We start from the raw sequence: 54,638 nt of genomic DNA on the forward strand, positions 1-54,638 counted from the left end.
GGTCTGATGTCAGGGGGTGGGGTCGGGGAAGTGATCACATCTGAATGCCCTGATTTCAAGGCCGGTGACATCGTCGTGAGCGACTATTTTGGATGGCAGCCTTTCACCACAATTCCTGCGTCTTCAGCCAAACTTGTAGCCGCTACCGACGCCCCAGTGGAAGCCTCGCTCAGCTTTCTGGGAATGCCGGGTTTGACAGCGTATTTTGCGCTACTCAAGACCGGCGATCCGAAAGAACGGGAGACAGTCTTGATCTCGGCGGCCTCTGGTGGGGTAGGGCAGATCGCTGGGCAAATCGCGCGGATCAAAGGACTCGACCCAGTCGCAGTTGCCGGCACGGATGCAAAACTGGAATGGTGCAAACAGCTTGGATACCGCGAATGTGTCAACCACCGAACGTCGGCTGACTTGGTGGCCGACGTCGCGGCTGCATGCCCAAACGGAGTAGACTTGTTCATCGACAATACTGCGGGACCTATCCATGATGCGGCGATGCTAAATCTCAACACCTTCGGTCGAGTTGTCGTTGTCGGAACGGTCGCTTTAGCTGATCGATTTGATCAACCGGATATCGGTTTGCGGCATCTCAGGAAAACCCTGATCGCCCGCGCTCGGATCGAGGGGTTCTTGCTTGATGATCATGAAAGCGAATTTGAGACAGCAAAGGCCGACCTATTATCTTGGTATAAGCAGGGCCTTTTCGAAACCAGGGAAGACGTCATTGAAGGGATTGAAGCAGTTCCGTATGCCTTTGTCCGCATGATGAATGGAGAGAATTTCGGCAAACAGTTAGTGAAATTGTAAAAAATCAATCGGTTCTAACCATGAAGGGCCAGCATTTGCCGCCGATGCTTTTCACGCCCATGCAGACGAGCTACGACGCCGGTCGACGACCTGCGCGTCCATCGGGCAAAATGCGCTTGAAGATCGCCCAGATCTCAAGCCGGCGCTGCGACGCTCCAGAGGGCTTAGCAGTGTCTCGTAAGTAGCACTTCGGAGCCCAAGCTGGGAGCAAACCCCATGCCCACTGCTGAATTCAGGCATGTCTCTGTCTCGCAACGGGCTGCGGTTGCGGCCCACATGCTTTAGCGCTCGTATTCGTCGTCCTGGCTGCGCTGTGTCTTGCGGTCCTGCTCCTCGGCCTGCCGGCCCTTTTGCTTGGCTGAGTGTTTTTGCTGCTGAACGCGTTGGCGCGCCTTCTCGGCATGTCGCGCCGAGGTCTCGGGCTGACGCGTGTCTTCTCGGGCCGGCAAATCGCGGCCGCGCGCCTCTCTTTCAGGCGCGGTCTCGCCGCCTCCTCCTGCACCCTTTTGCTGCTCGAACTGGAGCCGGGCGAGACGATCGTGCATCTTGTCGTTCACGCCATCGCGGTATTGCTCGAAACGGGGTTGCTCAGCATTGGGAAGCGTGTCCCGCATCTCATCCAATGCTTGATTCACACGCGCCATCTTCTGCCGCATTTCCAAAGGTGTCTGCGCCATTTCGGTAGCTCCTATCAGCCTGGTCAATTCTTTCATGCCGCGATGGGACAAGAAGGACGAGGTCCGCCCCGGTCCCCCGCCGCCCCTGGAGACAGCGGCTGCCGGCTTCTCGCCTCCCCTCCGCCCATGAATCTGGAGGACAGCGTTGCCGATCGCCTCGGCTGCAGTCAGCGCTTTGCCGGTGATGCCAGCCGACCGCACCACGGCGGCCGTCTGCTGCCACACGCCGGCGATCGCTCCGCCTTTGGCGACGAGCAATCCGCTATCCATTCGACGCTGTCGTTTGTCCTCCACGCGCGCGACAGTCTTGTCACTGACCTGATAGCGCGCATCGTGCTGCGCGCGTTTGTAGGCGCCCGCATGTTCTTTCGTATAAGGTCGGCTCATTGCGTGATCGTACCGGCGGGTCGCGACCATCGCGATGCCGTGTTCGCGCGCCTTCTCCGCGTACGCTTCGCGCCAGGCATGGAGATCCGCCTTGTAGAATGTCAGCCGCTCGCCGTCGGCCGACCACGCCTGCACCATGGCGTGGATATGGACGTGCTTCGTCTCGGCATGGTGTGCGAGCACGAATTTGTGCCCGGGCGCCCGCTCCTCGAGCACGGCCCGCGCGGCCGCCAAGACCGCTTGCGCGTCCGTACCAGCCCGGGCGGAGAAAAGCAGGTGATAGGCATTGCGCCGCTCCCGGCCGGAAAGTTGTGGCCGCCATTCCTCAAAAATCGCCGCGGCCGCCTTCGTCGGCTGTTTGCCGGAAACCGTCTGACCATTCGCCCGGCGAACCTGCTCGTGCGCCCGGATAAACTTTTGCAGAAAATATTGCGCCTTACGCTCGTTGCCGACGGCCGCCGTCACTTCCGCTGCCGCGCGGATGCCGGCCTTCCCCATGGCTTCGCCCAAGCCGGCTTCGATCTTGTCGAGCGCTTTGCTGCGTGAATTTGCCCGCCCGGCCGCTAGAATCTTGGCAAGTGGTCCGGCGCGTTCTCCCGTGTGGCCATAAACGGCGACGCTGTCGCCCGTGCGAGCATAGACGAACGGCTTTGATCCGAAGGCCGCGTTCAAAGCCTCGCCAAGCGCTTCGTCCGTGACGTCGCCGGCGAGCTCGAACCGCACCTCGATGAAATTCGAATTCTTAAGCTGCGCCTGGAATGTCTCCGTGAATTGGCGCAGAAAGCCGCGACGGTCCTGGGCATTGGCAAGCCCCTGTCCGCTATCGGTGAAGATCTCGATGTCGCGCTTCTCGCCCTGTTCATTGACGCGTGTGCCGATATAGGCGAGCAGGGCGCCGGCCTGCTTGCCATTGGCCGCGCTGGACAAGACCTTGAACACCGCCGGCTGCGCGCCGGCGGCATAGGCCGCTCGCGCCGCAACCGCCCTCGCCTCTCGCGTCGCCCGCGCGAAGTGTCGAGTGGACGGGAGCGCGCCCGACCTTCCGCCACCCCCGCCACGGCGCCGCCATTCTTCTTCCTCTTCCTTGACGAAAGCGCCGAGTGTGAGGCCGAAAATCGCTATCGCCCCATTTGCGTCGCTGGATGAACGCAAGCTCCCGCTGGTGCCCACAGACAGTGGTAGCGCGCTGAGCGGTCCGCCTCGGCCTGCGGACGAAACCGGGGCCGTTGCGGCGCGAGGGCTCGCTCCTGAGTGCTTTGCGCTCGCTGTCGGCCATTGCCCACCAGCTTGGGGTGAAGGCCAGCGGCCCGGGGCGACGCCACTCGCACGGATGTTCATCGCTCGACGATCGGCCGTCTCCCGGCCAGCCGCTTGCAAAGGTTTATCCTCCTCAAGCTCCTCGAGATCGCCAGCGCCCGGCATCCGCAGATAGCGTTCGATCTCGGCAGCATATCCGGCGAGACGACCGCTCATGCCTAGACCTCGCGCCGCTTGCGCGGCCTGGCAATCATTGCCTTCAATTCTTCGCGGAACCGGCGCACGAGCTCACCAACGGCGATCAAGGCGCGCTCAAGGTCCTCGTCATATGGCACCCGGCCCTCGTTCATCGCGCGAACCGCCTGGTTGAAATTCACACCGACGCGGCGAAGCTGGTCGGTGGCCTCCTCAATGGCGGGTCGCAGTTCCCCGGTCGCTGCTGGCAGAAAGCCCGCCTCGGACCTCACAAGGCGCCGAACGACTTCGCTGACCGTCACCAACTCTCCATCTGCCATGGCGCGCAGCCGCTCCAGTTCGACGCTTGAGAAGCGCACATGCAGGACTTCGCCATAGCGACGGAATGCGTTCTGCGTTTCTGTTTGGCCACTGTTGGGTCTCATCTTCAAGCCCGCTTGCGGGCGCTAAGGCCCTTGGGCCGCGCCGCCTCTTTTCGTGTGTAACACAAAAAAGGCTATCCTGCCAAAGACAAAAAACAACATCACCAAAATATCTTTGGGGTGGTACCCACCTCACCCAGCATTCATTTCCAAATCATCTGCACATGTTAGCACGGAAACATGCTCACTCGGAAACATATTGCATCGTCACCTTATCGATAAGCCACTTTAGCGACACGTTTCTGTCTTAACATGTGGCCTTGCTGCGGAATCATCATGCTAACATGGAGACAGCTCGCAACGAGCAGGGAACATGAGCTCGTGCGATCGGGATCGCCGCGACCCCCGTGGGCTACGTAAGGCGGATAAGCTGAGCCAAGCGACCGAGGCCGACGGGCACGGCCGATTTGCGCCGGGCCGAGCATTGATGGCCCGTCCCCGGTTGCGTGGCCTCGAGCGTTCTCTGCAACCCTCACCGCGGCGGATGCCGCGGAGCGGGCTGACCTAATCGTTCGGGAACTTGTGCTTATGGATCCTGATGTAGTCCTGCACCGCCTGGCGCAGCAGCTCGGTCATGCTGTGGCCGTTGCTGATCGCGAGCAGCTTGAATTGGCGCTGCTCCCCAGCGGTAAGGTAATAGCCGCAGCGCACCATTTCCTCGTCGCGAATCTTCTTGCCGGCAACCGGATCCTTCTTTTGGCCCTGCCGCAGCATTTTGCGGAAGTCCGGCCGCGGTGACGCCGGCGCAGCTTCGGCCTCCGATGTCTCCGCGGATGCGGCTGCAAGCGGCTGAGAGGCGGGATCGGACTTGGGAGCGATGAACATGCTCGGAAGCGCCGGCGGCTCAGTGGAGATCGCTCGCATCATCCGAGCCTTCTTGTCGTCTTTCGTGTCCGGGGTGCTGTTCTCGTTCATGCGGCCTGCCTCATTGCTTCGGTGAAGGTCTTCAGGACATCGTCGAAGACCCCTTCACTTTCGGCAATCGCCTTCGCGTCGGGCTGATCTGGGCTGTAGAGTGTCTGGCCGCTTTGCAGGTCCCGATAGGCGACACGGTTTTGCAGCGCATGGTCGGCGACCGGCGTGCCGTTCGCCTGAATGATTGCGCGCAGTTCGCTCAAGGCTCTCGCCTTCGCATCGATGATAGTCTGTTTTGTCAGGACAAACACCGCTGGCAGCGGCCGGCCGCGTGTTTCGACCGCAAGCGGAATGTAGTGGTCGGTGATCTGGATTGCGGCGGTCACGTCATCGAGCGCGAAGAAGATCGGCACCACGACGATATCGGAAGCAAATAGCCCGGCCATGAGATTGTCGTTCGTGGTGCCTTCGGTGTCGATCAGCACCACGCTGCGCTCGCCATTGTGCAGTTCTGCCGCCTTCAGGATCTCGCGCGGCGTCGTGGCGCTGACGAACTGGAGTGTCTCGGGACGATTGCCGGCCTCCTTGAGCATCTGAGCCCACCGGCTCATGTTCTGGCGAACGTCGCCATCGATGAGTGTCACCGCGTAGCCGCGCTTAAGGGCGACGGATGCCAGCGCGCGCAGCAGGGTCGATTTGCCAGTGCCACCTTTGGCGATGGCGGCAGATATGATCATAGCTCGTGGACCTTCGATGAACCGCTTTTATGCCAACCGCCTGCCCGGCAATTGTCATAACTGAACCCAAAGTGTAGTGTCAATTTATGAACGATCAACCGAACAGGACAGTGATGTTCAGGGCAGCTTTGGCCGAGATCTCGACGCGCGACGGCTGCGAGGCCGCGCTTGATGCGGCAGCCGCCACGCTGGCGCATTACAGCGCGCTAGCCTCGGTCGGCATGATGCGCCAGCGCGAGCTGATCTTGATGGTGCCGAACAGTAAGGTGTGCGGAACGGATGATTAGGGCAGTATTGGTGGCCGTAGCGGCGGCGGCGAGCCTCGGCGCCGCCGCTCCAGGTGATCAGTCCAAGGGGACCGGCAGCAATCCGATGTGGCGCGCGGGGCTGCGATGGGATTGCGCCACGGCAGCAAAAATCGTGTGTGAACGCGACGGCCCCTGCAAGGTCGCAAAAGGGGATGCTTCATTCCTGCTCAACTACGACAACAACAATATCGAGTTTGCCAGCGGCGATGTGCGCATCAAGCGGCATTATCAGCAAACGGTGCAGGCAAGCCCTCTCCAAAGCGAGGTCAAGGTGGAGCTTGCCGACAACCGCGTCATCTGGCTGACGGCGGTGGACGCCAGTCGCACCTATTCCGACGCCTGGGTGGGTGCCCTCACTGAATTGAAGGGTGGCGCCGTCCTTTTGGAATCCCAAGGCGTCTATTGCACCCCACGCAAGTGAGCGCCGGCGAACCGGGCCCGCGCCAGGGGCACGGCTTCTGTAGCGCCGGAACCGCCGGCGGCCCGTTATCTCCGGCCTCCGCCGTCCCTACGGCGCTATTGGAGGCGCGCTCCGGCTCCGGCTCTTTGGGCATGGGAATTGCGGCGACACAAAAGAAGATGCTTCGACGGTCCCGATTGCGGGTCAGATAGGCCCGGTGCCACCAGCGGCGATCACTGCAGGAAGGGTTTCGAGGGTTTGCTGATCGACGCCGGAACTGAACAAAACCAGATGTTCGCTAGCAGAAAATTATTGCAGCTGTACCGCTTGCCAGCCATCAGGTCCCCTGGAGAACGCGACCACGCCATCACCTTCGTCTTTCCAGGCAGTGCGAAGCTTGTACTTCACGGTGCATTGCACGCCGCGTCCCACGGCGTTCTTCGAGCACTTTCCGATGCGCAACGTCGCTTGGTCAGTATTTTTCGCTCGCCTGAAAGCTTCCAACGCCTCGGCCGGCGATGGAATCTCAAGGCCGACCGCGGCCAGATTCGCACACAGCGCCGGCTCGGACGCAATCGCCGCGGAGAGCTGGTCTTGTGTGAGATAAAGAGCCAGCGTGCCGCCTATGCCGACCAATGTTCCGGATGCCGCCGCCATGATAAGGGCCCCCGCATTGAACATGATCACGGCTTCGGAAAAACGTTGAAGGTCGAGGCGATAAGGTCCGTCGCATAGACGGTCTCGCCGTTGCGTTTGAAAGAGTTGTTGCTGATGCGGCCTTCAACGAAGACGACATCGCCGGGCTTGGCGTTCTCCGCCACCCAGGCGGCTTGCTTCTCCTCCAGGACCGTTACCTGGACCCAATCAGTGGCTTCCCTGGCAACGCCTTGTTCGTCGCGCCAATTGCGGTTTGTGGCAATGTTGACCCTCGTGCTTTTGTCGAAGGGCGCGACCGACCCGACATTGCCATGAATGGTGAACCTGTTGACGCTTTTCATCGGGGTAACTCCCTCATTTCCTACCACTAATTTAACCAGCCGGAGTGACTCAAGATTATGGTCTGCTAAGGTTGAACCAGGTGAGCTGCCGCAGCCCGTTCGCGTCGTCGTAGTCGATGTAGTAAGGCTTCGCGCGGCGCGGGCGTTGAATGTCGTAATAGGTGGCCGTTCGATCGTTATGTGCTCCGCTGGAAACATGAGTAAGCTGGACCGGCACGGCGCGGTCGCCGAGCTGGATGGTTCCCGTCGGACTTCCGTCGGCCTGACCATGCCGCGCTCCAAAGTAGGCAGGCTGATTGCCAGCCGCGATTCGGCACATGCTGGCCTGGCCTTGTCCTGGGCGGTCGGTGGCCGGCGCGTAAGGCATCCACCCCTGCGGGCAGGCCTCGTACGGATCGTAGTCGGCGCCGGACGAATTGGCCTGCGGACAAGTCGGCCACGAAAAGCCCGGCAATCCCATGGCGTCGATCAGCCGGTCAATGGGTGGATGACAAGAGGGCGTGCCCTGCCAGTCACCAGACAGACAAAGCAGGACTTGGCAGCCCCACTCGGATGCGAATGTTTGGGACGGAACAGACGCGGCGCCCGCAATCGCGGCAGCGCCCATAATGAGACATTTCAGCATGGTGATGGCTCTTTTCTTCTGAGACTTTTTGACACTTTACTATGGTTTTTGCTCAGGGAAAAGGGCAGACCGAACAGGCGGGTTCGTGCGCATACATAGATTCATGCTGCCAAACGAAGCGGGCGAGGTGAACAACCCGCTTCGGGACAATATCGCATGGTTCCTCGAAACCGAGCGCCGCAGGCGAAAGCTTAGCCATCAACACATGGCGGAACTGTTCAAGACGTCGTCGGGTCAAGGGCTGGCATACCGCACCTACATTCGCACCATGAGAAAACGAAACAACGTGACCCTGCGCACAGTCGAACAGATAGCCCAGGCACTGCAGGTGTCGATCGCGACACTTCTGGTCGGCGGCGCGGCGGTGGAACCATGGGCGCATAAGCTTAGCGAAGAATCGATCCGCGAGCGCCTTGCCGACATCATCAACAGCGAGCGTGACCGCCGCAATCTGCTCCGCTATCAAATGGCGGAGCTGCTGGGTGTGTCGGAGATCACCTTCACCAAGCTCGAGCGCGCGAGCGGCAATATCAGTGTCGATACGATCGCCGCCGTCGGCGAGGCGCTGGGTCGCGATCCGGCAATCTTCCTGTTTCAGGAATCCGACAGCCAACACCAACCGGACTGATTTGGCGCGACCGATCGCCAAGGCTGCTTCAAAAACAGCCTCGTGCAGCCTTTAGGGGTTCCGCGGCAAGCGTGGTTTTGGCGGCTAACGCGTCAGCCGATCGGCGATGTTTGGCTGGGGAATGGCTTCGACCCGTCCTGGGGCCAGTCGGGTCGGCTGTTAAACGGTCTTTTGCTATATTTATTGCGGGAGCTTCCTGTGGACGCCGCTTTTTTGAAGGCAGTCGGATAAAATTTAAGGCCGAGATTGGGCCGAAATTTCGCGATCCAGGCGATCTGACGCCGATGCACAACAACAATGTGATTGGTGAGATTCCTGGCTCGCCATTGTCTGCGCTCGGTGACGCGCAGCAAGCCGAGCCTGCCGGCTTTGCGCAGCGCGTTGCGAACGGTGGTCGGCCCGACGCCGGCCCGATCGCCGATTTCCTTCACCGATCGGTCGCATTTGCCGTGCTGCCGGCAGTCGGACATAACAATGTAAAGCGCCGCGCTTTCGCCTTCGGTGAACTCGCCGGCGAATTCGGGCCGGATAGCCTGCATGCGGGCGAGCCGCCGCTTTCGCTGCCACCGTACGGGATCTCGGGGGCTGTGGGCAGCCTCGCGCCGGCCTCGCTCACTGCGAGGGCGTTGCGGATACCAGAAGCGAGGCAGCGGACGACCATCCGCGCGGTCCTTCTTGAGGTTGGCGCGCTGTCGGTCAGCCTTCTCGCAGAGCCGCTCCGCTTCATCCTCGCCCAACGATTCGTCGCCGTAGAGCTTCCATATCTGGCGGCAAAAATCGTCCAGCTCGGGCAATGACCGAATGTTCGTGAGCCATAGGCTCAGCGTTGAATAGAGATCCATTTCTTTCCTCTCGCCAGGCCGTGCAAAGCCGTGGCGCGGAAGCGCAATTCTCTTGCAATGTCGGGAAAGACGGGCTACGGTCTCACAAAATCTTCGGGCGAGATCAGGAGCGCCAACTCCTGTAGCCTATTCCCTGGAAAAGCCGGCCTCCGCGCCGGTTTTTTTGTGCTCGATTTTTTCCTCCGTTCAGACTCACTCATCATGATTGCAAGGCGGAGCATACAAAGTAAAGTATCAAAAAAAATCAGCGAGCGGGTCGTTGAGATCGCCGCCCGGCAGGCAAGAATCGCGCGGGATGCCTGACGTTCGTATTTCTTACGGTTTGCCCGAAGGCGCCTCAAGCTATCGATCTGAGGCGCTGAGTAGCTGGGCGATCTGGAATGACGCCCCGCTGTTTGCGGAGCGCCATTCGGTGTTCGTCAGTCGCCGTTGCGACGGTTCGGCCGAGACCAGATGAGGCTGTAGCTCTGACCGCCTTCGTCGGCGACAAGGTTCGCGTAGATTGGGGCGGTGAAGCTCGGATCGTCGAGCTTGAGACCCAGATAGGCGCGGCCTTCGTTGGACCGTTTGGACCAGCCGGCACCGAACTCGACTCGATCAACGAGTACGCGGTGGCTCGGTGCGTTTTCGCCGCTGGCGCGCGCATCGGGGACGATCCGGACCTTCTTGGCCTGGAGGGAAAGCGTGACGATCTCGCCGTTGAATTCTTCGCCGGCCAGCTGGAAGTTGCCGATAGTAGCCATGCTCGTGTGCTCCTGACTGGTTTGTCCGAAGCCGCCCTGTGCGGCCTCGATAGCGGTCGTGAGACGACGGTCCGGCCGACTGCATCCACTGGGCCGCAGCGGAGCGGAGGACGGCGGAAGCCGAGCTTGTTGTCTCGCGAGGAATGCGGCGAAGCCGCAGGGGAAGAAGGTCGGCGAAGCCGTTGCAGGCAAAGGCCGGGCCGGCGTCAGACCAATCTTAAGAAGGCCGTTCAGTGAGGGTCCGGGCATCCGTTCCAGAAGAACGATACTGGAGATATCGGAATGTCGCCATGCATCCGGCACAAGCGGCACGATGATGCCGCCACGCCGCCAAAGGTTCAGGCGATGAGAGCAGTCTTGATGACGACGATTAACTCCGCAAAGGGGCCGCCCACCTGGTTCCGCCGGTCTGATAGGCTCGGGGGCCGAATTGCTGCGCGCTAACGTCGTGACGGTCCGACGCGTGCGCCTTCGATCATGCACAATGGGCGACGAGCTTGCTGGCCACCGAGGTGATCATGACTTCCTGAAGCACCGCGCCGCACCCATAACCGCAATGAATCGGTCGAGCCGGTTGGATTCAAAGAACTCGTTGGACGCCGCTTCCAAGCCAAGTGAGACCGCGGCCATGGGAAACGAAGAGGCAGGGCCCGTTCATCTTCGACGCATCGACCCATCGCAGAACATGCGGCGATTTTACATGGTTGCGATCCAACCGACTTTGTTCGGCGGAGCATCCGTCATTCGCAACTGGGGCCGCATCGGGACCAGCGGCCAGTCGATGATGGAAACCTTCGATAGCGAAGACGGTGCGGCCACCGCATCAATGAAGCTTCAGCGCGCCAAGCGCCGGCGCGGATATCGCGACTGTGATCCGGACTAGCGCTGGCGACATCGCGCAAGATCGCAGGCCCTAAGGCCAACTCGATGCCTCGGCGGCCAGCCGATCGCCATAAGCACTGTCATCCCTGTTTTCCGGAATTATCGGCGATGATGGAGATTCTTCCGCTCTTGTCCGCGATCGGTGAAAATCTGAACGGAATGCCCCCAAGCTTAGCTACAACCCAACCTGTCCCTACGCGCGCCGCTTTTTGCAGGCGGCGATCCACTGCATGGCGGAGATTGGATCTTCTAGGATGGCGACCTGCCTGGCGAAATCGATAAAAGCGTGGTGTGCGGCGCTTAACGGTTTGTGCCCATCCTCTGCGTCATAGCAGGCCTGAAGGGCGGTCTGGTGGATCAGATCTCTTTGATCCTCGGGCCAGTCGCTGAGGAAATCGATGGCGTCCGCGAGGCTCGCAATCTCTTGCACGATATAGGTCGCACGCTTCACGAAAATGGGGCTGCCGAACTCCTCCGCATCCATGCGCTCCTCCCAGTTCACGAACCACCGCTTTGGACGAGCATTCCGCCCCGCAACCATCGCAAATGTGCTGTCGGGACCGAGACGGTTCAAGGGGCGCGATGGGAGATCTCTCGTTGGCGCAGGTGCCTGGGGGACGGTGGCAGGATCAGGGCATCAAACGTGCGTAGCAGAATGTTGCGGCGGGCAGGCAACAGCGAGGAACATCGACAATCCGATAGCCCGCGTCCGCTTGCCGTCTCGGCGAGACGGCGAGGAGCAGCACCCCCCGAAAGGCGGCGCTTGGTGCTCCTTCCGCCTGCCGACGTTCGCTTGGGAACGGCCGAAGGCCCCGCCGTGCGGCGGAGCCCTCGTCGAGGCGATCAGTCCCGGTTGGGGCGAGACCAGATCAGCTGCAGGCCTTCCTCGCCTTCCACCTCGATCAAGGTGGCGTAGATCGGCGCGGGGAAGCTCGGGTCGTCCAGCTTGACCGAGAGGTAGTCGCGGCCCTCGTTGGAGACCTTCTGCCAGGCGGCTCCCAGTTCGACGCTACCCGAGTAGACGCGGAAGTGAGGGCCCTTGTCGGAAGGGTTCTCGACGCGGATCAGCTTGGCCTTGACGTTCAGGTTGAGGGTCTTGATGGCGCCGGAAAAGCCGGCGTTGCCGTTTGAGGTGAAAGTGCCGATGGTAGCCATGATGTCGTCTCCGTGAGTTTCTCGGGCCGCGACCACCGCGACCTCGATAGCGGTCGACAGACCGGAGGCGATCGGCCCGCACCCACCGGGGTCCCGTTGCGCGTGCGCAATGGGGTGGTCCTTAGGGCCGGAACGACAGTGAAGGGCAGCCAGGACGAGGCTTTCTTGTTCCGCGCGGAATGATGGCGAAGCCAGCAGGGGAAGAAAGTCGCGACCGGCTGTTGCGGGCTTAAGAACGAGGCGCAGCGTAGCGAAGACGGCCTTCGGTCAGACCAGCCCCATCGAGGACGCAGGTGGTGCGCCCTTCCATGAAACCGCCGGCCAGACGACAGGCGAACCCTAGCGGCATGATCCTCGCAGCCGCAGCCACGGTGAGGCGCCATCAAGCCCGGCCGTCCCCGTGACGCATCATCATGGCAGAACGACCGACAACCACAACCGGAAAGGGACGCACCCGCCCCATCACTTCGGTCGGTTGACGACCGGCCGACTGGCGAAACTCCGAGGGTCCGGCATCTGCCGCTTAAGGATGGATGGCCGCGAACACGGTCATGGAAATACCTATCCAGGGCGGGACGTCGGCAGGGGCCGGCTGATCTGGCTCGGCCCGCTGGGGTACTACCCGAACTGACCGGGTGCCAATGGCGGATCCTCACCCGGCTGCCCCACCCCGACATGGATCGGAGAATGCAGCCTCATGCAGCTTCCGCGCTGTGCGTCGCATTCGGCTGGAGATCATGCAGATAGTTGACCGCGCGCTGGGCATGAGCCGCCGCGGCAAAGATGAATCGCTTCTCGTTCCTGAGAATCTCAAGCCAGCTTGCCAGGTAGCTGGCATGATCCGGCCGCGGTTCGAGCTCTGGCACGATGCCGAGGTCAGCTGCTAGAAAACAGCCGCCGAGGTCGGCTACGAGCTCTTCGTGGGCCCGGAACTCGCGATCCTTGTGATAACGTGAGAGGTTGCGATCAAGCCGGTTTTCCGAGCCGACCCAATGGGTCATTTCGTGTCCGAGGGTCGCATAGTAGCTGGGCCCGTCGCGGAAACTTTCGAACGGCGGCATTTGCACAATATCGAGAGCCGGATTGAAATACGCCTTGTCGCCACCGTGGCGGATGACGGCTCCGGTATTTGCGAAGAAGGCATCCGCATGTTCGATCCGTTCCACCGGATCTGACACCGGCGCGGGATTGCCGTAATACTGCGCGGGCAGGCCTTCGATCTGGTCGGCGCAAAACACCGTATAGGCCTTGAGGAACGGAATCCCGCGCTCGACCTCTTCGCCATGGGCATCGGTTTCGGTGCGTGTGATGCGGCTGGCATAGACAACCATTGAGCCGGTCTCGCCTTTGCGGACATGACCGCCCAACTCGACGCTCTGCTTGAATGTCATCCAGGTCGGGGAAACAAAACCCCTCGAAACCGCCTCCGACCAGAGAAGCAGGGTATTGATCCCCTGATATGGCAATCCATTGTGGCGCAACGGGCGCGTGATACGCCCCGTAGTGTTCGCTGCGCTCCACGGCTTCACCCACGGCCGCACGCCCTTCTCCAGCTCCGCGACGATGCGGTCGGTGATCTTCGCGTAGATATCGACGCGGGTTTTGTTGCTCTTCCTGTCCATTTCCGGACCTCCGTTCGAGGCCGCGCCAATCGCGGCCGTCACGAGGTCCGACAGCGCAGGACCGCAGGCCCGCGAACCCGCAGAAGAGCAATCGGAAGGAAGGGAGACGTCGCTTGAGGGCCGCAACGTTAGTGGAGGACGGCGAAGCCGTTTAGCGGAACGAGGACCGGAGCAAGACCAACATTCGTGACGACCGCGGTTGGCGCGGCCGCACGAGGTGGTCTTCCTGCTTTTCTCATCTATTGCTTAGGAGAACCACCGTTGAGCACCGGCTTCGATGGATCAGTTGTCGACCAGCCCGTAAGGCAACGGTCACCAGACCCGTCTGCCGGATCTCCTTCATCAGCACTCTGCGGTCAGCACGAATTTCAAGCGCAAATTTTGGAGGTGAGAGGGATGCTCGGCGTTCCTGCATAGCTGCATTGCACAAAATGTGTTTGCGCATCGCACAGCCTATAGCCATTAAGGCTAAAGCTGATAGACGCGATGGTTTCCTCCCAGTTGCATCGCGATCGGCTGTTCCCCTCTGGAGGTTTTGACCTTCACACCTAAAGGGCCCTCGGTTTTCCGATGGCCCTATTTTTTTGGTGGTGCAACGTCATCCTTGGTCCCTGTGCGGAACGCGGCGTGATCGCCGCTTCCAGCCCTCAAGGCTTTGGGTGTCATTTCTGCCTGGCCGTATCGAGCCTCCTGACAAAAGTCTGACCTTTGCCAGCCGTCTGCGGGCAAGCGTTCGCGCCAGAAGTTCAAAGCCGCGTCCGTAACATTCAACAATGAAAGACAGCGTCATCAGATCGAGCAGAAAGTCGTCATCGCATGTGTGAGCGCATCAGACCCTTGTTCGAATTGAAGCAGCAAGGCGCGCGCCTCTTCGATCGCGGCCGCGCAATCGTCTGCGTCTATCAGTGCGTCAAGCCTGTCAAGGATCTGCAAGCGCCCTCACTCTCCCCAAGCCACACTCAGCCGCATCGGACGCCTCTGGTGAGTTGAGTTTCAACGAAAGAACATGGTCGCGTCTCGCCAAAAGGCATCGCTCGGCGAAGTGCCCGTTGATGAAGCATGCCGCGTCAAACGACAACAAGAATCCGGGCCCCACCCAGGCGATGTCTTCGAAGGCGAGGTGGAGTCGGCTCGGGTTTGCGTCTCGGTCGCAAGACACTGGTCAGAACCTGTGGCCGCATTCGGCGAAGGCAAAAGAGTTTCTCTCAATTCTACCAGCCGCCACGGTTCAGTCGAGATTGCATGCGAGACGGCCGATACCGGAAAGCAAAGGCTCGCAAAAATGAGTAGAGTGGCTGGATCAGTTGAAGATTTGGCTGCACCAAAGACGTTTGCGCCACTCACGCAGCCGACATTTCGTTCGATCTGGCTTGCCACCCAGGTCTCTTCTCTCGGCTGGTTAATGCAGACTGTCGCCATCAGCTGGCTGATGGCAACGATCTCGACTTCCGATCTGATGGTGGCGCTGGTCCAGGCCTCATCAAACCTGCCCGCTTTCATTTTGTCCGTGTTCGCGGGGGCTCTCGCCGACAACTTCAGCCGTCGCCGGGTCATGTTCGCCGGCAGGTGCCTTATGGTGATAGGCTCTGCAATGCTAACCGCTGTTGTGGCGCTGGGCTTTGTCAGTCCGTGGATGATCCTCGGCTTCAGCTTCCTGATCGCATGCGGGGGTGCTCTTCACGATCCCGCCTGGCAGGCCTCGGTTGGCGATATCGTCGACCGCCGCGATGTCCCGGCTGCCGTGACCCTGCTCTCCGTCGGCTTCAACACGGTCCGGACCGTGGGCCCGGCGCTCGGCGGCATCGTGGTTGCCTCGTTTGGGCTTTTGGCAGCTTTTACCGTGACCACCCTCACCTATCTGGTCCCTCTGGGCACAATATGGCGCTGCAAGTGGAAGGTTCGTTCTTCGCCTCTCCCGCGCGAGTCGATGACGACGGCGATCTATGACGGGCTGCGCTTCACGGCGATGTCTTCGGAAATCAAGGCCGCGATCGCGCGCGGAACCCTTTTTGGCCTGGCAAGCATCGCCATTCTCGCGCTGCTGCCGCTGGTTGTCCGCGATCAGCTGGGAGGCGGACCGCTCGCCTATGGCACGCTCATGGCAGGCTTCGGGACGGGCGCCGTCTTCGCCGGCATCTCCAACGGCACATTCAGACGGAGCTTGTCGCAAGAACGTCTGATGAAGCTCGCGTGCGTCGCCTGCGCGGCCTGCTCGCTTTCCCTTGCACTGACCTCTTCGATCGCGGTGGCTGCGATCGCGCTCGCCTTGGGCGGCGCGGGCTGGGTCACCGCCTGGTCCGGGGTTGGCGTGAGCGTGCAGCTGGCGAGCCCGCGCTGGGTCGTGGGGCGCACCATCTCGATCTATTATGCCTTGATAGATGGCGGCATCGCGGCCGGCAGTTGGGTCTGGGGCACGATTTCCCAGAACCATTCCCTGACGTGGGCGCTGGAGGGTTCCGCGGGTGCGCTATTGCTCGTCGCCGTGGCCGGCGTTCTGTTTCCCCTGCGCGAACGCCACGATTCCGAACCCGATCCTTTGGAGGCATTCGACGCCCCCGCTGTCGCGCTCAATTTGAAGCCGAGAAGCGGCCCGATCGTGGTCAAGGTCGAATATCTGATAGCCGAGAGAAATGTCGAGGCCTTCCTCGAGCTCATGCGGCAGCGCAGGCATATCCACAGCCGCGTCGGTGCTCGGAACTGGACGCTTCAGCGCAACCTGCAGAAGCCCATGCAATGGACGGAGACATTCCGCACGCCGACCTGGACGGACTACCTTCGCCTGAACCACCGCCTAACGGAAGTGGACAAGGAACTGGACGAGCGTGTCTCCCAGTTGCAGGCGGGCGAGGCAGCGCCTCAAATGACGCTTTCGATTGAACGGCCGACCAGCTCGCCTCGTAAACGCGCAATCCTCCCACTTCCCCGTCATTGAAGCCTGGCCGGCAGGGCACCAGCGGTTGCTAAAGTTGGTACTGCTAATGGTTGTGGCGAACGCGGAAGAACCACCGGGATTCGATGGTCAGCGGCGCGCGAGTGGGTACGCAATATCCTGTGTCCGCGACAGAAGCCAAAGACCATTTCATCCGGTCAGGACCTGGCTTCTACAGCGTGCCGGAAGCGGACACAATGAGGGTGCTGACTTGATGTGGAAAATGCGAGGGGGCGGGTGGACGACGGCGCGCGATGGGCTTAGACGACGTTCGCAATCCCCCAAGTCCGCCGAGAGCACTATGAAGCAGCAGCGACCCTTTGTCGTCGAGATCAAACAGAAGCGTGGCCTCGTAAACCGGCCAGAGTCGATCTGGGCCGGCATCGACCTGGCCGCCATCGCGTACGATGTCGCGAAAGCGAACACGAAAGGTGCGGTCGCTGAGGCGACGCGGCAGCCGATTGGTCCTGGCGAAAATCTTTCCCAGCCCGTGTTCACCACCTCTGAAGAAGTATCCCAGGCCAAGGAGATGACCGTGCCCGACGCATCGCCTCCTGAGCCACCAACGATCGAGAAAGCGCCGGTTCCGGATGCATCGCACGCACCGACTGGAGACCGACGAACTCGCCGCAAGAAGCGGTGGCAGAAAGATGTTCCTCTGCCGCGAGGTGAACGATGGAAGCGGCGCCTGCCGTGGGCGCTGCGCCAGAGCCGGGCTGAGCGGTAGGTCGACTGTTCACCGGGCCAGAAGGAGAATAAAAGCGCGTGGCTGCGGCCCACTCACTGGCGTACCGCTCGCTCAAGACGATCCGTAAGCGCCATGATGATAGATCAGAGCCGGACGCGGCTCTCCGCTGACCACATGCCGGACGCTGCCGAGGACGAGCGCGTGGCTGTGGCGGACAATCGTGTCCTCGACCGAGCAATCGACCGCGGCGAGCGCGTCTTCAAGTGCCAGTGCGCCGGTCGCCAGAGCAGACCAACTGGCTCCTTCGTAACGAGCCGAACCTTTCAGGCCACCGCGTCCGGCGAACCGCTCGGCGATCGCCATCTGGTCGGCTCGAAGCACGTTGACGCAGAAATGCCGATGCTGGTTGATGGCTGCCCACGTTGACGAGTTCAGGTTGATGCTGACCACCATCACCTCGGGTTCGACGGACAAGGAATGGGCGGTGGTAACCGTTGCGCCAGTCCGTCCGTCGCCAACACCTGCGGTAACCACGGACACGGCTCCGGCCAGGTGCCGCATGGCAGCTTTCAGAGAGACACCGGTTTCAATGAGGGGAACGCGTTCGATCAGTGTCATCTAGATAGCTCCTGCTAATTACACCTTTACGATACTTTGCGACGCAACGCCGTCCGGTATTCCAGCCATTGGTGAATTTCAGCGGCGATGCGCTCGGCATGCGCGGTGACTTCCGGAATTCCCATCAATTCGCCGACGCTGCCACGCGCCAGCGGCCCGCTGACGAAAATGCTGTCGATCGGACGCCCGGATGTGCCGACTGCACGGCCATGCGCATCGGTCTCCAAGCCCAGACCAATCGAGTCAAGCCGGACCAATCCCATTAGCCCGAGAGCGGCGATTGCCGTGTTGGTTCGGAAAATATCCGCATGCGCCGGCCCGGTCGTGACGATGACCGTATCGAACGTCTCGACAGCCTGGGTGTGTCGGCGCCTTGGCCTCAGCGTGACGCGTATGCCTCCGTCGCTCGGCTCGGCCCCAGTAATCGATGCGGCGAGATAGGCGAGCGTGCTTTCGGCAATCCGGCGATCAAGCACGGCCGCGACCTGTGGCGCTATGCGGAAGCGATGCGCATCCCACAGCGCGCGCAAATGGCGCGCTACCCGACGCTGCTCAGCGAGCGGCAACGCCTGCCAGATGATTTGCCCTTGTCTCCGGGCGGCGTCGAGCACCGGCTGCCAGCCTTCGCCCTGCCGCGCCGCGGCTGCGATGGTCGACCGGATACGCCTGAGCAGCACCGTGGCGCTACGAGAAGGCGAGCCGGTGAAGTCGCCGATCGGATCGGAATGCGTAGCCGCATGACCTCGCGACCGATAGCCATGGCGCGAAAGTGCTGTGATGCGGCCGCGATGGCCATTGCGGTCGAGCGTTGCAATGGCATCCGCCGACGTCAGTCCCGTGCCGACCACGAGCACACGGTTGTCACGTCCGATCGCCTCCAGCCGTTCGAGATCATAGGGATTGATCACCAGCCCGGCTGTGCCAGTCACGGACTGCAGGGGCAACGGCAAGGCCGCTGGCGGATGCGTGGTCGCAATCACCAGAGCGTCGGCTGCGAGCATCCCACCATCAGGGAGGATCAGGTGGTAGCGCTCGCCGCTGCGCTCGGCTGAAGCAACGGCGGACCTGACATGGCGGATTGTTTTGCTGTTCAGCCAAGGCTGGAGATGGGATTCCACGTAGCGCCCGAAAACGCGACGCTGTGGGTAGAGCGCTCCATTTGCGACAATAGCCTCCGCATCGTCGAGAATCGCGCCGGTCTGCTCCAGCCACTCGGCAAAGTGGCTGTCCTGGCCGGAAACCAGCGTCATCCTCGACGCCGGCACATTGATGCGGTGTGAGGGATCGGCCGTCGAGTAGGCCAGACCATAGCCGAGCCCCTCCCGCGGCTCGACGACCACGATATCGGCAGCACCGGCCGGCAGCAGCCGCGCAAGATGGAACGCCGTCGCCGCACCGGAAAACCCGCCGCCAATGATGGCTACCACCGGTCCCCTGCCCGCTTCTCTGGCGCTCAAGACTGACTCGCGCGCAGCGCCGACGGCCGATGGTCGCCGGCCACCGTTTCACCGAAAGGCCCCATGTTTACGGACGTCGGTCGTGTCGAAATTTCATGATCGAGCGGCAACAGCGGCAGCACCAGTTCGCCGTAGCGATAGGCCTCCTCCAGATGCGGATAACCGGAGAGGATAAACGTATCGATTCCGATACGCCGGTATTCGTCAATCCGTTCCGCAACTGTCGCCGCATCGCCGACCAAAGCGGTGCCGGCGCCGCCGCGGACCAGGCCGACGCCGGCCCACAGGTTGGGGCTGATTTCGAGCTTATCGCGATGCCCGCCATGCAGCCGGCTCATGCGCGATTGGCCAACCGAATCCATGCGCGCGAACACCTTCTGCGCCTCGGCGATCGTCTTGTCGTCCAGGCGGCTGATCAGCCGGTCGGCGTCGGCCCACGCCTCATCATTGGTTTCGCGGACGATGACATGCAACCTGATGCCGAAGGTCACCTGGCGCCCGGCTTTCTCGGCAAGGCTGCGCACATGGTCGAGCTTGGCGGCGACATCTGCCGGTGGTTCGCCCCAGGTCAGATATTTGTCGATCTGCTCAGCGGCGACCGCGTTGGCGGCATCGGACGAGCCTCCGAAATAGAGCGGCGGATGAGGCGTCTGCACAGGCGGGAAAAGCAGGCGGCCATCCTCGATACGGAAGTGCTTGCCTGCGAACGCTACGGTCTCACCTCGCAGCACCGCCTTGTAGATGTCGAGGAATTCCCGCGTCACCTCATAGCGCTCGTCATGGCTGAGGAAGATGCCGTCGCCCTTGTTCTCTACCGGATCGCCGCCGGTGACCACATTGATAAGCAGCCGTCCGCCGGAAATACGGTCGAGCGTCGAGGTCATGCGCGCGGCAAGCGTCGGCGATTGCAGGCCCGGCCTGACAGCGACAAGGAAGCGAAGCCGCTGCATCAGCGGCGCCAGCGCCGAAGCCACGACCCAGCTGTCCTCGCAGCTGCGTCCGGTCGGCAGGAGCGCGCCATAGTAACCGATGGCATCGGCGGCCTTGGCGACCTGGGTGAGATAGGGCAAGTCGACTGCCCTGCCACCCTCGGAGGTGCCGAGATAGCGGCTGTCGCCATGGGTCGGAAGAAACCACAGGACCTTGATCCTGTCGGGAGTGGCAATGCTCATGAATGGTCCTCTATGACTTGACGGCGCCTCGCTCAGCTCCAGGCATGGAACGGCGGGTTGACGTCGTTCAGGTAGTAGTTGCCGAGGATCGCGTATTTCCAGCGCACCGGATCGTGCAGCGTGTGGGTGCGGGCGTTGCGCCAGTGCCGGTCGAGATTGTGCTCGGCAAGCGTCGAGCGGGTCCCTGCGAGTTCGAACAGTTTGTTGGTGGCGCTGATGGCGATTTCTGTGGTGAGTATCTTGGATTCCGCCACAGCGATCTGCGCTTCCGCGACGGTCTTCTCGTTCGGGTCGGCCACGGCGCGATCAACCGCAAGCCCGGCCCTTTCCAGAACGGCCTCTGCCGCATTGGCCCGCAGGCGAAGGTCGCCAATCGCCTGGATCGTATAAGGATCCTGCCAGGCATGATCGACGCCGCTGTCGATCCAGGCGCGCGACTTGGTGCGCACGAAGCCGACAGTCTCGTCGATCGCCGCCTTGGCGATGCCGAGATCGACCGCGGCCTGGATGATCTGGAAGATGGCGCCGTCGGCCGTCGGCCTGTCGTAGCCCTTGTAGCCGGGAACGAGATGCGTTTTCGGCACCTTCACATTGTCGAGCAGAACCGTGCCGGACAGCGTCGTCTTCTGGCCGAAGCTCGACCAGTCGTCGATGACCGTCAGCCCGGGCGCGCCGCGATCGGCGATGGCATACCAGGCACGCCCCTCGTCATCGAGCGCCACGATCGGCACCAGATGGGCAAGCAGCGCGCCGCTCGAATAGAATTTCTGACCGTTGACGACGACATGGTCGCCGGCATCGACGAACTTGGTTTCGAAGTCGGCCGCCCGCTTGGAACCGAACTCGGAGAACGCGTTGCCGAAGCGCGTGCCGGACAGAACCTCGGCGAAAAGCAGCTTCTTCTGGGCCTCATCCGAGACGGTGCGGATTGCGGCGACGACACCAAGATGGTTCTGCGGAATCTGGCCGAGCGACGGGTCTGCCGCCGAGATGACGGTGATCACCTTTGACAGCGTCACATAGGAGAGTTCCGGCCCACCATAGACCTTCGGCACGTTGATCGACCACAGGCCACTCTGCGAGAATGCATCGAGCTCCTCTTTCGGCCAGATGCGTTCTCGGTCGCGCTTCGAAGCCTCCTTGGCAAACACTGCGGCCAGTTTTTCAGCGACAGCGATCGCCTCGGCATCGGTCTTGATGACATGCGCCTTGGCTAACGGACGCTCGACCGGCGGGACGGCACTGCGGCTATCCGACGGCTGCTTGGATTGGATGGTCATGCTGCTGTCTCCATGGGAAAATGTTGCGGTGGAAGCGGCGCGCCGCCGAGGTAGTAGGATTTGATGTCGGCGCGCTGGCGCAGGTCGGCAGCCGATCCTTCCAGCACGCTGACGCCGTTCTCGAGCACCGTGGCGCGGTCGGCGTATTTCAGCGCGACCGCCGAATTCTGTTCGGCAACGAGGATCGAAAGGCCTTCGTCGCGGTTTAGCCGTTTCAGGGCGCTGAAGATCTCGTCGACTATCAGCGGCGCGAGCCCCATCGACGGCTCGTCCAGAACAAAGAGCTTCGGCCGCGACATCAGGCCCCGGCCGATCGCCGTCATCTGCTGCTCACCCCCGGAAGTGAGGCCGGACCGGCTTCGCCGCTTCTCGGCGAGCCTTGGGAAAAGTGAATAGACGCGATCGAGGTCGGCCTTGACGCTGGTGCGAGAGGACGAGCGACCGAGCGCGCCGGTGAAGAGGTTCTCTTCGACCGTCAGCGAACGGAAGCAATGCCGGCCCTCGAGGACCTGGACGAGGCCGCTGCGGACGAGATGCGAGGGGCTTACCCTTGAAACATCCTCGCCATCGAAGGTGATCCGACCGGCGGTAACAGTGCCGCGCTCGGCCGGAAGGAGATTGGATACGGCGCGCAGCAGTGTCGTCTTGCCGGCACCGTTGGAGCCGAGCAGCGCGACGATCTCGCCGTTGCCAACCGACAGGTCGACACCATGCAGCGCGGCGATGGCGCCGTTGTAGACGGCCTCCACGCGGCTGACCGACAGGATCGGATTTTCCGGGCTGGACATCGATGACTCCACTGGGAAACTGGATGAGCGGCCGGCCCTTTGGCCGGCCGCGCCTGGCAAACTCAGTTGCTGACCACTGCGTCGGCGTCCTCGGCCGTGCGGATCTTGATGCCCTTCTCCTTGGCATAGGCCTCGGACGACTTCTCGATGATCGGGCGCAGCAGCTTCCAGTCAGGGGCGATCCAGTCGGAAACGACATTCCACTTCTTGCCGTCCCACTGCTGGAAGGTCACGTAGCCGTCACCCTCGTGATTGTCCCAGGAGACGTTGATCGAGTGGAACAGGTCCTTGGCGCCGAGCGCCTCGACGCGCGCCGGATCGAGCTTGAGATGCTCGAAGCCCCAGCGGACTTCGTCGCCGGTCAGCGTGCGGTTGCCGAACTTCGCCTGCGCGATGCGGACCGCCTCGACATTGAGGATGCCGTTGACGATGCCGAGATTGTGGTAGACTGAGCCGATGCGGCTCTTATCCTCGAGATTGCCCTTGCCGGCGCCGTAGACCGTTTTGACGATCTCCTGGACTACCGGATACTGCTCGCCCGACGCCTGGGTGGTGATGGCCGTATAACCCTTGGCGGCATCGCCCGCGGGGATCACGTCCTCTTCCGAATTGGACCAAACATTGCCGACGATGTGATCGGCCGGGAAGCCGGTCTTCTGCGCGGTCTTCAAGGCGACGGGGTTCATCACGCCCCAGCCGCGCAGCACCACATAATCCGGATGCTCGCGACGGATCGTCAGCCATTGTGCCTGCTGCTCGTTGCCCGGATGCGGAACCTCGATCTGCGACAGCTCGAAGCCATATTTCTGCGACAGCAGGTCATAGATCGGGATCGTCTCCTTGCCATAGGGCGAGCCGTGATAGAGCACCACGATCTTCTTGCCCTTGAGCTTGTCGAGACCGCCTTCCTTGGAAGCAATGTAGTTCACGATTCCGGACGTCTCGCTGTAGGGATTGAGAAGCAGCGGGAAGACGTAGGGGAACACGCGCCCGTCCGTGGTGTCGGTGCGGCCATGGTTGATGGTGATCAGCGGCACCTTCTCGTCGGTGATGCGGTCGATCATGGCATAGGCGATGCCGACCGAAAGCGGGTTCCAGGCGGCGATGCCGGGATTGCTCTTCAATCGTTCGTAGACCTCGACACCCTTCTCGACCTCATACTGCGTCTCGCCTTCGCTCCAGGTCAGCTTGACGCCGTTGACCCCGCCGTCGCGGATGTTGATCAGGTTGAGGTAGTCGATGAAGCCGCCGAAGAAGCCGGTGCCGCCGGCGGCATATGGGCCGACGCGATAGCTCTGCAGGGGGAAAGACTGTTCGTCGGCGTGGACAGCCGTCGCGCCGAGCACGAAGGCCGTGGCGATCGCCGCCTTTCGTAGGTGGCTGAAGAAGGTCATGAGTGCGTCTTCCGAGGTTGTGGTCCGTGAGGGGAGGAAGTCGAGCGGCGCTCAGCTGGACCTTGAGCCGATCCGTCGTTTCAGGCGGTCGAAGAGGGCCGACAGCCCGCTCGGCTCCGCGATGAGGAAGATGATGATGAGCGCGCCAAGCACGATGCGCTGGCTCATGTCGAGCACGCCTGAATCGAACACGCCGCCGAACAGGAAGGCGCCGAGCCGGGAGAGAACGAGCGGGAAGATGACGATGAACGCCGCGCCCAGAAATGCGCCGCGTATCGAGGCCAGGCCGCCGATGATGATGATGAACAGAATCTGGAACGAGCGGTCGAGGTTGAAGCCGGCCGGCTCGACGGTGCGCAGATAGGTGAAGGCCCACAAGACGCCGGCGACGCCGATGACGAAAGACGAGATGGCGAAGGCCAGCAGCTTGGTCCGGAGGACCGGAACACCGATGACGCGTGCCACGGTTTCGTTGTCGCGCACGGCGATGAAGTTGCGGCCGGTCGCGCTGTTGACCAGACACCAGACGAGACCCGTCAGCACGATGACCGTGGTAAGGGAAAGCAGGTAGCGGCCGGTCGCGCCGTCGAGCGAGAACCCGGCGACGGTGAAATGCGGCGCCGAAATGACGCCGGAAGGGTTGTCGTTGGAAAACCAGCCGAACTTGGTCAGCGCCCACTGCACGAAGAATTGGGCGGCGAGCGTCGAAACGGCGAGATAGAAGCCGCGCAGGCGCAGGCTCGGCAATCCGAACACGACGCCGATGCCGGCGGCCGAAATCCCCGCCAGGATCACAGTTGCGGCCAGCGGCAGTCCTTCGACCCGCAGGTTGACATTGTAGGCGGCAAAAGCGCCGACCGCCATGAACGCAGAGGAGCCAAGCGAAAGCTGGCCACAATAGCCGGTCAAAAGGTTGAGGCCGACCGCCGCCAGGCTGAGCGCCAGGAACGGCAACAGGATCGCCTCGACGAGATAGCTCGACGCATAGGCGGGGATCAGGCCGTAGGCGACGGCGATCAGCACGGCCGGCAGAGCCAACTTCTGCCGGTCGATTGGAAGCCTTGCGGCATCGAGCGCTTGCACGGCCATCGGTCAGACCCTTTCGACGGTTTTCTGGCCAAACAGGCCGGAGGGCCGCACCAGCAGGACGACCAGCGCCAGCGCATAGGCGAACCAGCCTTCGATGCCGCCACCGACAAAGGGTCCGAGGTAGACCTCGGCGAGCTTCTCGCTGGCACCGATGATGAGGCCGCCGACGATGGCGCCAAGGATGGAATCGAAGCCGCCAAGCACCAGCACCGGCAGCGCCTTCAGCACGATCAGCGACAAAGAGAACTGGACGCCGAGGCGCGCGCCCCACAGCAGCCCCGCAACTAGCGCCACGAACCCCGCGGCCGTCCACACGGTTCCCCAGATGCGGGGCAGCCGCAGCCCGACGGCAAGTGCTGCAAACTGGTCGTCGGCGACGGCGCGAAACGCCAGCCCGATCCGGGTCCGGTAAAAGAATGCGCTCAAGCCCGCCACCATCGCCGCGGCTATGCCCGCGGCGAGAAGGTCAAATGACGAGATCAGGATGCCGCCGACCTCAAAGGGCGTGTCGTCTATGCCGAGATCGAGCCCGTGCACCTGCGTGCCCCATATCAACTGGGCAGCGCCCTCGATGAGGTAGGACAGGCCAAGTGTGGCCATGAACAGCGTCATCGGCGAGCGATTGACCAGTGGCCTGAGCACAGTCCGCTCGATGGTGAAGCCCAGCGCGACCATGACCGCCAAGGTGAGGAGCAGCGAAAGCGCGAAGGGGACGCCGCGTTCGACGAGGCTGACAAAGGTTAGTGCCGCGAACAGCACCATCGACCCTTGCGCGAAGTTCAGCACACCCGATGTCTTGTAGATCAGCACGAAGCCGATCGCGACGAGCGAATACATCACGCCGGAGAGCAGGCCGCCCACCAGCACTTCGATAGCGAAGAGGAAATCATAGTAGCTCATCGGATGCCCTCGCCATCCTCGCCGTCGGCGGTGCCGAGATAGGCCCGGATCACTGCCGGATCGGCCCTGACCTCGGCCGGCGTGCCGTCGGCAATCTTGCGGCCGTAATCAAGCACGGCGACGCGGTCCGAGAGCCCCATGACCACGCCGATATCGTGCTCGATCAGGATGATGGTGACGCCATGCCGATCGCGCCCCGCACGCACGAAGCCGGCCATCTCGGCCTTCTCGGTCGCGGTCATACCGGCCATCGGCTCGTCGAGCAGCAGGATCTTCGGCTCGGCGACCAGCGCGCGGGCGAGTTCGACCCGCTTCTGCAGGCCATAGGGCAGCGTCGCGACCAGCCGGTCGGCAACGGCCTCGAGATGCAGGAAGGCGACTATCTGATCGGTCTTTTCGGCGATCATCGCATCCTCGCGCCGGGCGCGTGGCAGGCCTGCAATGTGTTCGACAAAACTGGCGCGCCTGGTGTGGACGCGGCCGGACGCGATGTTGTCACGCACCGAAAGCCCGCCGAACAGCGCCAAGTTCTGGAAGGTTCGTGCAACGCCCAGTCGCGCCAGACGGCTCGCCGGCACCCGCGAGAAGGACTGGCCATCGATCGCGATCCTGCCATGGTCGGCGTGATAAAGGCCGCTGATGATGTTGATCAGCGAGGACTTGCCAGCGCCGTTAGGGCCGATGACCGCGCGGATCTCGCCACCTTTGACCTCGAGATCAACATCGCTCAGCGCCTTGACGCCGCCAAAGGAAATACCGATCCCACTCAGCGTCAGGATCGCATCAGCCTTTGCCGACGGGCGCGCCCGGCGCGTGTCCTCCACGGGGCCAACACCAGCAAGAATGCGGGAAATTTCGGGCGCGCGCTCGTATGCGGCGGCTCCCAGCGAAGCACCAATCATGAAACGCCCCTGATTTGAAGGAGAACTGGCAGCGGCCCGAGGGGCCGCGCCTGACCTATTCCGCGGCGACAAGTTCCCTGTCGCGAGCCTCTTCCAGTTCGCGCACCAGTGGAATGACGCGCTTGCCGAAGAACTCGACCTCTTCCTGGAAATGCAGGAAGCCGAGCAGGATGAGGTCGGCGCCGGCATCCTTCAACGTGAGGATGCGTTCGGCGATCTGTTCCGGCGTGCCGATGAGGTTGCTGCGGAAGCCGTCATTGTATTGCACCAGATCCTCGAAAGAGGATTTAGCCCAATTGCCTTCGCCTTCCGGCGAGGCCCTGCCGGCATTCTTGACCTGGTCGGCAAAACCCTGGACTGCCTCGGGATTGGCCTTGGCGACGATCTCGTCGAGCACGGCGCGCGCTTCCTGTTCGCTGTCTCTCGCGATGGCGAAAGCGTTGACGCCGACCCTGACCTTGTGGCCGTTGGCATTCGCCTTGGCGCGGATGTCGTCGACCTGCTTCCGGATTTCCTCCGGGGTATTTCCGTTGGTGAAATACCAGTCGGAGACCCGCGAAGCCATGTCGCGCGCGGCGCGCGACGAGCCGCCCTGGAAGATCTCGGGCAAGGGCTCGATTGGCTTCGGCTTCATCGAATAGTTGGTGAAGCGGTAGAAATCCCCCTTCAGCGTGAAACTGTCTTCGGTCCAGATGCCACGCAGCGCGCGGATAAATTCCTCCGACCGGCGATAGCGCTCGTCATGGTCGAGCCAGAGTTCGCCAATCGCGGCGAACTCGCCTCGGAACCAGCCGCTGACGACATTGACGGCGACGCGGCCATTGGTCAGGTGGTTGATGGTAGCGATCTGCTTGGCCGCCAGCGCGGGGTTCCACGGGCCGGGCAGGATCGCTGCGATGACCTTCAGCGTTGTGGTCGCGGCAAGCAAGGCATGGCTGAACGAGACTGATTCGTGCTGGTTGTCGGCCCCATACCCGGCGGTGAAGCGGACCTGGCTCAGCGCATAGTCGAAGCCGTTGGCCTCGGCAATCTGGGCGAGCTTGCGGTTGTAGTCGATGTCCCAACCCGTCCGCTGCTCGATGTTGGAGATGACCAGGCCGCCGGAGACGTTCGGCACCCAGTAGGCGAATTTGACGGCGTCGGACTGCGAGCTCATGTTTGTTGTCCCCTTGTTGATCATTCAGCCGACGCGCGCGGCGCCGGCGGCGTTTGCATGGCTGGAATTGAGCAGTGAGACCGCTTCGGAAGCGGCCCGCGAAATGCGGTCGAGTATCGATGGTCCAACAAGTTCTGCGCCGACGAAGTCGTCGGGCGAGCCATAGACGCCCGTCGGGACGGTGACGGCACCGAAAAAGCCGAACAATGGCCGCAGCTGATGTTCGAGCACCAGGCCATGGTAGGGGCTGCCGCCGGTCGCGGCGAGCAGCACGGTCTTGCCGGTCAGCGCACGATAGTCGACGAGGTTGAACAGGTGCTTGACGGCGCCAGTGTAGGAAGCCCGATAAACGGGCGTTCCGACCACGAGCAGGTCGGCCTTCTCGACACGCTGGATGATCGCCTCGCCGGATGCGCCAAGTGCGCCGCGCGATAGCCCGGCGAAAAGCGAGGGTGCTGCCTCCGTGATCTCGATCAGACCGGTGTCGGCCGGCACGCGCAACGCGATCGCCTTGACCAGGGCATTGACCACCGCCGTGGTACGGGAGGGCGTGCTGACGCCGCCGGATATTCCGAGCACCGATAGACGTGCCATGTTGTCAATCTCCCCACGAACCGAACAGGATCAACACGATATTCTAGAAATTCTATAGAGATAAGGAATTATCGTCTGATTTGGCAAAGCTTGTGAGAAAATTGCGTGCTGCACGAAATGGTCGCGACGAGTTCGATGAAACAAGACGACCAAGCGGCCGATTGCTGAGATCGTAGCTTTCGTACGGAGATTCGGCACGTTTGGGCCTGCGCGGCGCGCCTGAGCTGTTGCAGCGCTCCCATGCAGTCACGGGCGATGGCCGACACGACAATCGGCTTTGATACCGCGGCAATCCGTTGAGGCACAAATGTTCGGCTGCATGTCAGCGCGAGACACGCCGCAGGATCATCTGCTGCGCGGTTCGCCCGGCGCACGACAGACAGGGAGGCGATATTCACGGCCCATCAGACACTCGGTAACGCGCAGGAATTTTATGCCGACATCAAAACGCGTGTGAAGTCGGTTGGCCGCAATCCTGACCACGTCAAGGTCTTGCCTGGCATCAGTCCCTTCATCGGGTCGGCGGAGGCTGAAGCCCGCGCGCTCTGCAAGACGAGTTCAACGAACTGACGCAGCCGGAATATTCCCTTCATCAGCTACGCCGCATCGTCGACGCCGACCTTTCAAGCCACGACCTGGACGGGCCTTTTCCGCGCGAGCTTATCCGCGTCGAGGGTGAGCGCGGTGCAAGCAGCCGCTTTCACGTCGTGCTTGACATTATCGAGCGTGAGAATCCAACCATCCGCCAGCTGGCCTGCCGCGCCCTGGCAATATTTTCAGCCAACCGCAAAGGGCCACAGCCTGAGCTCCTTTCGCGGCGGGCATTCAATTTTGGGCGGATCGGTCCGACACGGGATTTCTCGCCCGTATCTCTCGGTCGGTGTTTCGCCCCGTGACGCCCCTCCCGGCACATCTATCCGGTCGGTTTCCGGTGCGGGCTCGTTCCGACAGCCTTGACCGGCTTCTCGTCTTCTCGATTGTTCAATACCTGCATGTTGTTCTGGACACCATCAACAACTGCCGGTGACCTGTGCCTATTGCCGGGCTTGGTCAATCCAAGCGGGCCAGTTTTGGCCCGACATCGATCACCGCCTCTCATCGTGTCCGCTTCCTGTCTCGCCGCGCTGTTTCGTCTCCTCGCATTAGCGGACGTTAAATTTCGAGTATTTCAGCTTGCCGCAAATTAGGGTCTCGATGGCATGTTTGCATGACTTTCGGACGGGACAGGAAGACTGATGCGCGGACGGGGATGGATCAAGGCCTTGCGTCAGGATGAGGCGCGGCAGCTGCGTGTGCGTATCGCGGAACTGGAGCGCAACCTCATGGCGACCACGCCACAGGGACGCCATCGACGTTTTGAAGCCGGGAATGAACTTCGCATTGCGAAATTCCGCCTCGAGCGCCTCGAGGAATGCATCGCCGGAATAGCGGAAAAATGTGGGGCTTAGCGGATCTCGCCGCTCTCGAAGTTGCCCCGCTCCGGCCGGACTGGCGCTATGATCACAAAGCTGGTGGTTTGACGCCGGTCGAGAGCATCTCTTCAAGCAGCGCTGGGCGGCAGACGCGCAGGCCGCAGGATGAGTCTGCCTGGAGACAAACGAAGGGGTTGGTCGGTGCGGACGAGGGGCAAACGCCCTCCGGAAAAGATCTTGCCGTCCCACGCGTATCTTTCCACAGGTAGGCAGCCGCACCCCGTGCGCCATCCTGCAGGACACAGCTACCATAGCGAGGCAAGCCCGGTTGAAGAGGCGTCGTTTGACTCGGAGATGTTCCTCTGGGGCATCGACCTCTTCATCATGGCTATTACTCGGAAGCCCATGAGTCTTGGGAAGATCTGTGGCGCTCAAGCCATCGGCTTTCGGAAAGACCGGCGACGCTTCGTCTCAACGACTATTCCAGCCGTATTCTTCGCGTTGAACAAGGCCGTTTGCTTCGGCTTCGGTTGGGGCGGGGCATCAGGCGCACTTGGCTCCGGCGTTTTCCTGGTCTCTTCCTTGTTCTTGCGGACGCACAGCAAAGCCTTGGCGCTCGCCGCCTCCGCATCCGATACCTCGCCGGCCGGCTCGCCATCAAGATCGACCCGCACAGTGCCAGCACTCAGTCTCGCCAAGTACCTGGGCATGCTTGTATAGGCGCGCAGGGCTCTCCTCAATTCATCATCTGACAGTTCGCCGTCCAGCACGCGAATGTCATGATGGATGCCGATCCTAAGCGGCCTGGGCGCTTTCGGATTGAACGCCGCAGGCCACTTTGCCGATAGATGCCGGAAAAGCTGTGCGGGCGATTTCCCTCGGCTGGGGGTCGTCATGATCAAGCCTCGCCCGATTTGTTTTGTTTCCCAGTTCGGACCCTCCGTAGCACTCATATATGCAATGATTGTGGACGCCTGAAAAAATGGGGATTCGTCCGGTGCAAAGCAGCGCATCCTGGCTGAATACCGTTGCCCTCCCAATCTCCTCGCGACTTCTGAGGAACGGAAACGATCAATCGGACGACCAACCTTCCGAACGCGCAAGAACTGTCGGTCGTGCCGTTTGGCAAAGGACGGTTGCGCTGAGTTAATCGCGGCAACTTGGCATGGGAAGAGAAGACAACTCCAATCAAGAAGCCAGCCGGGAAGAGCTAGGCTAACGCCTAAGGTCTGGAGCTCGCCTTCTGCTCAACGCCATCACAAGGACGGCGTTGAGCAGCGTAAGGAACCTTACATCCTGATGTTGCCAAGCCGTCCTGGACGTGTCGATCTAGTACTCGATCAGCGTATGAACGAAAATGGCTTGCAGTTTTTTCGACACGCCGCCGCTCGAAAAGTTCGATGTTCGCCTTTGGCAACAGCTGCCTTGGTCATGCGAGCTTCCCGTAAGGCGGCGGCTATTGCAACCGATCGCTCTGAAGCTGCCCGCAGCCGCTCGTCGCTAGCCACCGCGCCCGCGCCAGGTGGGATGTCCAAGCCCGCGTGCCCGTTCCGGCTGGCGCTCTGCGTCAATGTTCAAGATGGCTCGTGCCACCTTGCGCCAGTCGAGGCCCATCGCCTCCGACATCAGCAGGACGGCGTAAGTCTGAAAGTGCGCCGCGTCGTAAGGCGTGACCTCGGCCAACTCGGGTGTTTCATTATCGATCCAGGCCTCCTCCTCAATTGGGGGCGCGTCAATGTAGCGGCCAATCGAGGCCAGGTGCGCCGCAATCTGGTAACGCAGGTGATCGCGGCTGCCGTAGCGCGCATCGATTTCGCCGAGCTTCTTGTACAATCCCCTACGCTTGTCGCGCGGAACATCGGTATCGCCCAGGGAGTAACAACTCGGACCGACGGCGCAGATATCGCAGCCCGTTTCGACCACGTCCTGCACGAATGCGGGAATGTCCTTTTCTTGCATGCGCTTCATTTCAATAGGCCTCTTCTGACTTCACATTTCCTTATCACAGATCACCCAATTTGCAACCCTGCCGTGCAATCTCGGGCGTCACTGCCGTACGCGAGCACCTTCCCTCACAGCTCAGCCCAGTGAATCCGCCCCGCGCGCGCCTCGCCCCGGAGCCCGGAGCCCGGAGCCCGGAGCCCGGAGCCCGGAGCCCGGAGCCCGGAGCCCGGAGCCCGGAGCCCGGAAGAATTATGACATCTTCCCTGTGCAGGAAGAACCGGCGCGCGAAGACTTCAAGATTTGGGTATCGCTCCCTTCCTACGAAGGCCTCGGCCGATTGCGCAGCCTGTCGGGGCAGAAGGCAAGGAAGCGAGCCCGCAAGTGTCGGAGAAGCTGCGGCTTCCAGGATTGGCGCCGGTCGCACGGTTGCTGAGGCCGGTTTACCCTATCGAACACTATGCCGACCGAGGAAGACCGGGCGAAGCCGAAGCTCCGCCCGGTGGCAGTTAGCCGAGCGCCGCCATTTGAAGGTCGGCCGCCTGCCGGTTGACTGTCTGGCGGGGGTTCTCGGTCTGGCGTTCGTAAGGCTTCCAGCCTTCACCAACGATGTGCTCGTAGGCGGCGACGGCGCCCTCGGCCGCCATGCGCAACGCGTGGGCTTGGAGGCCCATGTCGGCGGCGAACTCGCGCTTGCGCTGTGCATTGCTGTCGAAACCGACCGGACCGTCAATGTCCTCGTCGCGGGTGTCGTTGGCGAGTTTGGCCGTGGCGTCTTTAGCCTCGGTGACGGCTTTCGAGTAGAACTGGCCTGCTCCGTAGGCGGAGCCTACATAGGAACCGACGATCCGTTGCAAGTGGATCTGCATCGCCTTGTCGGAAAGTCCCTCGGAGAGTGTGTCGGCGCCATTGATCAGGCTGCGCTCGTGGAATTCGCGTATGCCGTTGCTGTCGAGGACGGGGAGGCCAAAGCTTTCGGAGATGAGCGTGGCCTGGTGGCCATCCGGGCAGCAGAGCCGGACCATTTCGAGGGTGGTGCCCTTGCGGAGCTGAATGACGCGGGCCTTGGTCTTGGTGGAGCGGGTTGAACTGGACATTGAGCTTTCCTTTCTAGCGATGCCCTTCAGGAGTTTCGGCCCTTTGCCGGTCTTCCCTGCGGGTGCGGTCAAAAGGAACCGGCGGAAGCTGGACGCTTCAGGGTCCGGAGCCTGCCAGGCGAGCGAGGTTGGCTTGCGGACAAGCGGGGCCACTTCTTCACTGGCCCTGCGCGGGACGCGGGGCAGCCTTGCCGAGATCGGCGGGTTCCGGCCGCTCCGCGGCGCGATAGCGGCCTTGAAGCGGACAGCCGCCGGTTCAGACCGCAGCAAACCCGCAGGAAAGACCGGCAAGGGATGAATTCGGACATCGGCATGCGGGAGGAAATGCACCTGTTCAATTCCCGCCGCCACACGATCCGCCTGCCCGCCAGGCTGCGCGAGGGACGGCGTTGAACTTCGACTCCTGCCGGTATCGGAGATGTGCGCCGGTCCGCTGCTGCGGATCAGATCTTCGGCCTGCTCCCACGTCGGACTGACAACGCACTGGATTAAATCCCGCGGCAGTGACAGCTCAGAACGACGACTACGTCTATGACGACGCGACAGGGGAATGGCGACCAGCATCGGAGATGGCTGCCATTGCAGCTTCTGCTGGGAATATTGAAGTGCGCGATGCCGCCGGCAATGTACTGGCCGACGGCGACTCTGTCGTGCTCGTCAAGGACCTCAAGGTCAAAGGCGCAAAGCAGACCCTGAAGCAGGGCGCGGTGATCAAGTCGATCCGCCCACCGACAATCCCGAAGAGATCGACTGCCGGCATGACGCGATCAAGGGGCTGGTGTTGCGAACCGAATTCGTACGAAAGCGCTGACCAGGGCCGCAGTATCAGGCGCGCATCAGGTCTGGTGGCAGTCTGGCACGCAGCAGCTCGATTGCAGCATCCTGCCTTGCGAGTTTGCGGGAGAGAGCGTCGATCTCGTGCTGCCTCTCCAATGTGATCGCTGCAAGGTTGGCCCGATATCGTTCGAGAAACATTGCCGGCTCCGGGCCCCTTCCGCGTCGATAGCCGAAACATTGGGGCCTGAGCTGCGGAATGATCGCCGTCATCCGCCTTATGATCTGCCGGTCGATCATATCGAGCTGGCGCTGTGTCTGGCGCCGAGCCTCCTCCATGCGAAAGAGCTGGCCTCGACTACCTCAACGGACGTGTGGTTTGCGCCGCCCTTGGTGTCGTCCATCGCAACTGCCTCATGTCTGGATGGGGACAAGACGAAACAATATGCCTGCTCGCCTTTCAAGCGCTAAAAGGCCGGCGCCTGCTTTTGCGGGGGGCTCTGGCAGGCACCGGCCGGACGGTCCAATCAGGTCCGCCGCAATGATCCAGTTAGCTGATTCTTGACGTAACGTCATGTGGTCTGGCTGGCCGGAGCCGAGCATGACCTAAACGTGGCACCAAGTTGGGTAAGCAGTTCGGCGCGCCTCCTGCATCGCCTGCACCCGAGCGGCCTTGAACCTTTGCCGCCGGTCAATGCTTGAGACAATGCGCGGCAGCCTGTGTTGAGCCTGTGTTGAGCCTGCTATGCGGCTGCACGCGGATCCTGGCCATCGATTGAAGACGCAAGATCGGCTTCGATTTCGGCGAGCTGCCGGCGCTTCTCAGCCAGTTCACCAGCGAATCCGAACTCGCCGCCCTGACGCGCACGATAGGATGTGAGCCTGCGCTCGGCATCCTCAAGACGCTGGCGGTATCGGTCCTGCTCGCCCTCGAAGCCGGACAAGGCACGCTCGAGCCGGGCGATGGCGCCAAGCGGCGTGGTGGTGACAGGGAGCTCGATTTCATAATCGGCGCCGGTGCGCATCAGCATGGTGGCATAGCGGTAGCCGTCCTTGCCGAACCGCTCGCCGGAATATTCGAAATCAAACCCGCCGATGGAGGCGATAGTGGTTTCGCCTTGCTGCTGAAGCTGCACGAGAGTCAGGATTTCCTTCATCAGCGCACGACCGGCGAGTTTGCGCTCCGTGAACGCGTCGCCTCCGATCACCATGCTGAACCCATCGACGGTAGTTGGCACGAGGCGCTCGATATCGTTCCCGACCTCGCCGATGCGCCGGGTCGAGTATTCGATATCGCGCTCGGCATCGCGGATCTGCCGTCGAACGGCATGCTCATCATCAATGTGGGCTGCGCGAAGGCGCTCCAGACGGGCAATGTCTGCCTCCAGACCTGCCTTCTGCATCAGACGCGGATCGCCCGAGGCGATCGCCTTGGCCATCGCGAACTGGCTGGCCTGCCCCTCACCCATATCGGCGGCGGACAGTCCGAAGTGGGGATCGCGGAACCCGCCATTGGCTTTCGCGTCGGCAATGCCGCGAGCGATGACCTCTCGGAGGGCGGTGATGGTGAAGGTCAACATCATCTCACACCTCACGCCGCGATTGCGTCGGGGAGATAGCGCAAATGCACGGGCAGCTTCGCCGCGATCTCCGCATCCGTAAGGTCGTCCAGCAGCTTCAGCGTGGTGCCCTGGCGGCCGCCATAAAACATCACCGTGCGCTTGCCGCGGTCACGTTCCGGCCAGCGCTCACCGGCGTAGCCGCGATAGTCGTCATGGGTGCTCGACCAGATGTGCTTCAGGCGCTCCTCGCGGGTCATCGCCCGAACGGGACGGCTTTCGCGTTCGACGATCGCATCGCGCATCCGTTCAGGCGAGCCCTTTTCGAGCAGGTCGCAATAGCCGTGGAAATACCGCATGCGGCCATCGATGTTCAGGGCGTAGAAGATGCTGGTGATGCGGTCAGTGAGAAACTCACGCAGCGCGATCTCACCTCGGATCCAGAGCGGCGGCAGGATCTCGAACATGTAATCGTGCTCGGCCTGTGAGATCTCGAACCATTCGCCGCGGTACAAAGCACTGGCATCGTCCTGGAAACGATCAGGACGCTGAGCGTGGCGGTCGAACATGCGAAACATCTGCCGGCGGTCGGCGATGCCAAGATAAACCTTGCGGACGGACAAGAGGGTCATGGGTGGGCTCCTTTCAGCCTCGTCGGGCTGGAGCGCGGCTCATCCACTCGATGTCGCCATCCTCTTTCGCCCTTCCTGACCCCTCCTCCGCGGCCGCGTCTCCGTCCGGCCGGGTCAAGGGCCGCGAAGCGGGCGCAGCTTTACCCTTGACGCGGCCGGCGGGCATGCGGCAGCCAGGCTTCTTACTTCCTCTTTTCTCCCTTTACCCGGTTCTTCACCCTTGCCTTGAGTTCGGCGTTCCAGTCCTCCTCGGGCGGCCGAAGACGTTCAAAGCCGCAGCTAGCCTCGCGGGCGACCGCTTCGAGGCGAACCGCATAGGTGTCGCCCTGCGCGTTGTTGTCCGTGGCGGCGACCAGCAATAGGCGCTCCCGCGCCGCCACCAGCCGGATCGCCGCATCGGTGGCAGGAGCCCAGCCACCCCCGGTACTCACATAGAGGCTATCGCGCCGAGTGCTCTCGAGCGCGGCGAAGCTCATGGCGTCGATCGCGGCCTCGGTGACGCAGAGGCGGAGCGCATCGCAGGGGCCAAACCGAAACAGCACCTTCGCGCCCCCGGTCGAGAAACCGCGCCATTCCGGGCCGCGTTCCTCCCAGCCGGTCACAACCCCCTCCCCGTCCCTGTGAGCGGCCCACATGCTGCCGCGGGGGCCCTCCCGCAGCAGATCATGACGGATGGCGGCGCTGATCACGGCTTCCGGAAGATGGCGGTCGTCGCGCAGGTAGCGCCATGTCGTCGATCCCGGCCAGGGCTTGCGGCGGCCGCTCCAGCGTTCGGTGACGCCGAGATCCGGCCCGCGCTTCCGGGCCTGCCTCTTCCACACAGGCTCGCGCGGCTCGTGGCCGACCAGCCGGGCGACCAGCAACGTCGCCTCCGCGAAACCGACCCCATGCAGATGGGTCATCAGCGAGAACACATCCCCCTTCGCGTCGGAGAGCGGATCGAACCAGCCTTTTCCGTCATGGATCACGATGACGATCTGGTCCCCGTGCCGGTATTTGACCGCACGTCGGGTACTCTCCTTCAGGTCGATCGAGTAACCAGCGTGATCCAGCGCGGCCGCGCAGGCCACCCTTTGTCGAAGTTCATCGAGTTCGTCCTGTTCCATGTCCCTCTTTCGTGCGCCGGAGGCGCCGCCTTCCTTCAGGTTTCTTTCCCGCACCTTGCGGGACGCCTTCCGGATGCCGCGAAGAGCAAAGGCGGCAAGGGCGCGGCTGGCAATGTGTGTTTTTGCACCTCGCGCCGCCGCCCGCGGGCCAGCCGCGGCGCAGCTTCCCTTGCCGCCGCAAGCTCGCAAGTGGCACCTCCGGGAGGAGGAAGCCGGCTCAATGAGCCGGCCCCTGTTCAAAGGGATCGTATTCGGCGAGGGTCTCGACCTCATCGTCGTCGAGTTCGGCGCTCGGCAGGACGCCGAATTCGTCGCCGGAGCGGAAGAGCGTGACAGGGACCATGAGGGTGCGGGCGAGCTCGAAGGCGTGGTTTTGGGCGAGGGAAAGATCTTGCGACATCTGAGGGCTCCATCTTTGAAGCGGGCCAATTCCCGCTCGATGGCTCCTCAAAGGTCGGGCTCCGGGCGCGATCACCGCAAAGGGAAGCCGGCGCGGCCGCAGCTTGCTAGCGGACCCCTTCAGGGGTTGATCGTGGAAGATCCGGAGCTGGACCAGGAAGCCATCTCAAGAGAGCGGGATTGGGCTGCGGGCCGAGCCCGCGTGCCGGCCGATCGGCTCGCACATTGAACACGAGCTGGACTTGGCAGATTTTCGCAGCGACGAGGTCCCTTTCCAGATGTTCGAGGTCCGAGGCGGGACACGCGCAGCAGTCGCCCACTGTCGAAGCCGAAAAGGTTGTCGTTGTCTTCGACATGCATTGCGAATGGCACGATCGAGCCATTGCGGAGCATCAGCGGATTTGATGCTTCGGGCCATTCCGGCTCGACCGGCCGGAATAGCCAGACCCCGCCGCAGAGCCCCGCGAGATAGACGACCGCTACGGCCCCGAATAGGCCCTGCGCGCCGAGCGCGTCCATTATGCCGCGGGCGACGGCGGGGCCAATGATAGCAGCTAGAGCATAGACGGAGGCAAGCGCGGCGATCGCCGCAGTCAGCGTCCCGCCCTGGACGCGGTCGCCGATCAGCGCGAGCGCGCTGGTATAGAGCCCGTAGTTCGCGCCGCCCCAGACCAGCATCAGCCCGGTTACGGGCCAGAACCCCATCCCTGATCCGGCAGGGTGCAGGCGAGCGATAGCCCGCAACAACCGAGCACCGTGCGGCGGCGGCCAGCCCTGTCCAGCGCCAGCCCGATCAGCGGCCGCCCGATCACCAGGCCGACTTGGAAAACCGTGGCGAGCAGCGCCGCTGCGAGACGTCGAAACCGCGATCGAGCATGATGACCGGCATGAGGCTGATGGCGACAGCATCAACCATCGACGCGATGAAGAGAAAGCCGAAGGCCAAGGGAAAAGCTGCGATCGCAGGGCCGATCCCGGCACGACCAGCGGCTCACCGGCCGTCCCACCGCGGCGAACGGGATCAGCGCCATCAGCGCTATCGCGGCGCAACCGAGGAGAAGCGCGGCCGGGCGGTCGGGAAAAAAACTGCGCCTTCAGCCAACCCGGCCTGGCCCTGCGGCCACCGACGCCGCGCCCCGAGGGGATGGGAAGGACGCGGGCCGATATCGGATCAGAGAGAGCAAAATCCGATCTCTCAGCACAAGCGACGAGTGCTGCACGACCCGAACGTCCTCGCCGGCCAGGGTTCCCGGACGGTAGACAAAAAACCCGCCGCACCTTTCGGCACAGCGGGCTTTCAGTAATTCACCAGGCACGGGGGTGTGGGCGGGGGGCTTGTGCCCGGATCGTAGGAACCTACGCTCGCCAGCTGCGTCGCGTCTACCAACCGCCGGTTGGCACCTTTAGGCACGGTTGGCGAGTGTATGGTGGCGCTTTGCCTCAAGGAGAGTAGGGTTATCGGTCGCCCATACCTTCCAGCAATTGAGCGTTTGAGAGCAAGCAAAGTGCTTTCGCCTAATCAGGGAGGAGTACGATGCAGCAGCTCTCGAAGGTGCCGCTCATCTTGTTGCTCTGGCACGGTCAATCGCCCTCTCAGTCTCGCGATTGGCGGAGTTGCTTCCGAGGCGCGCGCCGGCGAGTTCGAGGAGCGCGTAGGCTATCTCGTCCTCGCTCCAGCCGGATTCCGCTGCCCGCTCAGCCAATTCCTGAAAGGCCGGTTCCAAGGCGAGCTGGCATTGAAGGCCGCGCTCCGGATGGTCGGCCGGGCAGCTTGGTTCCACGATCGCAACGCTTGATCGCTTCATTGCAGGCCATGGGCTCTCGTCCCTCTCTCTTAGCCATACGAGGCGCGCCAGCTCACGTGTTGTTGTAGGTGTGCGCCACGGCAACCGCTTCATCTTGTCAACCAGCCGCACCAGCGATCCGGCGCGTTCCAACTCCGCAAAGAAATGATGCGGCGTGACACTACCGAGCCGGTGCATCTTGGCCAGGTTCCACACATAGGGATAGGCGACCATGAAATCGGATCGAGGCGAGGCCTTGGACGGTTCAGCCTTGGTCAGGATGCCGCCGCCCACGAGCCGATCAGCCTTCTCGATGATTTGGCGCACCCTCGATTTCGACAGGCTATGTTCCTGCGCCAGGTCGGCGAAACTCTTGCCCTTCAGAAAGCCTTCGACCAGGGCGACATTCCTATCAACGGTCGGGCTAAACCCCCAACAGGCGCGCAGTTTTTCCAGTATCATTCCGTTCGTTCATCCGGTGTTCGCCCCCCTGCAAACCTTACCCGGCCAAATCGGCGCTTGGAAGACAAGACTCACATCAGGGCATACGTCCCTGCGAAAACTATCAACTGACATAAACGATCAGCGACTTCTGGTATGACCTCGAGACCGATGCGGCCGACTGTGGCCATGTGAACACGAAAGATGCGGGCGATCACCATGATCGTTGCTGACCGCCGACCTCGCGAATGTCGACTTCGACGGAACACCGGTAACTCTCGGCAATGTTGAACAATTCCGTTTGAAGATGGTTGATTTCGTCGTCGATGCTCGATCCGTCAGGGTCGGTGTCGTAGGCACGACGCCGGCAATCAGGACCGCGACTCCGACTGCTTCCATTTCAGGCCGCACACATTGTAAACGGCGCAGGCGGGGGTGGTGAGCGGCCATGTGCCCTTGGCGATGCGGCTCCATGCCGAGAGCGCAGCCGAAGCGGAGAGCATCAACCGCGGACTTAGCGGCCGTTCACGCCATCACTCAGCATTCCTAGAACGATGGCATGGAGCTTGGGTGACGCACTCGCCACGATGGCACCGCTTGCGGCCATAGTTAGCGGGTGCCCGGCCCAGCCGGAAATCACGCCGGCCGCCTCGGTGACAACCGGACAAAGATCGCAAATGTCATACGCATCGAGGTCGGTCCCGTTCAGGCAGACGTCAATCAACCCACGGGAAAGAGAGCCATAGGCAGGGGCGCCCCCGTCGAACACCTTGAGACAACCCGATGACCGCAGCCGCTCATACCAAGAGCGACACCGCCGGTGAAGCTTTCGGGATTGGAAAGACTGATCTTGGCAGTCTGGATTTTCCGTTGTCCACTGGTCGGGACAGGGCGGCCGTCGAAGACCGTGCCCCTGCCTTCGGCCGCGACGTAACGTGCGCCCAACAAGGGCAGATCGATTATTCCCACGATGGGAAGACGGGGGGACGCCGCCGCGCCCCAGTACATACAGTTCAGCGACCACAAGATCGCGCCAGAGAACGCCGACCACTATCACCTCTACTGGGGTAATGATCGCGCGCTGCTCGACGAGGTGACGAACTGGCCAACCTACTACCCATCGTCTTTGAGTGCGGAAGAGATTGTGCGCGAGATGAAGGCGCACTGACCGCGGGCATTTTCTCTCGTCTGCGCCCGGCCGCTCAGGCCGGGCGCGCTCTATCCGCACGTCCGTAGGATCAAAAGCAAGCCATGCTCGACACAGCCAAATCTTCGAACCGTCACCGTGCTCTCCGGCTTTCTCGGGCGCCGGAAAGACAACTTTGCTCAACCACGTCCTCAACAATCGCGAAGGCCGGCGCGTGGCGGTCATCGTCAACGACATGAGCGAGGTGAATATCGACGCCTCCCTCGTCCGCGACGGCGGCGCCAACCTCTCCCGCACCGATGAAAAGCTGGTCGAGATGACTAATGGCTGTATCTAATGCACGCTGCGCGACGATCTCTTGAAGGAAGTGCGCCGCCTCTCGGAGGACGGCCGCTTCGACCTGCTGATCGAAGGCACAGGTATCGCCGAGCCGTTGCCGGTCGCAACCACGTTCGACTTCCGCGACGACAACGGCGAGAGCCTGTCGGACGTCGTCCGGCTCGTGGACGCCGTGAATCTGCTCAAGGACTATTCCTCGCAGGACTTTTTGCGCGACCGCGGTGAAACAGCAGGCGATGGGGACGACCGCGCGCTTGTTGACCTGCTGGTTGAACAAATCGAATTCGCCGACGTCGTGCTCAACAAGGTGTCCGACGCCTCGGCGAACGATCTCGATCTGGCTAGAAAAATCGTTCGCTCGCTCAATCCAGACGCGGCGCTGATCGAAGTCGATTTCGCTCAGGTGCCCTTGGACAAGGTCCTGAATACCGGCCGCTTCGACTTCGAAAAGGCCGAGCAGCACCCGCTCTGGTTCAAGGAATTTAACGGCTTCAAGGACAACATTCCCGAGACCGAGGAATACGGCATCCGCTCCTTCGTCTATCGCGAGAGGCGGCCCTTCGACCCGATGTAACTCCAGGAGTTCACCAACAGATCGTGGCCCGGTGTGGTGCGAGCCAAGGGCTTCTTCTGGCTGGCGACCCGGCCGCACCATGTTGGCGAGATCAGCCAGGCCGGCGCGCTCATCCGCACGGGCAAGCGCGGCCTGTGGTGGGCGTCGGTGCCGAAGCCGCCTCGATTACACGAGTAAAATCAAAACTTGTTATTGTGCAGTGCAGCAACGATATTGCTGCAAGTGCGTTGTGCGCAGCGTGGCCATCGTAGCGACCGACCCACAAGGAATACTGTTTTGCGAAAAATCTCCGACACCATCACCCGCCTTGCGGCATTCCGCGCCGGGCAGGGTTTTCAGACCAATGGCCAAGGCCGCGATCGGTTATCGGATCTGGCCGATTTCGGCTCGAATCCGGGCGCCTTGCGGGCGAGGATCTATGTTCCGGGTGATCTGCCTGAAGCGGCGCCTCTCGTCGTTGTGCTGCATGGCTGCACGCAGACCGCGGCCGGTTACGACCATGGTTCCGGCTGGTCGCAACTGGCCGATCAGGAAGGTTTTGCCCTGCTGTTTCCCGAGCAGCAACGCGCAAACAACGCCAACCTCTGCTTCAACTGGTTCGTGCCCAGCGATACAAAGCGGAACGGCGGAGAGGCACTTTCCATCCGCCAAATGATCGAAACAATGGTCCTGGCCCATGGCCTCGACCGTGGGCGCATCTTTATCACCGGCCTCTCTGCCGGAGGCGCCATGACATCGGCCATGCTGGCTTGCTACCCGGAGATTTTCGCAGGCGGCGCGATCATCGCTGGCCTGCCGTATGGAAGCGCGAAGACCGTCCCTGAGGCCTTCGACCGCATGCGCGGTCATGGCATGCCCTCGGAACGGCAATTGCAGAAAGCCCTGCGCGATGCCTCGCCGCACCAAGGTCCTTGCCCCTCGATATCCGTCTGGCACGGCTCCGCCGATCAAACCGTAGCTTCTTCCAACGTTGATGCGATCATTGCGCAATGGCGGGCCGTTCACGGACTCGATGCACGTTCGACCCGATCAGAAATGGTGGATGGTCATTCACGGCGCGTCTGGTGCAATGCCCAAGGGCAGGAGCTGATCGAGGAATATCGCATCGCCGGAATGGGCCACGGTACGCCACTTGACACGGCCGGCGACGCCGCGCTTGGCGCTGGGGGACCGTACATGCTGGACGTCGGTATCTCCTCTACCCGGCATATCGCGCGGTTCTGGGGAATAGCGAAGCCGTGCGTAAAACGAGATGCGAAGATCAAGCCGGCAAAAGCCAACAACGAGGCGCTCGCGCCCGGTTTCGCACGCGCTTTCTCGATGCCCAAGGCTGGGGTTCCCAATGTCCCTCACTCTGCGAAACGTGCAAACATCCCGCCTTCTCAGAAGCTCAACTCCGCCGCGGAGATACGAAAAGTCATAGAGGACGCCCTGCGATCGGCAGGCTTGATGCACTAGCGTCTCGGCGAAACAACACCACTTTAGGACCTCTACCCGATCAGCAAAATTCGATAGCGAGCCAACCTCTTCGGCCAAGGTGAGCCTGCGGGGCTTGCCAACGCCTGGCGGAGCTGAAGCCCCAAAGGGTCTTCACCCGTTCGGGCAGCCATCCCTGACGCGTGCGAAGAGGAAGGGGTCCATGTTTACCGCGATCCGGCGTGCGCCAAGGCAGCTCTGCCATCTCAACATCGCCGCCGCAGCCGCCTTATGATCACGCGGGTTCGTCGAGCGATGCGTCGGAATCGAAAACCTTCCCGCTCATGGTCGAGCGAACATAACAGGATCACGATCGCGGTGCGATGCGATTAGACGGAGGACCGATGTGCAATGACTATCGATTGACGTGTGGATGTCGCTTCCATCGTGGAGGACTTCGCTGACCTGAAGATCAAGATCCGCTTCGGAGAAGGAGCGCCGAACCTCCAGGCGCGTGAGGACATCAAGATCACGGACGTGGCGCCGATCATCAGGACTATCGAGGGCGTCCGAGGCGCAACGTCGCTGGAGCTGGCCCGGGCCGAACAAGCGGCCCGTCTATGATTTCCGTTCGGAGGCCGGGAGTTCTCGTCGAACCGGTACCTCATGGTGGCGGACGGCTTCTACGAGTTCACCGATCCGAAAGACCCCAAGAAGAAGCGCGAAAGGACAAGTGGCTCTTAAGGACGAGCCGATCTTCTGCATCGCTGGAATCTGGCTTGACACGCCGGAGGTCGGCGAAGCATTTACCATGCTCACGATGGAGCCTGGGCCCGATATCGCGCCCTATCATGACAGGCAGATTGTTATCCTCGATCGCAGCACGTGGGCGGACTGGCTCGACCCTAGGGTGTCGTCGAAGTCGCTGATCAAGGCCCTTCCCCCCGGCACACTGCAGGTAGAGCAAGTCGGGTGACTTGAACGAAACGGCGCCCGATGTCGATCAGGGATGGGGCGGGGAGCACACCACCTGCCGGGCTGGCTTGTCCTGACGCTCGCCTTGGTACGAGACCTGGCGCAGGAGATTGTCTTCCGTCCAGGTGAGATAGGTGACCTCGACCACCACTTCAGGCCTGACCCAATGCACGCGCGACAGCTCAAGCGGCGAGCCAAACCGGCTCTCGCGCGGCGGCGGAACGTCGAGGGGCATTCGAGCTGTCTGAAGTGGCCCAAGCCGGCGGGCCAATCGCTTGAGCTCTGCAACCGTGATGCCCGTGCCGGCGCGGCCCGCGTACAGCAGACGACCATCATCGGTGTAGTAGCCGAGAAGCAGCGAGCCGATGTGCGGCCGGCTTCCAGTCGGATCGGTCCAGCCGACGATGATGAATTCCTCTCTGTTGAGACACTTTGACTTGACCCATACGCCGCGATTGCCGGATGCGTAGGCGCGGTCGATCAGCTTTGAGATAGCGCCTTCGAGTGCAAGCCGGCAGGCGTGCTTTCGGAACGCAGGCCCGTCGCCTATCACGTGATCGCTGAAGCGCAGGCCAGGCATGTCGGTCGAAAACAGGCATTCCAGTCGCGCCTTGCGGTCAATGAGCGGCAGCGTCGCAATGCTTTCTCCGTTCAGGAACAGAAGATCGAAAGCAAAGAAGACAAGATCGCCCGTGCGGCCCTCGTCCATAGCGGCCTGCAGGCGGCTGAAGGAGGTGACCCCGTCTGCCCGAACTGCGCACAGCTCCCCGTCGACATATGCCTCTTTCACCGGGAGCGCGCGGAGGGCCGCTATCGTCGCTTGATAGCGATGCGACCAATCGAGGCCGGTACGGGTGAGCAAGCGGATGTCGCTGCCGTCGATCCGCGCGTGCATGCGGTATCCGTCGTACTTGATCTCATGAAGCCAACCGGGGCCGTCGGGCGCTTCGTCGACCAGGCGCGTCAGCTGAGGCTCGATCCATTTCGGCGGATGCGTTTTATTCGGCTTTGTGGGATTCACCGTCTTCCGCGCCAATTGAGATAAAGCGTCGTCATGCGGGCCAGACTACCACATGATGACGGTGTATCGGCTGCAGCTTCTACCGGAAATCCCACGTGTTCACCTTGTGCTGTCGATGTGCTCGTAGGGATCGACCAGATTCCTCGTCTGGGCAGGCTGCGCGGATCGGACCTGGAGAGCTGTGATGGAACTCGTCGCCGCGTCCGCGCGGGGTGGGAATCCTGCCTCCCGCGAGCTGATGCTGGCCAGCTCGCCGGACAGCGAGCTCCTGCGCCACGATATGCGCCACGCCCTCGCGCTGCACCCAGCACGACGCGCCGGAACTTCTCGAAGACCTTGGTCCAGACCACGAGGTTTGCGACCGCGGCTTCGTCGTCCAGCGTGGTGACCATTACACCCGTAGCGGTGCCCAACGCTGGCGCACGAGCACGAGGCCGGCGACGACATGAACCCAGCGTCGGTCGCGGGAGGCGACAACCCTCTCGAGCGTCGATGCCGAATCGCTTTCCAACTGCCTGCGAAAAAACCATTTCATCGATAGGAAAATCACTTCAACTACATTCACCCCTTCTTGGGCGGTATTGTCGGTCGTTGCTGGATTTGCTTGGCGTTTTTCGACTAATCATACCCGAATATCTGGAACGGAGGCACTGCTGAGCTCAGATGGCTTGTCGAGCCTTGCCGAAACCTGCGGGCGGGCGGCAGGTCGATTGTGGAAAGGATAACGGTGCGGAATTCGGCGGCTTCTGCCTATTGCCCTGACTAAGGCCACGGCCCGATTCACCGTGCAATGTCAGAAGCTGTTCGACGCGCGGTGATGGAGTTCAGAGCCGGACACTGATGCAGATTGCTGACATGGTCTGCGGCAACTGCCCGGAGGGTGAAACCATTTTCGGTATCGCAGCAGCAGCTACCTGACTGAGTTCTTGCAGGACTGTGAGACGGAATATGTTCACCGAAATGCGACACGCAATTGCTGGGTGGCGGATACCCTGCCGGACATACTCTCCAAGCCGCAGCCCGGTCCAAATGTTCCACCCGAGGCGTTCGCCCGGGTGGTCAGGACACTCATGGACCAGAATGACGCGATCAACGAGCCGACGGACAGGCCTAGGGCGCTTACCATGCTGAATGGAGCATTGGCACGTAAGGGATTCGAAGCTTTCTATGCCGATGACAAGCAGTGCTATCTTCGCCACCTGTCGACCAACACCATCGGCAGGCCTTCGCCCTCGACATGCGCCTGCCGGCAGAAGGGTCCGAACCTGCGATAGTCGGATGGCCACTATGCTTCTGCTTTGAGCGGCGGCTCGTCTGCCGTTTGCAGGCGCGCCGCCGCCGCCAGCAGGTCGGTCTGGGTGATCACGCCGAGGATGCGCCGCTCGGCATCGATGATGACGGCGGCATGGCTGCGGCCGTCGGTAAGTACGGGAAGGAGGCTCATCGCCGGCGTGTCGGGCGAGGCGGTGCCAGCCTTCGACGTTACGCCCTTGACCGTATCGGTCGCTCGCGTCAGCTCGCGCAGACCGACGGCGCCGACCAGCTTTGCCTCGGCATCGACCACTGGCAAGCTGCGGATGTTGTGGTCCAGAAGCTGCTTTCGGGCTTCGTCGGCGGTGGCATTTTCCGGCACCGAAATCACGTCACGGGACATAATGTCCCGGCACAGCAGCGTGCGGTGCGAGCGCGCCATCGCCTGCAGCTCGACCTGCCGCAGCAGCCTCTCGATGTCGTCGCGGCCAATGTCGAAAGTTTCGTCCAAAGCAGCGAGTGCCGCATCGACATCCTCGGGACGGAAGCCGACGCGCTTCGCGGGCGGCGGATCGCCGGTACCGTGGCTGCTGGCGGCGGGTGCATGGACATGCGGATAGTTGCGCCGTGACAGCCGGTGGAAGACCAAGCCGAGCGCCACCAAAATTGTCGAGTTCAGCGCCACCGGCACCAACGGGAACAGGAAGCCGAAGCTGAGCACGGCCGGTCCGCCGAGCACGGCCGTCAGCGCCGCGGCACCGCCCGGCGGATGCAGGCTACGCGTGAATGACATGGCGGCGATCGCCAGCGCCACAGCGATGCCCGACGCGATCACCGGGTCGTGCACGAAAAGCGCCACCGTCACGCCGACCATTGCAGAGATCGAATTGCCGCCGATGATCGACCAGGGCTGCGCGAGCGGGCTCGACGGCACGGCAAAGAGCAGGACGGCGGAGGCGCCCATCGGGGCCACCAGCAGCGCCACATGTGGCCCGCCGCCCATGGCGAGCCCGCTGATCACACCGGTCAGCGCAATGCCGATCGTGGCGCCGATGCAGGCGAGCAGCCGCTCGCGCAACGTCGCGCCGGCGAGGATTGGGACGAAGAGGCGAACCCCCATGCTAAGCCTTGGAACGAGTGGAACTCTGCGGTGTCCGCAATGCCGCCGAAGCCACGGATTTGAAAGTCAAACAAATCCGAATGTTCACGGCCAGGGAGAATATTATTGCGCGCAGCGACTTCGGCAGTCCGCCGCCAGCGGCTTGTGCTTTTAAGCCGCGTCACAGCCTTGGCGCTACTGCAAATGGAAGCCGTCCCGAGTTTCTGGCCGGTCGAGCGATCGCACGCGCAGGCTTGCGGCGGCAATCGGCGGGTGGCGAACATCGCCGCGAACGCGGACAGCAAATCGGAAGCCGACTCCCGTTTGTGCGATCTCGAGAGGGCCTGAGGAATGCCACACAGTAGCGGCTCGTCAATCATGCGGGGCGTAGCCAAGAAGCGTCACAGCACCTGCCCAATCACATGTGACCTTAAAGACCCGGCACCCAGATTGTGCCGAGTCTTTTTGTGTCGTTAGGGTAGCCTGATCCAATTGAGCGGGTCAGGAATAATGTCCCAGTACGGCGATCAGGAACCTTCTTAAGCCGGTCACCGACTTCATAAAGCCGACGGGAGCTGCAACGACTGACTAGGAATGCCCTCCGAACTTGACGGTGTCAGCCCCGAACGCGCCTTGTTGCCGTGTGCCAGTCCTGACCGACAGCGGATTGCGACATGACGGCTTCTCCACATCGGAGGTAACCGTGGCGAAGGTGCCGGCGCGCGAGCGCCAGGGAAGGCTGGTTAAAGAGCCGGCCCGCTTGCAGGAATCGAACTCATCGATGACTGAGGCCTCGGCATCCTCGATGCTCATTGCCTGGCAGGACGCCATTATGGCGTTTCTGCGTTCTGTCTTATCGCTGTGACATTTGCCGCACAGGATGAACGACACTCTTTCCCGCGTGAGGTGAGGCGATGCAAGCAGGTTAGAGTGACGTGCGGCAGGGAGGGCAGGAGACGATGGCAAAGGCTGAAACTCGGCAAGATGGCGCAGACCGTCACGCTCTCTAAAAGAGACTGTTCTTCAGAGAGTGTCGTCATAATCGATTCTGCGTCGGAAGGCTCGGCCGCCTGAAGGAGGACGATGGCGATGCGTTCGCAGACAGTTCAGTGTTCTGCAAGTCTCTAGGTTTCTTTGTGCGCGAGAGCCCCCGGCAGTTACTTGGCGCCTGCGATCGGCTTCTTACCCTGCTGGATGGCGTCGACGGCACCGCTGAACTGATCGCTGCGCTGAAGCGACGTCGGGAAAGGATCTTCGCGGAGCGAAAAGCGATCGACACCGCGATGAAGCAACCCGATCCGCCGCTCGTCGGATGGAACGCACCATAGGGCATGAGCCATATCTTTAGTCTCCCGCTTCTTCCACTTCCCGCGTTGGCTATGCAGCGAGGCCAAAAAGTGGCGATGCAGTTCTCCTCATCTCATAAAAAAGGTTTTGATGCAGATCTGCGGGTCATAAGATTCTTGGATGAGATCGATTCTCGGAAGAAGCAATGAGCCGTTCCTCTACGCCGCAAAAAAGAGAGCACCACTTCTACGTATCGATAGCCAAGTTCCTTTTCTATCATCCTGAATATGGCATTGTGTCCGTGAGTGACCCGATAAGGCGCATGGATGCAGAACGGCATGGGCTTAGTCCCCTGATACTCTACGGACTCACCGTCGCTGGACTGCCTCTTCGATGGATGACTTTCGCCCCGGTCCTCCAGCCCAAGGCGTTCTGTGAGGTGTTGCTCGACGCCTGGACAAAGGCCGACGGTTTGCGCGGCCTGCCGGACGTCCTCCGGGTCAGCCGACATCTTGCAAAAGCCAGCCCGACGCTATCAGCGGACATGGCAAGAATCGGCGTTCGACTCGAGATCGCTTCTACCAAAGAGGAATCCCTTCCGGCGTCATTGCGCTCAGCGCAGGAAGCCGGCAAGTGGCTGCCGAGAAAGCACGAGTTGGATGATGCATCACTTGCGCAAGCCGTGCAGACCCTCTGCCGCGATGCGCAAGACGACCACAATTACAATGCCAGAGGCGGCGCTCACGGGCTAAACAACCGACAGCTTGAGGGTCAAATTCAGCAGTGGTTGGCGTTGCCGACGCGACAGCCGGGAACAATCCCGTCTGGAAGACTGGATTGGCAGCCCGGTCCATGGTTGTCGTCCTGGGAAGCCGCACTGCCGCCGGATCAGCCTCGTTACTTCAACCGAAGCAGTTCTGACGGCACAACCTGGCTTCTCGCAGGAGGAGAGGCGTCAGAAGCCCCCATCGAGGATGACGATTTCTCAACTGGGTTTGACCACGACAACTCAGCGGAAATAGCCAAAGATCTCTTGGCATGCTGGCCCAATCCGCCAGCGAAAATAGCCAATTCCGCCGAGATCACCTTGCGCAACCTCCAATGGTTTGTCTCGGGGAAAGTTGCCCTGGATCGCACCGCGCGCTTCAGATTGGAAGACGTGTTGGGCATTGAGTATGACGACAGTGTGGGCTGCTACACCGCGGCCGGACCGTACGTGCTGATCGCGCAGAAGCCCCAGGCACTCGAGAAGATCTACGAGGATATTTCCGGTGGAGGGGACGCATGTCCATGTGAAATCGTCCTATCGCAATGCCGACCCGAGCTGGAGATACGTGCTGATCAACGCGTTCGGAAAGCCGCCGACTTTTGTCATGACGCCCCGCGGAGAAAAGATCGGGGGGCGTCTTCCGGACTTGATGATCAACTACTTTTTCGGGATGTGGTGTCCACCTGCGCCCGCGCATGCCGGGAGCCTGCCGCCAATGTCCGGGAGATGAGAGACTTTGCAAAACGCTATGAAGAGCAGTGGATTGGTTGCATGTGGCAGCCGTGATGAAAGTCAATCAGTCGCAGGCGAACAGTGCTGATTCGTAACGAATACGACGCCCCGCCGCTGCACCGGTCGGAGGTTACCTTCTGGCCGCTTAATTTCGGTGATTGAAGCATGACGAAACCTCGGCTCGGGCAGCTCTTCGACTGCACAGAACAGGGCGCAGCCTTTGTGGCGGAAGCTGCCGACGGAACACTCGTCCATATTGATGGCGTACCCTCTGGCCTTGCATGTGCATACAGCTGTCCCGGCTGCGGAAAGCGGATGGTGGCCAGGAAAGGCGCCGTCAAGGTCCATCATTTCGCGCATCATTCGGAGCGGGACGGCAGCAAATGCATATCACCGGGAGAAACCGCACTTCATAAATTCGCGAAGAATATCCTTGACGAGCGGCTCGAAATCGCGCTCCCGGAGATGGTCGTTGAGGACAGCGACGACCGCGAAGTGGTGGTTCAGCCGATCAAAGTAACATTCGAAGCGGCTGTTCTTGAAAAGAGGGCTGAAACCGTCGTTCCGGATGTCGTCCTGGAATTACGGGACCGTAAGCTGATCGTCGAGTTCAAGGTCACCCACGCATGTGCCGAGGTGAAGATCGCACGCATTCGATCGATGAATGTCGGCGCGATAGAGATCGATCTTTCCGCGTACCGGGAACGGCCGCTGGATGAGCTCGCGGAGGAAATTCTCTACAACGCTCCAAGGATCTGGCTCCACAATCCGCGGGAGACGGGTGCCCGCGCGCGACTGGAAGAAAGGGCTCGCAAGCGGGCTGAAGCCGGGCAAGAAGAAGTCCGGAAATACTCAGCGAAGTATCGTCATCGTCAGCCCGCGAGTGATGAAGGAGGCGACGCTTGCGAGAACTCGGTGCGCCGTGACGGTCTTCGTCGCCATTGGATGCCGCCGCGACCGCTGAGGGTTTCACCGCTGCGATCCGCGCCCTCGATCAGCGAGGGCGGGAATTGGAGTGGGAGGAACGGGCACGACGCCACAAGAAGAAAGCGGTGGGCGATCTGGAGGCTCTGGCGCGATCACGATACTACAATTCCGATCATGCAACCTTGTGGATGCGGAGTTCTCGCCGGGAGCTTGGTGGAAAGTCTCCTGCCGAGTTCACTATCGATGACGCGACACGGGACCAGTGCGCAGCCCTCCTTCCGACGAAGCGCTCGCATCGATAGAACCCCGTTTTGTGACAATTCGGATCGGCACGGGGCGCCATGTGCTCCGACCCTCAGGGGCTGTTCCGGTCGGCACGAGCCCATCGGTCAGCGGCGATCAAGCCATCGGCTTTCGAAAGGACCGGCGACGTTTCGTCTCAATGACTATTCCGGTCGGGCTGTCGGCGGTATTCTTCGCCTTGTACACGGCGGTTCGCTTCGGTTTTGGTTTGGGTGGCGCTTGAGGCTCTGCCCTTGGCTCCGGCGTTTGCTTGGTCTCTTGCTTGTCCTTGCGGGTGCAAAGCAAAGCCTTGGCGGTCGCCGCGTCCGCATCCGAGACCACGCCGGCCGGCTTGCCATCGAGATCGACCCGTGCGGCGCCGGCATCCAGTCTCGCCAGGTATCTGGCCATCCTGGTATACGCCAGCAGGGCTCTCCTCAATTCATCATCAGACAGTTCGCCGTCAAGCACCCGAATGTCATGATGGATGCCGATCTTGAGCGGCCTGGGCGCTTTCGGATTGAACGCCGCAGGCCACTTGGCCGATAGGTAGCGGAAAAGCTGTGCAGGCGATTTGCCTCGGCTAGCGCTCAACATCGTAAGCCTCGCCCGATTTGTTTTCGTTTTCGATTCGGACCTTCCTAGCACTGTTATGCGATGATTATGCAAAAATGGGCATTCGTCCCGCAGGGCAAAGCAGCAGGGCGGTCACGATAGGCAATCACCTCATCCACCGCGTGCATTGGCTGGCGCTGGTCATTCTCTGCCAGCGAAATCTCGGTGTCGCTGCCTTCCTCGCGCATCATAGCCCTGACCGGATAGTCCTTGGTCACAGCCACGCCTTGCACGCTTCGCCCCTGGTCCAACAGCAGACGCAGGGCCCCAAGCCGCCGCCCTCCGGCGACAACCTCAATTTTCGTCCCTTTCGCGGCCCTTCGGGTCACAAGGTTGTGGATGAGGCCGTGAGCCTCGATGCTGGCGGCCAGTTCGGCCTTACCCGCCTCGGAATTGACGCGGCGGACGTTAGCCTTGCTCGCACCAGCTTGCCGCGCGGGATAGTGATTTCAGCGGTATTCATGGACTTGCTCCTTTGATTGTCGTTTCAGGTCTCCCCGTTCCCTACGGGTTCAGGTCACCTGAACCCCTGCCTCGCGGCGAGTAGCGGGGAGAGAGGGGGCAAGTCCCGGGGGCGGAGGGGTCTCCCCGGTCTGCACGGAGCGAAGCGGAGGAAGATGGGGGAAACCGCCCGCGGCGGCTTGCTGGGAGAGAGGGCCGTGAGCCTTTCTCCCTTCAGACAACAAACGTGCCGCCAGGCAATATCGGCGCAGCCGTGCCGCGAAGCAGCCACAACAAAGAAGGGCGTACAAGGCAGAAGCACCGAAATGCCCGCCAGCGGGACTGAGTCAGTTCGGTGCTGGAGAAAGTTCGTGGCCCTGAGACCGGTTCAACAGGGCGGCCGTAGGAGCATCAGCATAGCGCAGCCTTCAGGCGGGATGCGGGACCGACAGCCCCCGGCGAAGGGCGCAGCTCTCTTGTGCAGGTTGCGCCCGCTATTTGCTACGGATTTCGCTGCCATCCTGCTTGCCTTATTGGAATTTTGTGCTACACATTTCGTAACCTGTGATACAAGGACGAATGACATGCCTAATGAATCGAAATCGGAAATTCTCCGCGCCCGGGTCTCGGCACGCACCAAGTTTGATTTCGAGGTGATATGCCAAGCGCTCGGCAAAACAGCTACGGACCAGTTGCGAGAACTAGTTGAGACGTTTGTCCGGCAGCACTATGGGGTGCTGGATGATCGCGTCACGGTCCATATTTTCCAGCCGGCGGACTACGAGCCTGAGGTGCGCCGGGCGACCATCAAATTAAGGAATCCGACCGAGATGATGTGGGGAGGAGCGGCAATACCTTTCGCACTCCCTGAGTTGCCGAAGAGACGGCTAATTAGTGACCCCGAGTACAGGGCCGTCGTCGAAAAGGCAGATGGCCAGGCCACCCTTGGCGGAGTATTCGAGCAGGGCGAGTGGCGCGGTCATATCTATTCCAACGGATCCGCCGAAGCCGACAATCCGACTTCGATTGAGCAAGTTCGCGACGCCCTTTACGGAACAATTACGACGATCATCCAACGTTTTCATCCTGGCTGACGCGCAGGCCCCGTAGGCGACGGGTTATGGTCTTCGGACGGTCCAGATTATGCCCCGCTTGCGGGCTCTCGGGCTCGAACAATTGCTTATGCCCCACATGCATAAACCAAAGCACGCGTTTGAGATGACTTCGAAGGGCTTTGCGGGCGCGGGCGCCCTTGACGCCATGTTTGGTTTCGAAAGGCGAATGTCCGTCTGGATATTTTCGGAGTGCCTTAACCTCCGCATACGAAACCGGCCGAAGTTTTTTCAACTCTGCAAGCGGCCGGCGCATTTCAATGCCTGCCTCTGCATGGAATGCCGCTAGGGTGTTCTGCAAGTCTACTACCCTGTCCGGCAATCGAGGCCGCTGCTCTGCCATGCGGTGGTCGATGGCATCGCCAACTGACACGTTCTCTCTGAGCGCTAGGAGAGTATCCAAAGAAGCGGTCCAGCCGCCTTGTCTGCCTGGCGCTTGTTCCGTCCATGGCCTCAAACATAACGCCTTCTGCGGATGTGCTTTTTGATCACTTGGCTCGCAAACGCCGCAAGTTTCGGGTCACATTGCCCAAATAGAAGGCGACGACCAGCAGATTGCGTTCAGCGCCAGCAACGGAGCCGATTGGCTTGCACTCTCCACCAAGAGCATCAAAAATGCCGAGATCTTAAGCGGTTCCGCCCTCGGCACGAAAAAATTTCGACATGTGCAACTGACACTCGCGGCTACCTCGAGCGAGGCGGATGCGATCAATTCACAACTCGCGTCTCGCACCAACGGCGACGCGGATGTTTTCGCAATTTGCCCACGACCCCGCCCCCGACGTGCCCCAAGGGACGCCGCGCGAGGTGGATTGGTGATCATTGGGAATGTCGGCTACCGGACGGCTCTTCCTGATGATGGGGAGAACCCAATGCGTGCGCCTATGGCGCCGCAAAGGCATGATGCCGCTGCTTGAGCAAATGCGTTGCGCGCAGCGAGTTAGATGAACACTACCTTCGATTCTATCCTTTCAATTCGAGAACTTTAATGGTAGGTTTGAT

At 61.6% G+C, this 54,638-nt stretch carries 53 protein-coding genes and 8 pseudogenes; 20 read left to right on the top strand and 41 right to left on the bottom strand.

Features of this window, described 5'->3' with window-relative positions; genetic code table 11:
* On the top strand, positions 1 to 804 hold an 804-nt coding region (locus AC0L2Y_RS27625), incomplete at its 5' end, for a zinc-binding dehydrogenase (protein ID WP_473560838.1).
* Between the two features lie 281 nt (positions 805 to 1,085).
* Here AC0L2Y_RS27625 and AC0L2Y_RS27630 read toward each other — a convergent pair.
* A complete protein-coding gene (locus AC0L2Y_RS27630; RefSeq protein ID WP_473560840.1) occupies positions 1,086 to 2,540 on the bottom strand; it encodes a relaxase/mobilization nuclease domain-containing protein in 1,455 nt (484 codons plus the stop codon).
* Between the two features lie 99 nt (positions 2,541 to 2,639).
* On the opposite strand from AC0L2Y_RS27630, the gene AC0L2Y_RS27635 reads away from it, so the two are divergent.
* A complete protein-coding gene (locus AC0L2Y_RS27635) occupies positions 2,640 to 3,014 on the top strand; it encodes a hypothetical protein (RefSeq protein WP_473560841.1) in 375 nt (124 codons plus the stop codon).
* 329 nt (positions 3,015 to 3,343) lie between these two features.
* Here AC0L2Y_RS27635 and AC0L2Y_RS27640 read toward each other — a convergent pair whose 3' ends face one another.
* The 3 genes from AC0L2Y_RS27640 to AC0L2Y_RS27650 all read right to left on the bottom strand — a co-directional run bounded on the left by AC0L2Y_RS27640 (position 3,344) and on the right by AC0L2Y_RS27650 (position 5,334).
* Entirely contained in the window at positions 3,344 to 3,745 is a 402-nt protein-coding gene (locus AC0L2Y_RS27640) for a MobC domain-containing protein (protein WP_473560843.1), read from the bottom strand.
* A gap of 501 nt (positions 3,746 to 4,246) precedes the next feature.
* Positions 4,247 to 4,657, bottom strand: coding sequence for a hypothetical protein (locus AC0L2Y_RS27645; protein WP_473560845.1), 411 nt, complete (start codon positions 4,655 to 4,657; stop codon positions 4,247 to 4,249).
* A complete protein-coding gene (locus tag AC0L2Y_RS27650; protein ID WP_473560847.1) occupies positions 4,654 to 5,334 on the bottom strand; it encodes a nucleotide-binding protein in 681 nt (226 codons plus the stop codon). The genes AC0L2Y_RS27645 and AC0L2Y_RS27650 overlap by 4 nt, the downstream gene beginning before the upstream one ends.
* An 86-nt stretch (positions 5,335 to 5,420) precedes the next feature.
* On the opposite strand from AC0L2Y_RS27650, the gene AC0L2Y_RS27655 reads away from it, so the two are divergent.
* Both AC0L2Y_RS27655 and AC0L2Y_RS27660 read left to right on the top strand, forming a co-directional pair.
* Positions 5,421 to 5,621 carry a hypothetical protein gene (locus tag AC0L2Y_RS27655; protein WP_473560849.1) on the top strand — a complete coding sequence of 67 codons (201 nt, stop codon included), beginning with the start codon at positions 5,421 to 5,423 and terminating at the stop codon, positions 5,619 to 5,621.
* A gap of 10 nt (positions 5,622 to 5,631) precedes the next feature.
* Positions 5,632 to 6,063 carry a hypothetical protein gene (locus tag AC0L2Y_RS27660; protein WP_473560851.1) on the top strand — a complete coding sequence of 144 codons (432 nt, stop codon included), beginning with the start codon at positions 5,632 to 5,634 and terminating at the stop codon, positions 6,061 to 6,063.
* Between the two features lie 288 nt (positions 6,064 to 6,351).
* Here AC0L2Y_RS27660 and AC0L2Y_RS27665 read toward each other — a convergent pair whose 3' ends face one another.
* From AC0L2Y_RS27665 to AC0L2Y_RS27675, 3 genes are read right to left on the bottom strand one after another with little or no spacing between them, the layout of a single operon-like run.
* The gene (locus tag AC0L2Y_RS27665) at positions 6,352 to 6,699 is read right to left on the bottom strand and encodes a hypothetical protein (RefSeq protein ID WP_473560853.1); all 348 of its coding nucleotides are present in this window, start codon (positions 6,697 to 6,699) and stop codon (positions 6,352 to 6,354) included.
* 26 nt (positions 6,700 to 6,725) lie between these two features.
* Positions 6,726 to 7,040 (bottom strand): single-stranded DNA-binding protein, encoded by a 315-nt coding sequence (locus AC0L2Y_RS27670; protein WP_473560854.1) that lies wholly within the window; start codon positions 7,038 to 7,040, stop codon positions 6,726 to 6,728.
* Positions 7,041 to 7,095: 55 nt separating this feature from the next.
* Complete coding sequence (locus tag AC0L2Y_RS27675) at positions 7,096 to 7,665, bottom strand: hypothetical protein (protein WP_473560855.1); 570 nt, start codon at positions 7,663 to 7,665, stop codon at positions 7,096 to 7,098.
* Between the two features lie 103 nt (positions 7,666 to 7,768).
* Here AC0L2Y_RS27675 and AC0L2Y_RS27680 point away from each other — a divergent pair, with 103 nt between their 5' ends.
* Positions 7,769 to 8,293, top strand: coding sequence for a helix-turn-helix domain-containing protein (locus tag AC0L2Y_RS27680; RefSeq protein WP_473560857.1), 525 nt, complete (start codon positions 7,769 to 7,771; stop codon positions 8,291 to 8,293).
* A gap of 92 nt (positions 8,294 to 8,385) precedes the next feature.
* On the opposite strand, the gene AC0L2Y_RS27685 is transcribed toward AC0L2Y_RS27680, so the two are convergent.
* Together AC0L2Y_RS27685 and AC0L2Y_RS27690 are read right to left on the bottom strand one after the other, a co-directional pair.
* Positions 8,386 to 9,135, bottom strand: a complete 750-nt coding sequence (locus AC0L2Y_RS27685; RefSeq protein WP_473560858.1) for a hypothetical protein — start codon at positions 9,133 to 9,135, stop codon at positions 8,386 to 8,388.
* Between the two features lie 419 nt (positions 9,136 to 9,554).
* Positions 9,555 to 9,878 (bottom strand): DUF736 domain-containing protein, encoded by a 324-nt coding sequence (locus AC0L2Y_RS27690; RefSeq protein ID WP_473560940.1) that lies wholly within the window; start codon positions 9,876 to 9,878, stop codon positions 9,555 to 9,557.
* A 484-nt stretch (positions 9,879 to 10,362) separates the two neighbouring features.
* Between AC0L2Y_RS27690 and AC0L2Y_RS27695 the strand changes: the two genes are divergently transcribed.
* Positions 10,363 to 10,761, top strand: a complete 399-nt coding sequence (locus AC0L2Y_RS27695; protein WP_473560860.1) for a WGR domain-containing protein — start codon at positions 10,363 to 10,365, stop codon at positions 10,759 to 10,761.
* 192 nt (positions 10,762 to 10,953) lie between these two features.
* On the opposite strand, the gene AC0L2Y_RS27700 is transcribed toward AC0L2Y_RS27695, so the two are convergent.
* The 3 genes from AC0L2Y_RS27700 to AC0L2Y_RS27710 form a co-directional block, all read right to left on the bottom strand.
* Positions 10,954 to 11,244: a DUF982 domain-containing protein gene (locus tag AC0L2Y_RS27700; protein WP_292427736.1), complete on the bottom strand. Its 291-nt coding sequence runs from the start codon at positions 11,242 to 11,244 to the stop codon at positions 10,954 to 10,956.
* A 359-nt stretch (positions 11,245 to 11,603) separates the two neighbouring features.
* Entirely contained in the window at positions 11,604 to 11,915 is a 312-nt protein-coding gene (locus AC0L2Y_RS27705) for a DUF736 domain-containing protein (protein WP_125000731.1), read from the bottom strand.
* 695 nt (positions 11,916 to 12,610) lie between these two features.
* Positions 12,611 to 13,537 carry an ArdC family protein gene (locus AC0L2Y_RS27710; protein WP_473560861.1) on the bottom strand — a complete coding sequence of 309 codons (927 nt, stop codon included), beginning with the start codon at positions 13,535 to 13,537 and terminating at the stop codon, positions 12,611 to 12,613.
* A gap of 1,282 nt (positions 13,538 to 14,819) precedes the next feature.
* Between AC0L2Y_RS27710 and AC0L2Y_RS27715 the strand changes: the two genes are divergently transcribed.
* Positions 14,820 to 16,469 carry an MFS transporter gene (locus tag AC0L2Y_RS27715; protein WP_473560942.1) on the top strand — a complete coding sequence of 550 codons (1,650 nt, stop codon included), beginning with the start codon at positions 14,820 to 14,822 and terminating at the stop codon, positions 16,467 to 16,469.
* A gap of 298 nt (positions 16,470 to 16,767) precedes the next feature.
* Positions 16,768 to 17,193, top strand: coding sequence for a hypothetical protein (locus AC0L2Y_RS27720; protein ID WP_473560863.1), 426 nt, complete (start codon positions 16,768 to 16,770; stop codon positions 17,191 to 17,193).
* Between the two features lie 72 nt (positions 17,194 to 17,265).
* Here the strand turns inward: AC0L2Y_RS27720 and AC0L2Y_RS27725 are convergent, their stop codons facing one another.
* From AC0L2Y_RS27725 to AC0L2Y_RS27775, 11 genes are all read right to left on the bottom strand, one after another.
* Positions 17,266 to 17,772 carry a flavin reductase family protein gene (locus AC0L2Y_RS27725; protein WP_473560865.1) on the bottom strand — a complete coding sequence of 169 codons (507 nt, stop codon included), beginning with the start codon at positions 17,770 to 17,772 and terminating at the stop codon, positions 17,266 to 17,268.
* 26 nt (positions 17,773 to 17,798) lie between these two features.
* Entirely contained in the window at positions 17,799 to 19,229 is a 1,431-nt protein-coding gene (locus tag AC0L2Y_RS27730) for an FAD/NAD(P)-binding protein (protein ID WP_473560867.1), read from the bottom strand.
* Complete coding sequence (ssuD, locus tag AC0L2Y_RS27735) at positions 19,226 to 20,401, bottom strand: FMNH2-dependent alkanesulfonate monooxygenase (RefSeq protein WP_473560869.1); 1,176 nt, start codon at positions 20,399 to 20,401, stop codon at positions 19,226 to 19,228. Before ssuD ends, AC0L2Y_RS27730 begins: the two co-directional genes overlap by 4 nt.
* Before the next feature lie 32 nt (positions 20,402 to 20,433).
* On the bottom strand, positions 20,434 to 21,681 hold the full coding sequence (locus AC0L2Y_RS27740) for an SfnB family sulfur acquisition oxidoreductase (protein WP_473560870.1): 1,248 nt from the start codon (positions 21,679 to 21,681) through the stop codon (positions 20,434 to 20,436).
* A complete protein-coding gene (locus AC0L2Y_RS27745; RefSeq protein WP_473560871.1) occupies positions 21,678 to 22,469 on the bottom strand; it encodes an ABC transporter ATP-binding protein in 792 nt (263 codons plus the stop codon). Before AC0L2Y_RS27745 ends, AC0L2Y_RS27740 begins: the two co-directional genes overlap by 4 nt.
* Positions 22,470 to 22,531: 62 nt before the next feature.
* Positions 22,532 to 23,863, bottom strand: a complete 1,332-nt coding sequence (locus AC0L2Y_RS27750; protein ID WP_473560872.1) for an ABC transporter substrate-binding protein — start codon at positions 23,861 to 23,863, stop codon at positions 22,532 to 22,534.
* Between the two features lie 51 nt (positions 23,864 to 23,914).
* Positions 23,915 to 24,952, bottom strand: coding sequence for a branched-chain amino acid ABC transporter permease (locus AC0L2Y_RS27755; RefSeq protein WP_473560874.1), 1,038 nt, complete (start codon positions 24,950 to 24,952; stop codon positions 23,915 to 23,917).
* A 3-nt stretch (positions 24,953 to 24,955) separates the two neighbouring features.
* Complete coding sequence (locus AC0L2Y_RS27760; RefSeq protein WP_473560876.1) at positions 24,956 to 25,852, bottom strand: branched-chain amino acid ABC transporter permease; 897 nt, start codon at positions 25,850 to 25,852, stop codon at positions 24,956 to 24,958.
* A complete protein-coding gene (locus AC0L2Y_RS27765) occupies positions 25,849 to 26,754 on the bottom strand; it encodes an ABC transporter ATP-binding protein (RefSeq protein ID WP_473560879.1) in 906 nt (301 codons plus the stop codon). Before AC0L2Y_RS27765 ends, AC0L2Y_RS27760 begins: the two co-directional genes overlap by 4 nt.
* Positions 26,755 to 26,809: 55 nt before the next feature.
* Positions 26,810 to 27,910 (bottom strand): dimethylsulfone monooxygenase SfnG, encoded by a 1,101-nt coding sequence (sfnG, locus tag AC0L2Y_RS27770; RefSeq protein WP_473560880.1) that lies wholly within the window; start codon positions 27,908 to 27,910, stop codon positions 26,810 to 26,812.
* Between the two features lie 24 nt (positions 27,911 to 27,934).
* On the bottom strand, positions 27,935 to 28,504 hold the full coding sequence (locus tag AC0L2Y_RS27775) for an NAD(P)H-dependent oxidoreductase (RefSeq protein WP_473560881.1): 570 nt from the start codon (positions 28,502 to 28,504) through the stop codon (positions 27,935 to 27,937).
* Between the two features lie 339 nt (positions 28,505 to 28,843).
* On the opposite strand from AC0L2Y_RS27775, the pseudogene AC0L2Y_RS27780 reads away from it, so the two are divergent.
* Positions 28,844 to 29,265 (top strand): annotated as a pseudogene (locus AC0L2Y_RS27780) (LLM class flavin-dependent oxidoreductase); the annotation flags it as partial.
* Positions 29,266 to 29,739: 474 nt separating this feature from the next.
* Entirely contained in the window at positions 29,740 to 29,952 is a 213-nt protein-coding gene (locus AC0L2Y_RS27785) for a hypothetical protein (protein WP_125000776.1), read from the top strand.
* Positions 29,953 to 30,347: 395 nt separating this feature from the next.
* Here AC0L2Y_RS27785 and AC0L2Y_RS27790 read toward each other — a convergent pair whose 3' ends face one another.
* The 3 genes from AC0L2Y_RS27790 to AC0L2Y_RS27800 all read right to left on the bottom strand — a co-directional run bounded on the left by AC0L2Y_RS27790 (position 30,348) and on the right by AC0L2Y_RS27800 (position 32,954).
* On the bottom strand, positions 30,348 to 30,929 hold the full coding sequence (locus tag AC0L2Y_RS27790) for a ProQ/FINO family protein (RefSeq protein ID WP_473560883.1): 582 nt from the start codon (positions 30,927 to 30,929) through the stop codon (positions 30,348 to 30,350).
* A 487-nt stretch (positions 30,930 to 31,416) separates the two neighbouring features.
* A complete protein-coding gene (locus tag AC0L2Y_RS27795; protein ID WP_473560885.1) occupies positions 31,417 to 31,884 on the bottom strand; it encodes a hypothetical protein in 468 nt (155 codons plus the stop codon).
* A gap of 482 nt (positions 31,885 to 32,366) precedes the next feature.
* Complete coding sequence (locus AC0L2Y_RS27800) at positions 32,367 to 32,954, bottom strand: hypothetical protein (RefSeq protein ID WP_473560886.1); 588 nt, start codon at positions 32,952 to 32,954, stop codon at positions 32,367 to 32,369.
* 503 nt (positions 32,955 to 33,457) lie between these two features.
* On the opposite strand from AC0L2Y_RS27800, the pseudogene AC0L2Y_RS27805 reads away from it, so the two are divergent.
* Positions 33,458 to 33,765, top strand: a pseudogene (locus tag AC0L2Y_RS27805) (alkylphosphonate utilization protein).
* Positions 33,766 to 33,779: 14 nt separating this feature from the next.
* On the opposite strand, the gene AC0L2Y_RS27810 reads toward AC0L2Y_RS27805, so the two are convergent.
* From AC0L2Y_RS27810 to AC0L2Y_RS27835, 6 genes and pseudogenes are all read right to left on the bottom strand, one after another.
* Positions 33,780 to 33,929 (bottom strand): hypothetical protein, encoded by a 150-nt coding sequence (locus tag AC0L2Y_RS27810; protein ID WP_473560887.1) that lies wholly within the window; start codon positions 33,927 to 33,929, stop codon positions 33,780 to 33,782.
* 542 nt (positions 33,930 to 34,471) lie between these two features.
* A pseudogene (locus AC0L2Y_RS27815) lies at positions 34,472 to 35,200 on the bottom strand (lactate dehydrogenase); the annotation flags it as partial.
* A 119-nt stretch (positions 35,201 to 35,319) separates the two neighbouring features.
* Positions 35,320 to 35,919, bottom strand: coding sequence for a DUF1419 domain-containing protein (locus tag AC0L2Y_RS27820; RefSeq protein WP_473560889.1), 600 nt, complete (start codon positions 35,917 to 35,919; stop codon positions 35,320 to 35,322).
* Between the two features lie 182 nt (positions 35,920 to 36,101).
* Positions 36,102 to 37,025 (bottom strand): DUF3991 and toprim domain-containing protein, encoded by a 924-nt coding sequence (locus AC0L2Y_RS27825; protein WP_473560890.1) that lies wholly within the window; start codon positions 37,023 to 37,025, stop codon positions 36,102 to 36,104.
* A gap of 217 nt (positions 37,026 to 37,242) precedes the next feature.
* Complete coding sequence (locus tag AC0L2Y_RS27830) at positions 37,243 to 37,425, bottom strand: hypothetical protein (protein WP_473505901.1); 183 nt, start codon at positions 37,423 to 37,425, stop codon at positions 37,243 to 37,245.
* A gap of 119 nt (positions 37,426 to 37,544) precedes the next feature.
* Positions 37,545 to 38,129 carry an MFS transporter gene (locus tag AC0L2Y_RS27835; RefSeq protein ID WP_473560891.1) on the bottom strand — a complete coding sequence of 195 codons (585 nt, stop codon included), beginning with the start codon at positions 38,127 to 38,129 and terminating at the stop codon, positions 37,545 to 37,547.
* A gap of 170 nt (positions 38,130 to 38,299) precedes the next feature.
* Between AC0L2Y_RS27835 and AC0L2Y_RS27840 the strand changes: the two genes are divergently transcribed.
* A complete protein-coding gene (locus AC0L2Y_RS27840) occupies positions 38,300 to 38,728 on the top strand; it encodes a hypothetical protein (RefSeq protein WP_473560893.1) in 429 nt (142 codons plus the stop codon).
* A gap of 255 nt (positions 38,729 to 38,983) precedes the next feature.
* Here AC0L2Y_RS27840 and AC0L2Y_RS27845 read toward each other — a convergent pair whose 3' ends face one another.
* Both AC0L2Y_RS27845 and AC0L2Y_RS27850 read right to left on the bottom strand, forming a co-directional pair.
* A complete protein-coding gene (locus AC0L2Y_RS27845) occupies positions 38,984 to 39,670 on the bottom strand; it encodes a hypothetical protein (protein WP_473560895.1) in 687 nt (228 codons plus the stop codon).
* Between the two features lie 493 nt (positions 39,671 to 40,163).
* The gene (locus tag AC0L2Y_RS27850) at positions 40,164 to 40,706 is read right to left on the bottom strand and encodes an inositol monophosphatase family protein (protein ID WP_473560897.1); all 543 of its coding nucleotides are present in this window, start codon (positions 40,704 to 40,706) and stop codon (positions 40,164 to 40,166) included.
* Between AC0L2Y_RS27850 and AC0L2Y_RS27855 the strand changes: the two are divergent.
* From AC0L2Y_RS27855 to AC0L2Y_RS27870, 4 genes and pseudogenes are all read left to right on the top strand, one after another.
* Positions 40,632 to 40,817 (top strand): annotated as a pseudogene (locus AC0L2Y_RS27855) (ZinT/AdcA family metal-binding protein); the annotation flags it as partial. The gene AC0L2Y_RS27850 and the pseudogene AC0L2Y_RS27855 sit on opposite strands and share 75 nt — an antisense overlap.
* Before the next feature lie 69 nt (positions 40,818 to 40,886).
* Positions 40,887 to 41,865: pseudogene (locus AC0L2Y_RS27860) on the top strand (GTP-binding protein); the annotation flags it as partial.
* Positions 41,866 to 41,985: 120 nt separating this feature from the next.
* The gene (locus AC0L2Y_RS27865) at positions 41,986 to 43,167 is read left to right on the top strand and encodes an extracellular catalytic domain type 1 short-chain-length polyhydroxyalkanoate depolymerase (RefSeq protein WP_473560899.1); all 1,182 of its coding nucleotides are present in this window, start codon (positions 41,986 to 41,988) and stop codon (positions 43,165 to 43,167) included.
* Positions 43,168 to 43,529: 362 nt separating this feature from the next.
* A pseudogene (locus AC0L2Y_RS27870) lies at positions 43,530 to 44,101 on the top strand (SOS response-associated peptidase family protein).
* Positions 44,102 to 44,128: 27 nt separating this feature from the next.
* On the opposite strand, the gene ligD reads toward AC0L2Y_RS27870, so the two are convergent.
* Both ligD and AC0L2Y_RS27880 read right to left on the bottom strand, forming a co-directional pair.
* On the bottom strand, positions 44,129 to 45,136 hold the full coding sequence (gene ligD, locus AC0L2Y_RS27875; protein WP_473560900.1) for a non-homologous end-joining DNA ligase: 1,008 nt from the start codon (positions 45,134 to 45,136) through the stop codon (positions 44,129 to 44,131).
* 1,270 nt (positions 45,137 to 46,406) lie between these two features.
* A complete protein-coding gene (locus tag AC0L2Y_RS27880) occupies positions 46,407 to 47,492 on the bottom strand; it encodes an HPP family protein (RefSeq protein ID WP_473560902.1) in 1,086 nt (361 codons plus the stop codon).
* Between the two features lie 682 nt (positions 47,493 to 48,174).
* On the opposite strand from AC0L2Y_RS27880, the gene AC0L2Y_RS27885 reads away from it, so the two are divergent.
* Complete coding sequence (locus AC0L2Y_RS27885; protein ID WP_473560904.1) at positions 48,175 to 48,336, top strand: hypothetical protein; 162 nt, start codon at positions 48,175 to 48,177, stop codon at positions 48,334 to 48,336.
* Between the two features lie 292 nt (positions 48,337 to 48,628).
* Here AC0L2Y_RS27885 and AC0L2Y_RS27890 read toward each other — a convergent pair whose 3' ends face one another.
* A complete protein-coding gene (locus AC0L2Y_RS27890) occupies positions 48,629 to 48,811 on the bottom strand; it encodes a hypothetical protein (RefSeq protein WP_473560906.1) in 183 nt (60 codons plus the stop codon).
* 152 nt (positions 48,812 to 48,963) lie between these two features.
* Here AC0L2Y_RS27890 and AC0L2Y_RS27895 point away from each other — a divergent pair, with 152 nt between their 5' ends.
* Both AC0L2Y_RS27895 and AC0L2Y_RS27900 read left to right on the top strand, forming a co-directional pair.
* On the top strand, positions 48,964 to 50,313 hold the full coding sequence (locus AC0L2Y_RS27895) for a hypothetical protein (protein ID WP_473560908.1): 1,350 nt from the start codon (positions 48,964 to 48,966) through the stop codon (positions 50,311 to 50,313).
* A 111-nt stretch (positions 50,314 to 50,424) separates the two neighbouring features.
* Positions 50,425 to 50,619, top strand: a pseudogene (locus AC0L2Y_RS27900) (competence protein CoiA family protein); the annotation flags it as partial.
* A 966-nt stretch (positions 50,620 to 51,585) separates the two neighbouring features.
* Here AC0L2Y_RS27900 and AC0L2Y_RS27905 read toward each other — a convergent pair.
* The 3 genes and pseudogenes from AC0L2Y_RS27905 to AC0L2Y_RS27915 form a co-directional block, all read right to left on the bottom strand.
* On the bottom strand, positions 51,586 to 52,065 hold the full coding sequence (locus tag AC0L2Y_RS27905; protein WP_473560944.1) for a ProQ/FINO family protein: 480 nt from the start codon (positions 52,063 to 52,065) through the stop codon (positions 51,586 to 51,588).
* A 53-nt stretch (positions 52,066 to 52,118) separates the two neighbouring features.
* The gene (locus AC0L2Y_RS27910; protein ID WP_473560909.1) at positions 52,119 to 52,301 is read right to left on the bottom strand and encodes a hypothetical protein; all 183 of its coding nucleotides are present in this window, start codon (positions 52,299 to 52,301) and stop codon (positions 52,119 to 52,121) included.
* A 45-nt stretch (positions 52,302 to 52,346) separates the two neighbouring features.
* Positions 52,347 to 52,490, bottom strand: a pseudogene (locus AC0L2Y_RS27915) (ParB N-terminal domain-containing protein); the annotation flags it as partial.
* Between the two features lie 618 nt (positions 52,491 to 53,108).
* On the opposite strand from AC0L2Y_RS27915, the gene AC0L2Y_RS27920 reads away from it, so the two are divergent.
* The gene (locus AC0L2Y_RS27920; protein WP_473560911.1) at positions 53,109 to 53,618 is read left to right on the top strand and encodes a hypothetical protein; all 510 of its coding nucleotides are present in this window, start codon (positions 53,109 to 53,111) and stop codon (positions 53,616 to 53,618) included.
* Here AC0L2Y_RS27920 and AC0L2Y_RS27925 read toward each other — a convergent pair.
* Entirely contained in the window at positions 53,593 to 53,937 is a 345-nt protein-coding gene (locus tag AC0L2Y_RS27925) for a hypothetical protein (protein ID WP_473560912.1), read from the bottom strand. The genes AC0L2Y_RS27920 and AC0L2Y_RS27925 overlap by 26 nt on opposite strands.
* Between the last annotated feature and the right edge of the window lie 701 nt (positions 53,938 to 54,638).

The sequence above is a fragment of the Mesorhizobium sp. WSM4830 genome (assembly GCF_055811495.1).

Coding starts and splice junctions, on each gene's coding strand:
- AC0L2Y_RS27640 (WP_473560843.1), bottom strand. CDS start 3,745: ATGAGACCCAACAGTGGCCAAACAGAAACGCAGAACGCATTCCGTCGC.
- AC0L2Y_RS27645 (WP_473560845.1), bottom strand. CDS start 4,657: ATGAACGAGAACAGCACCCCGGACACGAAAGACGACAAGAAGGCTCGG.
- AC0L2Y_RS27650 (WP_473560847.1), bottom strand. CDS start 5,334: ATGATCATATCTGCCGCCATCGCCAAAGGTGGCACTGGCAAATCGACC.
- AC0L2Y_RS27655 (WP_473560849.1), top strand. CDS start 5,421: ATGAACGATCAACCGAACAGGACAGTGATGTTCAGGGCAGCTTTGGCC.
- AC0L2Y_RS27665 (WP_473560853.1), bottom strand. CDS start 6,699: ATGGCGGCGGCATCCGGAACATTGGTCGGCATAGGCGGCACGCTGGCT.
- AC0L2Y_RS27670 (WP_473560854.1), bottom strand. CDS start 7,040: ATGAAAAGCGTCAACAGGTTCACCATTCATGGCAATGTCGGGTCGGTC.
- AC0L2Y_RS27675 (WP_473560855.1), bottom strand. CDS start 7,665: ATGCTGAAATGTCTCATTATGGGCGCTGCCGCGATTGCGGGCGCCGCG.
- AC0L2Y_RS27680 (WP_473560857.1), top strand. CDS start 7,769: ATGCTGCCAAACGAAGCGGGCGAGGTGAACAACCCGCTTCGGGACAAT.
- AC0L2Y_RS27685 (WP_473560858.1), bottom strand. CDS start 9,135: ATGGATCTCTATTCAACGCTGAGCCTATGGCTCACGAACATTCGGTCA.
- AC0L2Y_RS27690 (WP_473560940.1), bottom strand. CDS start 9,878: ATGGCTACTATCGGCAACTTCCAGCTGGCCGGCGAAGAATTCAACGGC.
- AC0L2Y_RS27695 (WP_473560860.1), top strand. CDS start 10,363: ATGGGCGACGAGCTTGCTGGCCACCGAGGTGATCATGACTTCCTGAAG.
- AC0L2Y_RS27700 (WP_292427736.1), bottom strand. CDS start 11,244: ATGGATGCGGAGGAGTTCGGCAGCCCCATTTTCGTGAAGCGTGCGACC.
- AC0L2Y_RS27705 (WP_125000731.1), bottom strand. CDS start 11,915: ATGGCTACCATCGGCACTTTCACCTCAAACGGCAACGCCGGCTTTTCC.
- AC0L2Y_RS27710 (WP_473560861.1), bottom strand. CDS start 13,537: ATGGACAGGAAGAGCAACAAAACCCGCGTCGATATCTACGCGAAGATC.
- AC0L2Y_RS27715 (WP_473560942.1), top strand. CDS start 14,820: ATGAGTAGAGTGGCTGGATCAGTTGAAGATTTGGCTGCACCAAAGACG.
- AC0L2Y_RS27720 (WP_473560863.1), top strand. CDS start 16,768: ATGAAGCAGCAGCGACCCTTTGTCGTCGAGATCAAACAGAAGCGTGGC.
- AC0L2Y_RS27725 (WP_473560865.1), bottom strand. CDS start 17,772: ATGACACTGATCGAACGCGTTCCCCTCATTGAAACCGGTGTCTCTCTG.
- ssuD (WP_473560869.1), bottom strand. CDS start 20,401: ATGAGCATTGCCACTCCCGACAGGATCAAGGTCCTGTGGTTTCTTCCG.
- AC0L2Y_RS27740 (WP_473560870.1), bottom strand. CDS start 21,681: ATGACCATCCAATCCAAGCAGCCGTCGGATAGCCGCAGTGCCGTCCCG.
- AC0L2Y_RS27745 (WP_473560871.1), bottom strand. CDS start 22,469: ATGTCCAGCCCGGAAAATCCGATCCTGTCGGTCAGCCGCGTGGAGGCC.
- AC0L2Y_RS27750 (WP_473560872.1), bottom strand. CDS start 23,863: ATGACCTTCTTCAGCCACCTACGAAAGGCGGCGATCGCCACGGCCTTC.
- AC0L2Y_RS27755 (WP_473560874.1), bottom strand. CDS start 24,952: ATGGCCGTGCAAGCGCTCGATGCCGCAAGGCTTCCAATCGACCGGCAG.
- AC0L2Y_RS27760 (WP_473560876.1), bottom strand. CDS start 25,852: ATGAGCTACTATGATTTCCTCTTCGCTATCGAAGTGCTGGTGGGCGGC.
- AC0L2Y_RS27765 (WP_473560879.1), bottom strand. CDS start 26,754: ATGATTGGTGCTTCGCTGGGAGCCGCCGCATACGAGCGCGCGCCCGAA.
- sfnG (WP_473560880.1), bottom strand. CDS start 27,910: ATGAGCTCGCAGTCCGACGCCGTCAAATTCGCCTACTGGGTGCCGAAC.
- AC0L2Y_RS27775 (WP_473560881.1), bottom strand. CDS start 28,504: ATGGCACGTCTATCGGTGCTCGGAATATCCGGCGGCGTCAGCACGCCC.
- AC0L2Y_RS27785 (WP_125000776.1), top strand. CDS start 29,740: ATGCGCGGACGGGGATGGATCAAGGCCTTGCGTCAGGATGAGGCGCGG.
- AC0L2Y_RS27790 (WP_473560883.1), bottom strand. CDS start 30,929: ATGCGCTGCTTTGCACCGGACGAATCCCCATTTTTTCAGGCGTCCACA.
- AC0L2Y_RS27795 (WP_473560885.1), bottom strand. CDS start 31,884: ATGAAGCGCATGCAAGAAAAGGACATTCCCGCATTCGTGCAGGACGTG.
- AC0L2Y_RS27800 (WP_473560886.1), bottom strand. CDS start 32,954: ATGTCCAGTTCAACCCGCTCCACCAAGACCAAGGCCCGCGTCATTCAG.
- AC0L2Y_RS27810 (WP_473560887.1), bottom strand. CDS start 33,929: ATGTTTCTCGAACGATATCGGGCCAACCTTGCAGCGATCACATTGGAG.
- AC0L2Y_RS27820 (WP_473560889.1), bottom strand. CDS start 35,919: ATGACCCTCTTGTCCGTCCGCAAGGTTTATCTTGGCATCGCCGACCGC.
- AC0L2Y_RS27825 (WP_473560890.1), bottom strand. CDS start 37,025: ATGGAACAGGACGAACTCGATGAACTTCGACAAAGGGTGGCCTGCGCG.
- AC0L2Y_RS27830 (WP_473505901.1), bottom strand. CDS start 37,425: ATGTCGCAAGATCTTTCCCTCGCCCAAAACCACGCCTTCGAGCTCGCC.
- AC0L2Y_RS27835 (WP_473560891.1), bottom strand. CDS start 38,129: ATGGGGTTCTGGCCCGTAACCGGGCTGATGCTGGTCTGGGGCGGCGCG.
- AC0L2Y_RS27840 (WP_473560893.1), top strand. CDS start 38,300: ATGATGACCGGCATGAGGCTGATGGCGACAGCATCAACCATCGACGCG.
- AC0L2Y_RS27845 (WP_473560895.1), bottom strand. CDS start 39,670: ATGATACTGGAAAAACTGCGCGCCTGTTGGGGGTTTAGCCCGACCGTT.
- AC0L2Y_RS27880 (WP_473560902.1), bottom strand. CDS start 47,492: ATGGGGGTTCGCCTCTTCGTCCCAATCCTCGCCGGCGCGACGTTGCGC.
- AC0L2Y_RS27890 (WP_473560906.1), bottom strand. CDS start 48,811: ATGGCTCATGCCCTATGGTGCGTTCCATCCGACGAGCGGCGGATCGGG.
- AC0L2Y_RS27895 (WP_473560908.1), top strand. CDS start 48,964: ATGAGCCGTTCCTCTACGCCGCAAAAAAGAGAGCACCACTTCTACGTA.
- AC0L2Y_RS27905 (WP_473560944.1), bottom strand. CDS start 52,065: ATGTTGAGCGCTAGCCGAGGCAAATCGCCTGCACAGCTTTTCCGCTAC.
- AC0L2Y_RS27920 (WP_473560911.1), top strand. CDS start 53,109: ATGCCTAATGAATCGAAATCGGAAATTCTCCGCGCCCGGGTCTCGGCA.